The sequence below is a fragment of the Sphingomonas sp. GW821-FHT10F11 genome, assembly GCF_058809095.1.
Genome location: NZ_JBXASH010000011.1, coordinates 54,192 through 109,104 on the forward strand (window position 1 = coordinate 54,192; position 54,913 = coordinate 109,104).

Here is a 54,913-nt window from a genome sequence, read left to right on the forward strand (position 1 = left end):
GGCGTCGCGGTCAATGGCGAGGCGATGAGCCCGGCGACCCTGCTCGCCAAGCTCAACGATCTCGGCCGCAAGCACGGCATCGGCCGGCTTGACCTGGTCGAGAACCGTTTCGTCGGCATGAAGTCGCGTGGCATGTACGAGACGCCGGGCGGCACCATCTATTATCTCGCGCATCGCGGCATCGAGCAGCTCACGCTCGATCGCGGCGCGGCGCATCTCAAGGACGAGCTGGCGCCGCGTTACGCCGAGCTGATCTATAACGGCTTCTGGTTCTCGCCCGAGCGCGAGATGCTCCAGGCCGCGATCGACCATAGTCAGGAAAAGGTGGCGGGCACCGTCCGGCTGAAGCTCTACAAGGGCGGGGTCTATGTGGTCGGCCGCAAGTCGCCCAATTCGCTCTATTCGGAGAAGGTCGTAACCTTCGAGGACGATCAGGGCGCCTATGATCAGCGCGACGCAGCAGGCTTCATCAAGCTCAACGCGCTGCGCCTGCGTCTGCTCGGGCGTCGCGACCGGGATTAACCCAGATCGGGTAACGTCCATTGCGGACCTATCGCTGCCCCTAACCCCGCCTTAACCTGACTTCGCTAGCCCCTTGGCATGGGGACAGGCACCGAACGACGGCTGGTCTATGGCGACGCGCTCGTGGCGATCCTGCTCGCCTGCCTGCTCGCTGCCGCATGGGCGTTCCGCGACTGGCACCAGCTCTCGGCGCTGCGCCTGCCCGATACCGACGATGTCATGCGCCTGCAGCAGATCCGCGACTGGCTGGCGGGGCAGCGCTTCAACGATCTGGCGCAGCACCGGCTGGGCGAGGCGCCCGGCCTGGCGATGCACTGGTCGCGCCTGCCCGATCTGGTGCCGGGCGCGATCATCGCCCTGCTGACGCCGTGGCTCGGCGCACACCAGGCGGAGACCGTCGCGGTAGTCACCTGGCCGACCGCCCTGTTCGCAGCTGCCCTGTTCCTCGTCGCGCGCATCGCGCGGGCGATCGGCGGCCCGGGCGTCGCGCGCACCGCCATCGTGGTCGCTGCGATCGCCTATCCGGCGACGACGATCTTTCTGCCCGGACGGATCGACCATCACGGCCTGCAGATCGTGCTGCTGCTGCTGGTCGTCCGTACCCTGATCAGCCCGCCCACCTTGGGACATGGCCTCACCGCGGGGCTCGCCGCTGCGGCCAGCCTGGTGATCGGCATGGAGACGGCGCCCCTGCTTGCCGCGGCCGGCCTCGCCATGGCCGGCGAATGGCTGTTCGCCAGGCACGCCGCCGACGACCGGATGATGGGGTTCGGCATCGCGCTCGGCGCCGGGTTGCTCGGTGCGTCGATCGTCTTCAAGACCAGTCAATGGGGTTATCCCGGTTGCGACGGCTTCACCGCCACGGCATGGCGCGGCGCGGTCATCGCCGCCTTTGCGCCGATGCTGATGGCGCTGGCCGCGCGCGACTTCACCAGACCGGCGATGCGGGCGATGCTCGCGCTGCTGGTTGCCGGGGTGATCGGCGCCGGCGTGATCGCGGTCGCCCCGCAATGCCTGCAGCCCTATGCCATGGTCGATCCGATGCTCGCCCGGTTATGGCTGGGCAAGGTCGGCGAGGCGCAACCGCTGTTCACCGCGCCTATCGGCGTGGCGATCGGCTATGCCGGGGTGATGCTGGCCGGCATCACGGCGACCGCCTGGCGGCTCCATGTGACCCGCGATGCGCGCTGGATCGCGCTGCTGATCGTCCAGCTCGCGGCGTTCGGCCTGACCTGTTTCCAGTTGCGCGGCGCCTATGCCGGGGCAATGCTGGCCGCGCCCGCGCTGGCCGCGGTGATCGCCGCGGCGCGGAGCCGCGGCACTGCCTGGCTGGCCGGCGCATGGCTCGCCTCAGCCGGCATGCTCTATCCGCTCGCAGCCGATGCGTTGACCCCGCGCCAGACGGTGCGGAGCAGCAAGCCGCCGGCGGGAAGCTGCACCTCGCCCGAGGCGCTGGCGACGATCGCCAAATTGCCGTCAGGCAGGCTGCTCGCACCGCTCGATCTCGGCGCCTATGCGCTGGCGGCGACCCGCCTCGACGTGGTGGGGGCGCCCTATCATCGCAACAATGCGGGCAATCTCGCCGTCTATAGTTTCTTCCTGCGTACGCCCGAGGATGCGGCGACGATCGCCCGTGGGTGGCACGTCAACTATGTCGCGCTTTGCCCCGACAGCTTCACTGAATTGGGCGATGACGCGGCCGGCGGACTCCAACTGGTCAACCAGCTTCGTGCCGGCCGGCATCCGGCCTGGCTCCGCCCCATCGCGGTCGCCCCTGCGGGGCTTGCGCTATACCGCGTCGAACCCGGCTTGTTTACGCAGCCCGCAACGCGGTAAGGCCCACCCATGCTGGGGGATATCGACAGGCTGCACTGGTGGCAGACACGCTGGTTCGTTGCGCTGGCGGCGTTCGTCGCGATCATCCCGCTGCTCAAGCCCGAAATTCCGCCTTTGGTCGACCTGCCCGGCCATCTCGGGCGCTACCGGGTCCAGCTTGACATGCATCAGGTGCCCTGGCTGGGCGAATGGTATAATTTCAGCTGGCAGCTGATCGGCAATCTCGGGATCGATATATTGATCATCCCGCTGGCCAAGCTGGTCGGGCTCGAGATGGCGGTGAAGCTGATCGTCATCACCATCCCGGCGCTGACGGTGACAGGGTTCCTGTGGATCGCCCGCGAGGTGCATGGCCGCATCCCCGCGACTGCCCTGTTCGCACTGCCGATCGCCTACAGCTATCCCTTCCATTTCGGCTTCGTGAACTTCGCGCTGGCGATGGCGCTCGCGCTCAACATGTTCGCTTTGTGGCTGCGGCTTGCGCGGCTCGGTAGATTCAGGCTGCGCGCCGCCATCTTCATCCCGCTCTCCTGCGCGCTGTGGGTCTGCCACACCTTTGGCTGGGGCGTGCTCGGCGTGCTCGCCTTCTCGGCGGAGATGGTGCGCCAGCACGACAAGGGCCATCGCTGGCTCAATGCCTGGGTCCGGGCGGGTCTGGGCTGCCTGCCGCTCGCGCTGCCGATGGTGCTGATGGTGATGTGGCGCAGCGGCCATCATGTCGGCGGCGAGACCGGCGACTGGTTCAACTGGCGCGCCAAGATCATGTGGCTGACCATGGTCCTGAAGGACCGCTGGCAGCTGTTCGACATCGCCTCGGGCGCGATCCTCTATCTGATCCTGTTCAAGGGTTTCCGCGATCCGACGATCGAATATTCGCGCAATCTCGGCCTGTCGGCCCTGTTCCTGCTGGCGGTGTTCATCCTGCTGCCCCGGATCGTGTTCGGATCCGCCTATGCCGATATGCGGCTCGCGCCGTTCATGATCGGCATCGCGGTGATCGCGCTACGCCCGCGCCGGGGCGTGCCGATCCGCCATGCCGCGACCCTCGCGCTGCTCGGCCTCAGCTTCTTCCTCGTCCGGATGGGCGCGACGACGGTGAGCTTCTGGCTGTTCGACCGGACCTATGAGCGCGAATTGAAGGCGCTCGACCATATCCCCGTCGGCGCCAAGATGGTCAGCTTCGTTGGTACCGAATGCCGGCCGTCCTGGTTCATGACCCGGCTCGAGCATCTGCCCGCGATCGCGCTCGTGCGGAAGCTCGCCTATACCAACGATCAATGGTCGATGGCGGGTGCGCAGTTGCTGACCACGCGCTATGCGCCGGCGCGCAATTTCGCGCATGACGCGTCGCAGATCGTGACCGAGAAATATTGCCGGGGCGAATGGTGGCGGACGATCTCGCTGTCGCTGGCGCGCTTCCCACGCGATGCGTTCGACTATGTCTGGCTTATCCAGCCACCGCCCTACGATCCGAAATACAATGCGGGGCTGGTCGAGGTCTGGCGCGACGGGACGAGCGTGCTGTTCCGCGTCGACCACAAGGTGACGCCGCCGCCAGTGCCGTTGTTCCCGGAGGAGATACGGGCGCTGGAAATCCGCGCGCGGCGGCAAGCCCTTGAACGGCTCAGGGCCCTCGGCGGAACGGCGTCGCCTCTCCCAGCCACGCCCGGTCCGACGCCACTGCCTGCCGCTCCTGCTCCAGGAAATGCCCGACCGCCTTCCTGAAGCCGGGATCGGGGAGGTAATGGGCCGACCAGGTCGGCTCGGGCACATAGCCGCGCGCCAGCTTGTGCTCGCCCTGCGCGCCGGCCTCGACCGTCTTCAACCCGAGCGCGATCGCGGCGTCGATCGCCTGATAATAGCAGAGCTCGAAATGGAGGAAGGGCACCTCCTCGGTGCAGCCCCAATAGCGGCCATAGAGCGTGTCGGCGCCGATCAGATTGAGCGCGCCGGCGATCGGGCGGCCGTTCCGCTCGGCGAGGATTAGCAGCACCTTGTCGGCCATGCGCTCGCCGAGCAATGAGAAGAAGGCGCGCGTGAGATAGGGCCTGCCCCATTTGCGCGATCCGGTGTCCTGGTAGAAAACCCAGAAGGCGTCCCAGTCGGCTTCGGTGATGGCGCCGCCGGTCATATGGCGGATGGTCAGGCCCTCGACGGCGTGGCTGCGTTCCTTGCGGATCGCCTTGCGCTTGCGGCTGGCCAACTCGCCCAGGAAATCGTCGAACCCGGCAAAACCCTGATTGTGCCAGTGGAACTGGGTGCCGGCGCGGATCAGCCAGCCGGCCGCCTCGAAAGACGCTAGCTGCTCGGGCGCGATGAAGGTGACATGGGCGGAGGAGAGATTGTGCCGGTCCGTGATCGTCTCGATCGAGGCGATCAGAGCGGGTGCCAGGCCGTCGTCGCGCAGCAGCAGGCGCGGGCCCGGCGCCGGGGTGAAGGGCACGGCCACCTGAAGCTTCGGGTAATAGCGCCCGCCCGCCCGTTCCCAGGCATCGGCCCAGCCATGATCGAAGACATATTCGCCCTGACTATGGCTCTTGCCATAGGCCGGGGCGATCGCGGCCGGCCTGCCGTCCGCGCCGTCGATCACGATCGGGATCGGTTGCCAGCCGGTCCCGGCGACGGCGCTTTCCGATTCCTCGAGGATCGAGAGGAAATCATGAGTCACGAAGGGGTTGGTCGTGCCGGAGCACGCATTCCAGTCCTCGGCCCGGATCGAGGAGACGCCGTCGGCGATTCGGGCGGTAACGGCGGACTTGCTCACCTGACCTAACTAGGCGTGACCACTCCGCTTTCCAACCGCGGTGCGATCATTCCGCAGACGAGCAGCAGCAGGAACGGGGTGACGAATTCGCGGTGGCGCTCGCTGAATTCGAACCACACGCCGAACAGCATCAATTGGACCAGGCAGGCGGCGATCAGCAGCAACAGGGTGCCGGTGCCGGGCATGCGGCGCAGCCGGGCCGCCACCGCGCTGCTGCCGAGCAGGGCGACATGAGCGAGGTGCGAGAAGGGCACCAGCGCCGCCGCGATCGTCGCGGGCAGCGGTGGCTGCATCGCGACGAGCCGGCTGATGCCGAATGCGCCGACACCGCATGCACGGAGGAACTTGGTGATCGTCAGCCGGACGAAAGCGCCCGGATTCGCCCTGATCCACTCCACCGCGATCGCGCCGATGCGCTTGCTGTAGACGATTTCGGGCAGGCCGCGCAGATGCTCGGGTGGGGGCAGCCAGTTGCCGGTCGCGTCGGGATTGTTGCCGATCCACAGGCTGGCCCCGCCCGCGCTGGTCAGGGGCATGAACACGCCAAAGATCAGCCAGTTGCGGATCCACCAGGGCAGCATCACCAGTAGCGCGACGCATGCGGCGCGCAGGCCGGCGAGCAGGATCGGGAGGAAGCCCGCCTGGCCGATCAGGCACAGCCCGAACAAGGCAGCGAGCGGTGCCTGGCCCGGCTGGGTCAACGCGAGCAGGGCTGCCGGCACGCCGATCTTGACCGCGTCGCGCCAGTGGCGGTGGTCGCGGTTCAGCCAGGCGAGCGCCAGCGCCAGGATCAGAAAGGCGCACAGCCCCTCCTTCTGCGCGAGCGGGGCCGAAAACAGCACCGAGGGCCAGACGAGGTAGAGCCAGGCGGCGCCGCGCCCGGCGCCCGGGCTGCCGAGCCGCCGGCCGAGCTGGACGATCAGCGATGCCGCGCCGAGATCGATCGCGGTGCCGAGGAACAGCACCGACGCCGTGGAAAAACCGGCGATCGAGCCCCATCCCGCGAGCAGGAAGGAATAGAAGGGCGGGAACAGGGCGCGCCAATAACCGCCGAAATACTGGTCGTAGATGCCATATTCGTCGCGGATCAACAGACCCTTGGCGAGCAGCAGATAGGCATTGGGGTCGCCGCCCGATCCGCGATGGACGGAGAGCAGGGCGAAGGCGAGGCGCAGCGCGATCGCCGCCACGGCGAGGACCGCGAGCCATCGGCGTGTCGGCCGCTCGCGCAGCAATGGCAGGCCCAGGCCGGCGATGGCGACCCACAGCAGCAGGACGCCGATGCCGGCGAGGGAAAAGCCCCAGCGCCCGATCACGCCGGGCGCCGAGAACAGGCCGTAGAGACACAGGACCGCGAGGATCGCCTGGATCGCCAGCCGCACCGGCTTGGGCGCGGCGGCAGTCATTCGCCGAACGCGGTGGCGCGGTAGAGCAGGGTTATGGCGACCCGGCGGTTGCGCGGATCGGTTGCATTGTCCTGGATCATCGGCTCGCGGTCGGCGACGCCCTCGATCCGGTTGAAGCGCGCTTCCGGAATGCCGCCATTCGCCAGCCGCCGCCGCGTCGCCTCGGCGCGGCCGCTGGAGAGCATCCAGTTGTTCATCGCCAGCGGATCGCCGTAACCCAGGCTGTCGGTATGGCCGCGGATCATGATCGGGTTGGTCATGTCCTTGATCGATTCGGCGATCAGCCCGATCAGCTTCGACGCTTCGGGGTCGAGCATGGTCGTGCCCAGGCCGAACATCGAATAATCGGCGTCGTCGATCAGGTCGACGCGCAGGCCGTTCTGGGTGCGCACGAAGCGGACATGCGATGCCAGCTTGGACAGTTTCGCGCTTTTCGACATCGCGAAGGAGACCTGTCGGCGCATCTTCTCGAAATTCTGCCGGTCCTCGGCGGCGAGCACTGCCTTGTTCTTCAAGGTGCCCTTCTGGCCGGTACCGACCTGGTCGCCGCCAAGCGATTCGACCGGGATGGTCATCGAGCGCGTGCCGGTCTGCGACGCCTTGTGCGGATAATTGTCTTTGTCGGTGATCGACGAGCCGCCGAACATGCCGTTCGAACCGGCGCTGTTCTGCTTCATCTGCACCAGGGTCGGCGCGAAATAATCGGCCAGCGCCTTGCGCTGCTTCTCATTGGTCGCGCCGAGCAGCCACATCAGCAGGAAGAAGGCCATCATCGCCGTCACGAAATCGGCATAGGCGACCTTCCAGGCGCCGCCGTGATGCCCGCCATGCCCTTCGACATAGATCTTCCTGTAGATGATTTTCGGCGGCTGGTTGCTGCCGTGCGGCGCACGCGCTGCCATGGCTTAACGGCCCCTCAGGCCATCAAAGACTTCGGCGAAGCCGGGCTGGTTCGAATGCGCGATGCCGGAACGGGCCGCCTCGATCACCAGCGGCTGCGGATGGCCGTGGAGCGAGGCGATGATGATCTGCTTCACCACATGATAGATGGCGGCGTCGGCGTCGATCACCTGTTTCAGCCGGCTGGCGAGCGGGCTGACGATGCCATAGGCGAGCAGCACGCCCATGAAGGTGCCGACCAGTGCCGAGCCGATCATCGCACCAAGGATCGCGGGCGGCTTGTCGATCGAGCCCATGGTCTTCACCACGCCGAGCACGGCGGCGACGATACCGAGCGCGGGCAGGGCATCGGCGAGGCTCGACAGTGTGGTGTGCGGCCCTTCCACCTCGTGGTGGTGAGTCTTGATCATGTTGTCCATGACGTCCTCGACCGCATGCACATCGAGCGTGCCCGACGAGACGACGACGAGGCGCAGTGTGTCGGCGATCAGGTTGATCAGCGTGTGATCGGCGAGCAGGCGCGGATATTCGGCGAACAGTGCGGAGGATTTCGGGTCTTCGACATGCGGCTCGAGCGCGATCGGTCCCTCGGTGCGGAGCATTTTCATCAGCTTCGACACGAGGAAGATCGTGTCGAGATAATCCTGCTTCTTGTATTTCGGGCCCTTGAAGATCTTGGCGAAGCTGCCGCCCAGCGCCTTCAGCTCCTTGCCCGAATTGCCGATGATCAGCGCCCCGGCGGCGGCACCGCCGATGATGAGCATCTCGTGCGGAATCGCTTCCATCACCGGGCCGAGCGCACCGCCGGTGATCGCGAAGCCGCCAAAGATCATGACGAGCAGGACGACGAGGCCGATCACCGGAAACATTGACTTCGCATTCCCCCTTTGTTGCGTGCTGCCGTCCCTGGAAACGGCAGCGATCATTCCCGGTTAACCGGATTTCGTAGCTAACCGGTTACCAACCGGCCCCGGGTCACTGCAGATAATCGAACAGCGACAGCTGGCTGAGCTTGGTGAAGCTCGCCTGGGTCGCCGACAGGATCGTCATGGTCTTTTGCAGCTCGGTGATCGCCGCCGTGACGTCGGTATCCTCGAGCGCCGAGCGATCGATTTCGCGATTGGCTGCCGTATCGGTCAACTGGTCGGAGACAAGTTCGAGCCGGGCGGCGCGCGCGCCGACCGAGCCGCGTACGGTGCCGACCTGAGTCAGCGCCGCATTGATGCCGTCGGTCGCTTCGGCGACGGCGCTGGTGACGTCGCCACCGGCGTCGATCGCGGCGGCGAGCTTGGAGACGATGGCAAAGGCGTCGGTTGTGCCGTTCGCGGTCTGCACGCCGCCGAACACGCGCTGGGCGGTGTCGGTCGCGACGATCGACTGGTCGTCGCCGATCGGGATTGCCGCCGGCGTGCCGGTGCCGGTGAAGCCGACCGAACCGTCGGCACCGACCGTGACGGCGGTGTCGCCGGTCGCCGCACCGAACAGGGGCTGGCCGCGGGCGTCCTTGGTGTTGGCCAGCTTGACCAGATCGTCGAGCACGCCCTTGAGCTGGGTCGAGATGGTCGCGCGGGCGGAATCGGTCAATGTGCCGTTGCCGGCCTGAAGCGCCAGCTCGGCTGCCTGCTGCAAGCTGTTCTCGACCGAGGTCAGCGTCGAATCGGTTTGCTGGAGCAGCGACTGGGCGAGCGAGACGCTTGTCTTGGTCGCGGTATCGTCGGCCTTGCCCTGCTTGAGCGTGGCGAGCCGCTGATAGGCGACGACATCGTCCGACGGCGCCTGGAGGCGGACCTCGGACGAGACCTGGATCTGCAGCTTGTCGGCCTTCTGGCTGAGCTTCTGCATAAGGGTTGCCGAGCGGTCGTAAAGCTGGGCGGTGCTGATCTGCATGGGGCTGCTCAACGAATATCGAGGATTGACTGGAGCGTTTCGCGCGCGACCTGGATCACGCGGCTCGACGCCTGATAGGCTTGCTGGAAGCGCATCAGATCGACGGCTTCGCTGTCCAGGTTGACGCCCGACACCGCGTCGCGCGCGGCGACCGCGCCGTCGCGGATCGCGCTCTGCGCTTCGGCTACCTGCTGGCGCGAGGAGAGAGCGGCGGCGTTGTCGGCGATGAGGCTGGTGGTCTTCGCCTCGAACCCGCCCGAGCTGCGCAGTGCAGTGAGCGCCTGGAGATTGCTGTTGTCCCGCGGGCCGCCGCCAACCGCAGCCGCGGCAACGCCGCGCGGATCGGTGAGCGCGAGCTGGATATCGGTTGGTGAATCGCCTGCTTCAAACATCGGCGCGCCGGGATTGCCATCGAGGTCGCGGCCCTGCGCCTGCACCGCGTTGACGCCGTCGACGAAGCTGGTCGCGATGCTGTTGAGTTGCTCGCGGGCGGTGGCGATGCGCTGGGCGCCGTCGACGATGCCGGCAAGCGCGCCGCCCGATGGAGCGAGCGTGGCGATTTCGCCGGCGCGGTGGACGGCGAAGGAGACATTGCCCGCGTCGTTGCGGACATAGGTGACGGTGCCGGCGTCGCTGCCGGAGACGAGCGTCGGGCCGGTCGCGCCGCCGAGGCGGACGGCGGCGCGGCCGGCGACGTCGATCGAGACCGACACGTCGGTGATCGCGCTCATCTGTTCGAGCAGCTGGTCGCGCTGGTCGAGCAACTGCGCGGCGCTGGTGGTGCCGGGCGTGACTCGGCCGAGGCCGTCATTGACCTTGGCGAGCGCGGTCGCGAGGCCGCTGAGCGTGGTCACGGCGTTCTCGGCCGTCCCGTCGAGATCGGCGGCGACCTGGTCGAGCGCCTTGCCGGTCGCGGCGAAGGCGTTGGCCGCCGAAGTGCCGGCTTCGAGGAAGACCGAGCGCGGCGCGCTGGCGGTCGGATCGGCGGCCATGGCCTGGGCCGAGGTGAAGAAGCTGGTCAGCCGGTCGCCGAGCTTGTTGCCGATCAGCGCGGTCTGGATGCGGTCGAGCCAGGCGACGCCCGTCTCGCTGCGGGCGAGATCGGCGCTGGAGGCGCGGACATCGGCGGCGCGGAAGGCATCGGCCGAGCGGACCACGCCGTCGACGACGACGCCCATGCCCGATGCGACCCGGCTGGTCGAACTGATTCCGGCGCCGGCATTGACCTCCTTGAGGGAGGCGCTGCGGCGCGCATAGCCGGCGGTGCCGGCATTGGCGATGTTTTCGGAGACGGTGGTCAGCGCGCTCTGATAGGCGCGGACCCCGCTGGCGCCGGTCGCGAGAAGGTCGCTCACGGCTTCTTATCCGAAGACGGGACCATGGTTTCGGGCTGGAGGTTGGCCTGGGATTTGGCGAGGAAATCGGTCATGGCCTTGCCGATGCCCAAGGGGGCGTGGTCGGCCATGGACTGGGCGACCTGTTGGTCCTGCATGTCGCGAAATGTGTCCAAGCCCTTGGAAGAAAAGAGTTCTTCCGCGAGATGGGCCTGGCGCATCGATTTGAGCATCATGCCGGCGAAGACCGCCTCGAACTGCTTGCCCGCCTTTTCGAGGTTGGCGCGCGAGGCGAGACGGCTGGTGTCGACGCTTATGCCCGAGGTCGGGGCGGCGGGGAGGGCGGGAATGTCGGTCACAGGACGATCAACTCCGCCTTCAACGCGCCGGCTTCCTTCAGCGCTTCGAGGATCGCGACCAGATCGGCCGGCGAGGCGCCGATCGCGTTCACGGCCTTGACCACGTCGGCGAGCTTGGGGCCGGGCTCGAGCAGGAACATCGGGCGATGCTCCTCCTCGACCGCGACGCCGCTCTTCTGCTCGACGGCGGTCTGGCCCTGGCTGAACGGCTGGGGCTGGCTGACATGCTGCTGCTCGTCGATGCGCACGGTGAGCTTGCCGTGGCTGACCGCGGCGGGGCCGACGCGGACCGCCGAATTGATCACGACGGTACCGGTGCGGGCGTTGACGATCACCTTGGCCGAAGGCTCGGCCGAGACGACTTCGAGATTCTCGATCTCGCTCATCAGGGTCGCGCGGACATCGCCACCGACCGGCGCGCGCACCGAGACCGAGACGGCGTCGATCGCCTGGGCTGAGCCGGCGCCGAGCCGCGTGTTGATCGCGGCGGCAACGTTCTGCGCCGTGGTGAAATCGGCGCGGGTGAGGTTGTAGGTCAGCACCGGCGACGTCTCGAAGCCGGTCTGGACTGCGCGCTCGACCGTGGCGCCCTCGGGGATGCGGCCGGCCGAGGGGATGTTGACGACGATCTGCGACCCGTCCTTGCCCTCGGCGCCAAGCCCGCCGACGGCGAGGTTGCCCTGCGCCATGGCGTAGATCTGGCCGTCGGCACCCAACAGGGGCGTCAGGATCAGCGCGCCGCCGCGGAGCGACTTGGCCTTGCCCATCGAGGCGACGGTGATGTCGAGCTTCTGGCCCGGCTTGGCGAAGGCGGGCAGATCGGCGGTGATCATCACCACCGCTGCGTTCTTCATGCCCGGATTGGCGCTGGGCGGCAGCTGCAGGCCGAAGCGCGAGGCGACCGCCTTCATCGACTGGATAGTATATTCGAGATTGTCGTCGCCCGTGCCGGGCAGGCCGACCACGACGCCGTAGCCCGTCAGCTGGTTCGAGCGGATGCCCTGAAAGCCGCCAAGGTCCTTGACCCGGTCGGCGCAGGCCGGGCCTGCGATCAGCAGGCCGGCGAGCATGGCAGCGACGAAACGGAGCATGGCGGGCGCTTTCATCAGAAGGGGCTCACGACGGAGAAGAAGCGGCCGAGCCAGCCCTGGCGGCTGGCGCGGGCGACGTCGCCCTTGCCGGTATAGGCGATCTGCGCATCCGCCACGCGGGTGGAAGGCACACGGTTGTTGGCGTCGATATCGGCGGCGCGGATCAGCCCGCGGATCTGGACGAACTCGTCGCCGCGGTTGAGCGTCACGCGCTTCTGCCCCTGCACCAGCATGGTGCCGTTGGGATAGACCGCGGAGACGGTCACGCTGACTTCGCCCGACAGGGTGTTGGACTGGTCGGTCGCGCCGCTGCCGGTGAAGTTGCGCGTGTTGCTCATGCTGGCATCGGTCTGCTTGAACAGCGAGAGCGGGCCGGTCGATGGCGGCGTCAGGCTCAGGCCGCCGCCGCTGTCGAGCTTGGAGCTCGCGGATTTGGAGGCGACGGTGCGCTCGACCAGCAGGATCGTCAGCGGATCGCCGACCCGGCGCGCGCGCGACCCCTCGTGCAGCGCGGCATAGCCGTCACTGGCCTGGAAGATCGACCCGTTGGCGGGCGCCGCGACGATCGGCTGCGGCAGCACGGCCGAGAAATCGACCGGCGGCTTCTTCTTGCCCAACAGGCGCGCATCGGCCTGCATCGGCACGAGCGCGACGGTGAAGGACGCGACGATGAAGGGCAGGGCGATCAGGGTGGCTGACGGTTTCATGAAATTAACCATCAGATATTTTGGTTAACATATTTCAGCATGTCGTCGGTCGCCGAGATCATTTTTGAATTTACCTCGTACGCACGCTGCGTTTCGATCATGTCGACGAGTTCCTCGACGACGTTGACGTTCGACGCTTCGAGCATGCCCTGGCGGATATTGCCGCGTCCCTCGATGCCGGCCACGCCGAGATTCGCGGCGCCCGAGGCCGAGGTCTCGACCAGATAATTGTCGCCCTTGCCGAGCAGGCCGGCCGAATTGGCGAAGCTGGCGATCTGGATCTGGCCGAGCTCGCTCGATTCGTTCTGGCCGGGCACGGTCGCCGAGACGGTGCCGTCAGTGCCGACGGTGATCGCGGTCGCGCCTTCGGGCACGGTGATGCCGGGCATCACCTGATAGCCTTCGGAAGTGACCAGCAGCCCTTCCGGCGAGCGGGTGAAATTGCCCGCGCGCGTATAGCCCAAAGTGCCCCCCGGCATCTGGACCTGGAAATAGCCGTCGCCGTCGAGCGCGAGATCGAGCGCGTTGCCGGTGGTCTGCATCGCGCCCTGGGTGTCGATCCGGGCAGTGCCCTGGATGCGAACGCCAGTGCCGAGGTTCAGGCCGACCGCATATTTGGTCTCGGACGTGCTCGGCGCGCCGGGCGCGGTCACCGTCTGATAGGCAAGCGTCTCGAACGCCGCCCGGTCACGCTTGTACCCCGTGGTGTTCACGTTCGCGAGGTTGTTCGAGATCACCCGCATGCGCATGTCCTGGGCGTCGAGCCCGGTCCGCGCGATGTGCATTGCTGCGCTGGTCATATCCTCGGTTCCTTAAGAGGGCATCCGCATCAGCGATGCGGCGCTTTCGTCCATGTCCTTGGCCGACTTCATCAGATTGGCCTGGACCTCGTAGCTGCGCTGGTTCTCGATCATGTCGACCAGCGCCTGAGTCATGTTGACGTTCGATCCCTCGAGCGCGCCCGACTGCACCGTCGCTTCCATGTCTTCGGGCAGCACGCCGCCGCCGCGGACATGGAGGAGATTGTCGAGGCCCTTGACCGTGTCCGTGCCCTTGGTGCTGACCAGCTTGAGCTTGTCGAGGACCTGTGGGTTGCTGGCGTCGCCCCCCATGGGGACGATCGAGATGGAGCCGTCGGCCGAGATCTTGACCGATTCGGCGGGCGGCACGGTGATGGGACCCCCCGATCCCATCACCGGGAAACCGTCGCCGGTTTCCAGCACGCCCGTCGGGGCGATCTGGAGATCGCCCCTGCGGGTATAGGCTTCAGTCCCGTCGGGTGCCTGGACGGTCAGCCAGGCGTCGCCGGTGACGGCGACGTCGAGCGGCCGGCCGGTCGACATGATCGCGCCGGCGCGGCGATCGGCATCGACCACCTCTTCCGACGCCGGCGAGCGCGTGTCGAACTCCGAGCCCGACACGTTGAGCCGGCTGAACACCACCCGGTCGGCCCGGAAGCCGATCGTCGAAGCATTCGCCATGTTGTTCGCGATCGCGGCCTGCGACGCCATATGCGCCTTGAGCCCGGTTGCCGCGGTATAGACCAGCTTGTCCATTCAGGTTTTCCCGTCCGCCCCTGAGATCAGCTGCGGATGTTGAAGATGGTTTCGGAGATCTGGCCGGCGGTATCGAGCGCCTTGGCGTTCGCCTGGAAGTTCCGCTGTGCCGCGATCAGGGCGACCAGTTCCTCGGTGATGTCGACGTTCGATCCCTCGACGGTGCCCGACATCAGCGAGCCGAAGCCATTGTCGTTGGCGCTGCCGAGCGTCGCTTCGCCCGAGATGCCACTGGCCGACCAATAGCTGTTGCCCATCTGGCGAAGGCCCGACGGATTGGCGAAGTTGGCGAGTGCCACCTTGCCCAGCGGCTTGGTGTCGCCGTTCGAGAAATTGGCGCTGACCACGCCCGATTCGTCGACGGTCACGCCGGCGAGCTGGCCGACCGACTTGCCGTCCTGGCTGCGCGCCTGGACCGAGAAGGCGCTCGGTGCCTGGGTCGTGCCGGTCAGGTCGAAGGTGAGGCTCTGGGCCGAGGTGCCCGACGACGAGGTGAAGGCATCATAGCTGATCGGCGTGGTCGGCGCGGTCATCGTGCCTGCGGCGTCGAAGGTCACGGTCACCGGGTTGGTCGATCCGCCGACGCTCAATTGCTGGTTGCCGACATAGGAATAGACCGACCAGCTGTTCGCGCCGCCGGCGCTCGCGGCGTCGTTGCGGACATAATAGTTGGTCAGGGTCATCGCATTGCCGCTGGCGTCGTAGATCGTCGTCGCGGTCGAATTGTTGTACGATGCGGCATTGGTGCGATCGAACGCGGTGCCCGGCGCGGTCGCGTTGGCGGACAGGTTGACATCGAGCGCGACCTTGGACGTGGCGGTCGGCGTCCCGCTGGTCTCGGGGAGCGTCAGGTTGATCAGGCCGTCCTGGCCGGTCGCGGTGACATTGCCCTCGGCGTCGACCGGATAGACCTGCAGCGCGCTGCCCTGGGCATCGACCACATAATGGCTGGCCGGATCGACCGAGAAGCTGCCGTTGCGGGTATAGGCGGTCGAGGCATTGATGCCGTTGGTCTTGACCGTGAAGAAGCCGTCGCCCGAAATGGCGATGTCGAGCGAGGAGCCGGTCGCCTTCAGATTGCCCTCGGTGAACAGCTGGCGGTTGCCCTTCACGACCGTACCGGAGCCGACCACCTTGGTGGGATCGGAGGTGACGCTCGACGCGATCACGTCGGCGAAATCGGTGCGGCTCTTCTTGAAGCCGTTGGTCGCGACGTTGGCGAGGTTGTGCGAGATGGTCGACATCTCGGTCTGGGCCGCCTGCAGGCCGCTGAGTGACGTGTAGAAGGACATGCTGAGCTACTCCTGGGTGGTCTGGGGTCAGCCGATCTGGCGAACGGCGGAAATGGGAACCTGGCCGAGGCCGGGAAGCGTGAGGATCGGCGAGCCCGAGGCGGGCATCGAGACCGCGGCGACCGGCGACCAGACAAGCCCGCGGCTGGCGACGGTGGCGCCGCCGTTTGCGGCCGAGACGGTGACCTTGAACGGACCGGGGCCAGCGTCAGCGCCGCCATCGGTCTTGCCGTCCCAGTCGTAGTTGATCGTGCCCTTGGGCTGGGGCCCGAGATGCTGGGTGGTCAGCACCTGGCCATTGGCATCCTCGATCGTGACGTTGACGTCGGTCGCATCGCCATCGATCTCGACGGCGCCGGCGATCCCGCCCGAGGTGCGGCCATAGGCGACATTGCCTTCGGTCAGCACGGTGCGGCCGACATAAGCGAGCGCGTCGCTGGCGCTGGTCCCGGACAGCTTGTCCGAGATCGCCTTCAAGGTCGTGTTCATGTCGGTGATGCCGGCGAGCGACGAGAATTGCGCCATCTGGGCGACCATCTGGGTGTTGTCGACCGGCGAGAACGGGTCCTGGTTCTTCAGCTGCGCGGTCATCAGCTTGAGGAAGTCCGCCTGGCCGAGCGAGGTCGAGCCCGACGAGGCGACCGGCGCGCTGTTGGTCGTGCGGTTGATGCCCAGATTGTTGAGCGTGGTGTCGAAGGCGGAGCTCATGATCAGCGTCCCAGCTTGAGGGTATCGAGGATCAGCGACTTCGCGGTCTGCATCACCTCCACATTGTTCTGATAGCTGCGGGCGGTCTCCATCATGTCGACCAGCTCGCGGGTCTCGTCGACCGCGCTGACGAAGACGTTGCCGTCCTTGTCGGCCATCGGGTGCGACGGGTCGTAGAGCTTGGTCGGGTCGCCGCCGGCGGTCACGATCTTCTCGACATTGACGGTCGCGAGGCCCGTCATCTTGTCATATTCAGTGCGGAACACCGGCTTGATCGTGCGGTAGGCGGTGTCGGCGCTGCCCGTGATCGCCCCGGCATTGGCCAGGTTCGACGCGGTCGTGTTCATCCGGATGAGCTGCGCCGACATGGCGCGCCCGGCGACCTGGAAGATGTTGAGGCCGTTGTCAGCCATGTTATTCGCCCTTCAGCGCGCGGGTGATCTGGCCGATCCGCCCGTTCAGGAATGACAGGGTCGTCTGGTACTGGACGGCGTTCTCGGCAAAGGCGGTCTGCTCGGTCGACAGCTCGACCGTGTTGCCGTCGAGCGACGCCTGGCTCGGCACGCGGTATCGCACCGAGTTCTCGATGCTGCTGCTGCCGCCGGTGCTGTCCGACTGTTCCATCGCGGAGAGCGCGGTGCGGAAGTCGATGTCCTTGGCCTTGAAGCCGGGGGTCGACGCATTGGCGATGTTCGATGCGAGCAGGCCCATCCGCTGCGAACGCACCTGTAGCGCCGCACCGTGGACTCCGAAAAGCATGTCGCTGGCCATGGGCCTTCTCCTGCGCAAGATTGCGCGAGGGAACTCAGCAAAGGCCGTGCCAAATGCGCTTTGCCGGGTCAGGCGCGGTTTCCTGCGCCCCTTGCGGCAGGGGAAACGGCAAGGCCTTGCCGGTGCGGCGGCAATCTTGCCGGTCGCCCTGCCGCCTTGCCGGGTCGGGAGCGCGGCGATGCGGGGCGATGTGGGGGGGCGATCGCCGCCGGCCGGCACTTGGCCCACCCCTTGCAACGTACGGGGGCGATGACGACAGCACCCGATATCGCCCAGATGATGGGCCCGTTCCTCGACCCGCTTGCGATCTCGATCGTCGGCGGCGGCACCCTGCTTGCGGTCGTGCTGCGCACGCCGATGCGCGATCTGTCGCGGGCGCTAGCGGCGCTGGGCACGATCGGCCGGCGGCGCTTCGATGCCGGGCCGCTGCTCGACCAGGTCGCCGCGCTGGGCCGGATCGCCCGGCGGCACGGCGTGATGGCGCTCGATCGCTCGGTGATCGCCGATGCCGATGTTGCCGCCGCGATCGCCGCGATCGTCGATGGCCGGCCGGCCGCCGACGTCGAGGCGCTGGTCCAGCATCATCGCCGCGCGCGGATCGACCGCCATGTCGCCGCCGCCGATGTCTGGTCCGGCATGGCCGAGGTCGCGCCCGCGATGGGCATGGTCGGCACCCTGATCGGCCTGGTCGGCATGTTCGTGAAGATGGACGATCCCGCCGCGATCGGGGGATCGATGGCGATCGCGCTGCTCGCGACGCTCTATGGCGCGTTGCTCGCCAATCTCGTTGCCGCACCGGTGGCCGCGCGCTTGCGTCGCCACGCCCGCGAGGAAGCGGTCGAGCGGCTGCGGCTCGAAGCGCCACTGGTTGCGCTCGCTGCCCGCGAGCAGCCGCGGTCCGCCGCGCCCTCGTTGGGCATTCCGGTGCCGATGGCCGACGTGGCATGACCGACGAGTTTCCCGAAACAATGCCCGCGCGGCCGATCTGGCTGATGACGCTCGCGGATCTGGCGTTGCTGCTGGTCGGCTTTTTCGTGCTGATCCAGGCAGGCCAGCATCTCGACCGCAAAGCGCTGGCCCAGGGCATCCGCGAGGGTTTCGGCGTGTCCAGCAGCCCGGCCGCGACGCCCGATCCCATTCCCGTCGCCGCGGCGGCGATGATGAATTTCGCCCCCGGTTCGGCAGCGCTGCCGTCGACGCCCGCAGGCCTGATCGCCTGGGCGCGCGAGGCGGTGCGCGATCCGCGCGTCACCTTGAAGATCAGCGGCAGCGTCGATGGCTCGGCCGGCGACGTCGATGCCCTGACCGGCAGCGGCGCGGTCCTCGCCGCCGACCGTGCCCGCGCCGTCGCCGCCACGCTGGCCGAGGCGCATGTCGTGCCCGCCGGCCGCATGACCATCGTCAACGCGCCCGAAATTCCGGGGCGCACCCACCGCACCGTCGTGATCACCATCGGCTTTGCCGGGGAGCGGCAATGATCTGCCGCCCGGCAACCCGGATTTGCCGTTCCAGGGAGAATAGAATGTCTCGCTTGTCCGTTACCCGCCTGTTTGTGCCGCTGGTGCTGCTGGCCAGCCCGGCCGTCGCTGCCGGGCCCTTTCAGGATACCGCCTCGATCGACCGGGCGGTTGCCGCCTTCACCGGCAAGGGCATCGGCGACCTCGGCGGCGCCCGCAGCGTCGTCGACGCGCGGCTGAAGCTTGCCGCCTGCCCGATGGTCTCGATGTCGTGGCGCACCGCCGGCCAGGACGCCGTCGTGGTGACCTGTACCGGCCCGGAATGGCGGATCTTCGTGCCCGTTCGTGCCATGGCGACCCCGGCTGTCGCGCCTCGGGCCGCGGCGCCCGTCACGATCGCGCCGGTCAAGCTGGCGGCAGTGATCAAACGCGGCGATCCGGTGATGATCGCGGCCGGCTCGCCCGGCTTCTCGATCACCCGCGACGGGGTCGCGATGGCCGATGCGGCGCCCGGCGCGCGCTTCCTGGTGAAGGTCGACGGCGCCAAGGCGCCGGTCCAGGCTGTGGCGATCGAATCCGGTCGCGCGACGCTGCCGGGATGGACGGAATAATTCCTTAAGGTGTCGGCGAAACGGTCGTTACTCCTCCTGTCAGCGTAACCTCAAAGGTGCAGGCGTGGTGGATTCGATCAGCTCAAAGCCAGTTGCCGGACGCGATCTCCAGGTCGCCCCGGTCGCGCGCACCGCACAGGCCGCCCCCGCGGCCAAGGCGACGGGCCGCGAAGGCGTTGTTGCGGAGCAGCTGAAGCTCTCGGCCATGGCGTTCGGCTTTACCGAGCAGGCGCCGGTCGATCATGAGCGGGTGTCCCGCATTCGCGCCGCGATCCGCAACGGCACCTTCCCGATCTATCCTGCGAAGATCGCCGACCGGCTGATCGCGCTCAAGCTCGAATGGAATCCGCATGACGGCAAATAACGCCAAACGCGACGCGCTGATCGGGGTGATCGAATCGCTCCACGCCGAGATCGCCGCGCTGAAGGCGAACGATGTCGCGGCGCTGGAGCGGGCGACCCAGGCCAAGCTTGCCGGGATCGAAACCATCGCGGCGCTGGGCACAGGCCCGACCGGCCCCGACCTGCGCGACCTGGCCGAAGAGGCCAGCCGCCTCAACGAGGCCTGCCGCATCTATGTGAACCTGATGGCGGCAAATGTTCGCCGCCGCCTGCAAAGTCTGACCGGCGATGCCGGCATGGGCTATAGCCGCGGCATGGGGTTGAAGGCCTACGCTTGAAGCTATCCCTCCTCTCCAATGGGAGAGGATACGGAGACTTGAGAGCGCAGCGATCTAGTCGGAGTTGGTGAGGGGCTCCGGGAGCTATCGATAGCTCCCGGAGCCCCTCACCAAGCTACGCTAGACAGCAAGCTGTCAAGCTTCGCTATCCTCTCCCACTGGAGAGGAAGAAGCCGGTCCGTCCTCACCCTCCCCAACTGGCACGCTCCTTGCTGCTGTGACCCTGAATAAGGGCAACGCAGCCAGGGAATGATGACCTTCAATCCGATTGCCACTCTTACGGGTACCAAAGCGACCGGCTCGGTGCAGTCGGCGATCGCGCTGGCGAGCCAGAAGACCGGTATCGATTTCCATTACCTGATGGGTCAGGCGCAGCTCGAAAGCGGCATGCGCGCCGATGCACGCGCCGGCACCTCGAGCGCCTCGGGCCTGTACCAGTTCATCGAGCAGAGCTGGCTTCGCGTGATGAAGCAGCACGGGACCGAACATGGTCTCGGCTGGGCCGCCGACAGCATCTCGACCACCAGCTCGGGCCGCATGGCGGTGAGCGACCCCAATATGCGCCGCGCGATCCTGGCGCTGCGCAACGACCCGCAGACCGCGTCGATCATGGCGGCCGAGCATGCTTCGGACAACAAGGACGCGATCGAAAGCGCGCTCGGTCGCGATGCCACCGGCACCGACCTTTATATGGCGCATTTCCTCGGCCTGGGCGGCGCCCGGTCGTTCCTCGGCGCGATGCAGGACAATCCGAACCGCACCGGCGCGACGATGTTCCCCGCCGCCGCGCGTGCCAATCGCAACGTCTTCTACGCCTCGAACGGCCAGCCGCGCACCCTGTCGCAAATCTATGAGCGCTTTGCCGCCAAGCTCGAAAACGGCGCGGCAGGCGGTTCGGTTCGGGCCGGCGCCGTCCAGCTCGCCTCGACCACGCTCGGCGACTCCGGTGCGACCGTCATCCCCGGCAATGGCGAGAACAGCACCAGCGAGGCCGCCGTCTGGGCGCAGGCCACGCTCGACCAGATCAATGGAGGATCAGCCCGCGTGCAGACAGCCAGCCTGATGCGGCCGACGCCCGATACGGCGCGGCTGGCGTATATGATGCTCGCGACCCTGGGGGCCTGAGACCATGGCCGTTGCTCTCAAGCGTGGCGGCGTCGGGCCGCTGGTCCGCTCCTCCGCCCTGCCGGTCGCGATCCTGTTGCTGGTCGTGCTGATGGTCGTGCCGATCCCGTCGGCGCTGCTCGATCTGTTCTTCATCATGAACATCACGATCAGCCTCGCCGTGCTGATGGTCTCGCTCAACGCGCAGAAGCCGCTCGACTTCTCCGCCTTCCCGACCGTCTTGCTGTTCGCCACCCTGTTCCGCCTCAGCCTGAACGTCGCGTCCACGCGCGTCGTGCTGGTGCACGGCCATGAGGGCGAAAGCGCCGCCGGCCATGTCATCGAGGCGTTCGGCACCTTCCTGATCGGCGGCGATTATGTCGTCGGCCTGTTCGTCTTCGCCATCCTGGTCATCATCAACATGATCGTGGTGACCAAGGGCGCGGGCCGCGTGTCCGAAGTGTCGGCGCGGTTCACCCTGGACGCCCTGCCCGGCAAGCAGATGGCGATCGACGCCGATCTCAATGCCGGCCTGATCACGCCCGAAGAAGCCAAGGCGCGCCGCATCGAAGTGGCGACCGAAGCCGATTTCTACGGATCGATGGACGGTTCGTCCAAGTTCGTGAAGGGCGACGCGGTCGCCGGCCTGCTGATCCTTGCCGCCAACATCATCGGCGGCCTGATCCTGGGTCCGGTCAGCCATGGCATGACGATCGGCGATGCCGCGCACAATTATGTGCTGCTTGCGGTCGGCGACGCGCTGGTCGCGCAGATCCCGTCGCTGATGCTGTCGATCGCGGCCGCCGCCATCGTCACCCGCGTCACCTCGAGCATGGACCTTGCCGGCCAGATCGGCAGCCAGTTCGGCTCGGCCCGCACCTGGACGCCGGTCGCGATCATCCTCGCCTTGCTCGGCGTGATGCCCGGCATGCCGCATCTGGTGATCCTGCCTGCCGCCGCCGCCGCCGGATTCGCTGCCTGGAAGCTGCGCCAGATCGCCAATCGCCCGGCCCCGGTCGAGGCCGTCACGGTCGAGCCGGTCGACCAGTCGAAGATCGGCTGGGACGAAGTCACTGACGGCATGCAGGTCAATCTCGATATCGGCTACGGCCTGGTGCCTTTGGTCGACGAGCGCCGCGGCAGCCCGCTGATGGCGCGGATCACCGGGGTGCGGCGCCAGCTGTCGAAGGAACTCGGCTTCGTCGTGCCACAGGTGCGGGTGCGCGACGACATCAACCTTGCGCCCTTCACCTATCGCATCGTCGTCGGCGGCGTCACCGTCGGCGAGGACAGTGTCTCGCCCGACGAGATGCTCGCGCTCGATACCGGCCAGGCGTACGGCCATCTCCAGGGCAAGAAGGCCAAGGATCCGACCTTCGGGCTCGACGCCGTCTGGATCTCGGCCGGCGATGCCGATGCCGCGACCGGCGCCGGCTATCTGGTGGTCGATCCGGGTACCGTCGTCGCGACTCATCTCAATCATCAGCTCGGCGTCCATGCCAGCGAGCTGCTCGGTCCCGACGAAGTGCAGAGCCTGCTCGACGGGCTGAAGGATCGCGCGGCCAACCTCGTCGCCTCGCTCTCGCCCAGCCCGCTGCCGCTGACCACGCTCACCCAGGTGCTGCGCGGGCTGCTCGCGGAGAATGTGCCGCTGAAGGAATTCCGCCGCATTGCCGCCGCCATCGCGGTAGCGGCGCAGCGCACGCTCGACGCCGACGAGATCATCGAGCTGATCCGCCCCGAGCTTGGCGGGCTGATCATCCAGAAACTGTGCGGCGTGCGCGAGCCGCTGCGCGTGATGACCCTGGAGGGCCAGCTCGAAGGGCTGCTCGGCCAGGCCGTCCGTTCCGATCCGTCGCGCCGCCACACGATCGAACCCGATCTCGGCCGTCGCATCGTCGATGCGCTTCAGCGTGCCGCCCAGCCTTTGGTCGATGAGGCCAAGCCCTTCGCGCTCGTCGTCCAGCCGGCGATCCGCGTCGCCATTCGCAAACTCGTCCGAACCATCTTGCCGGATACCCCAGTCATGAGCTTCTTCGAAGTACCCGAGGACAAATCCGTCGAGGTCGTCGCCGTGATCGGCGCGCCCGGGGCGCTGCCGGCATGAGCGCGCAGCCGCACCCCGCCGCGTTCGTCGATGCGACGCCCCTGGTCTATGGCCGGACCGCCGCGCCCGACCTGGCATTGCTCGCCAAGAAGCATATGCCGCTGGTCCGCCGGCTCGCCTGGCACATCCATGGCGGCATGAGCAGCGCGATCGAGGTCGAGGACCTGATCCAGATCGGGCTGGTTGCCCTGGTCGAGGCCGCCTCGACTTTCGAGGATCGCGCGCTGGTGAGCTTCGAGCAATATCTCGTCACCCGGGTGCGCGGATCGATGATCGATGCGCTGCGCCGCCAGGCGACCTTGACGCGCGGCGCGATGCGCCGGCGCCGGGCCTATAACAATGCGATCGCGGCGCTCACCACCGAACTGGGCCATGCGCCGACCGAAGCCGCCATCGCCGGGAAGCTGTGCGTCACCGTGGAGAAGCTTCGCATGGAATATGCGACGGCGGAGCCAGTGCGCTTCGAGGCGATCGACGAGGTCTATGCCGACGACAAGCCCTGGTTCGCCAGCGACGAGCCCGACGCGTTCGAGCAGCTCGCCGAGGCTGACCTGCGCGAGGCGCTGATCGGGGCGATCTCCGCGCTGCCCGAACGCGAGGCGCAGGTGATCCAGCTCTATTATGTCGAGGAGCTCAATCTCGAGGAGATCGGGCTGGTGCTGGGCGTCGGCTCGGCGCGCGTTTGCCAGATCAAGAAATCGGCGCATGACCGGCTGAAAAAGGCGCTCATGCGGCGGGGCTGAACACTGCCCGGCTGTCGTCGGGCGCTTCGTCGCGCTCGCTCATGCTATAATCCCGCACCACCGCCGCGATACGCAGGCGATAGTCCTCGAACACCGAGTCGCGGCCAAGCTTCTGGGTTGCGCGGTGCGCCGGCCGGTTGCGCCACGCCGCGACCGCCGTCTCGTCGCGGAAGAAGGAGAGCGAGAGCAATTTGCCCGGCTCGGCCAGGCTTTCGAATCGTTCGATCGAGACGAAGCCGTCGATTGCCTCCAGTTCGGGCCGCAATGCCGCGGCGAGGTCGAGATAGCGTGCCTTCTGGCCATCGGCGGGGCGGACCTCGAAGATCACCGCGATCATTGCGCATCGACCCGGCGCAGGAACAGCCGGTCCTCGCGGCGGATGAAGCGTTCGGCGTGCGCGAACGCGTAATTCTCCTGTCCCAGCGGATCGGCCTTCAGCCTGGCGCGATACGCTTCGTACGCGGCCAGATCGGCGATCGAATAGACGCCGTACGCGGTGGTCGCCGATCCTTCATGCGGGGCGAAATAGCCGATCAGCTCGGCGCCGCAGCGCGGGATCGCCTCGCCCCAGGTCCGCGCATAGTGCTCGAACGCCGGGACGTTGAACGGATCGATCTCGTAGCGGATGAAGCAGGTGATCATGGTCGGGCTCCGTGGTTGCCTGGCCTTCCTAGCGCTTGATCTGTCGTCGATGGTTCGGTTATGACCGAACCATGAAGGACGGGCCCAGTATCGCTGCCATTGCCGCGCTGATCGGCGACCCCGCGCGCGCCAATATGCTGACCGCCTTGATGGACGGGCGTGCGCTGACCGTCAGTGAGCTTGCCGAGGCAGCGGGTGTCGGTTTGCCGACCGCGAGCGGGCATCTGGCGAAGCTCGATGCCGCCGGCCTGCTCGTCGCGCGCAAGCAGGGGCGGCATCGCTATTTCCAGCTGTCCGGGGCCGATGTCGGCGAGGCGCTCGAAAGCCTGATGAGTCTCGCAGCACGCACCGGCGCGATGCGGGTGCGGACCGGGCCGAACGACGCGGCGCTGCGCGAAGCGCGGATCTGTTACGATCATCTGGCTGGCGAGCGCGCGGTGGCGTTGATGCAGGCGTTCGCGCGGCGCGGCGTGATAACGGGTGAGGATATGCCGGCGGTGACGCCGGCCGGTATCGGCTTTCTTGCCGGGATCGGCATCGATGTGGCGCAGCTCGGCAGCTCGCGGCGGCCCTTGTGCCGCGCCTGTCTCGACTGGAGCGAGCGGCGGAGCCATCTCGGCGGTTCGCTGGGCGCGGCGATCCTCGATCATGTCATCGCCGCCGGCTGGGCCAGCCGGGGCGAGGGGCGGGCGATCCGCTTCAGCCCGGCCGGCGCGGCGGCGTTCGATTCGGCGCTCGTGCACGGCTGACTCAAAAACCCCGGCAGTCTTGCGACCGCCGGGGCTCCTGGTTGCTCCGCCCTTGCAGGTAGAGCCCGGTCGGCCCCGACACCCTCATTGGGGGGCGGTGCCAGGGCCGTTCTCGGTATTAGCGGAGCAGCGAGAGCACGCCCTGCTGCGTCTGGTTCGCCTGAGCGAGCAGCGCGGTCGATGCCTGGCTCAGGATCTGGGCCTTGGCGAGGTTGGTCGTTTCGGTCGAGAAGTCGACGTCTTCGATCCGGCTGCGGGCGTCCGTCAGGTTGGCGACGTTGCTGGTCAGGCTGTTGACCACCGACTCGAGGCGGCTCTGGCCTGCACCGATCGACGAACGGGTCGTGTTGACGGCGAGCAGGGCAGTGTCGAGCGTGTCGAGCGCGTCGGTGGCGCCGTCAGCGTCGGAGATGTCGATATCGCCGACATCGTCCAGGTCGAGCGCGGTGATGGTCAGCGTGACCTGGTCGTCCGAAGCCGAACCGGTCTGGATGTTGACCGCGACATCGCTGGCGCCGAACAGGGTCACGCCGTTGAAGTTGCTCTTCGACGTGATGTCCGACAGCTGCGAGGCCAGCTCGGTGACTTCGACCTGCAGGTTGGTACGGTCGTCGTCGGAATAGGTACCCGAAGCCGACTGGACCGACAGTTCGCGGATGCGCTGCAGGATGTTGGTGACTTCACCCAGGGCGCCGTCGGCGGTCTGGGCGAGCGAGATGCCGTCATTGGCGTTGCGAATCGCCTGGCTCTGGCCCTTGATCTGCGAGGTAAGCGAGGAAGCGATGGCGGAGCCCGCCGCGTCGTCCTTCGCGCTGTTGATGCGCTTGCCGGTCGACAGGCGCTCGATGCTGGTCTGCAGCGCCTTCGACGCCGCGTTCGACGCGTTGGTCGCGCGCAGCGCGGCAACGTTGGTTCCGATAACAGTCATTTGTCCGATCTCCACTCTGATCCGACGATCCCCGCCGCCCCCAAAGCGGAGGGCCGAGCCGTCACAGGAGGTAACGACCGCTTGCCGGGGCGATTAAGTGAATTTGCAAACCGCCACGGGAAACCACGCTTTTCCGCACGGTGTCCGGCGGCGCATTCCTGCCGCCCGGAAATAATTTGCCGCCACGGCAACATGCTTAACTCGGCGTTTACCATCAGTGCCGCATCTGCCTTCCATCGAAGGGGGAATTCAATGCGTGCCATCGTTCCATCCGCCGCGGTCTCGCGGCAGAAATACACGCTCGTGTCGTCGCTCCGCGCCCAGGGGTTCGCGGTTCGCTCGTTCGAGGATGGCCGGCCGCAGCCGGGCGACATCTATCTCGTCGCCGATGGCGAGACGCCGCCCGCGCCTGCCCGTACCGTGGTGATCGGCGCTGAGGGGCGCCATATCGTCCCGGCCCGCGACGGCAGCCCGGCGCGCATCGCCTTCGGCCCCGAGGACGCGCAGGTCGGCAACGGTTTCGTCCGTGCGCTGGTCGCCGAGCCCGAGGCTCCGACCGCCGCCGATCCCGAGAGCCTGGCGCTCTACGCCCTGGCCGAGCGCGTGGCCGCCGCCGACATCACCGTGCTGATCAACGGCCCGACGGGCACCGGCAAGGAAGTCCTCGCGCGCTCGATCCATCTGAACTCCGCGCGCCGCGACGGCCCGTTCATCGCGATCAACTGCGCCGCATTGCCCGAGACGATGCTCGAGGCTTTGCTGTTCGGCCACCAGAAGGGCGCCTTCACCGGCGCGTCGTCGGGCGGCGAAGGATTCTTCCGCGCGGCGCATGGCGGCACCCTGCTGCTCGACGAGATTGCCGAGATGCCGATCCAGCTCCAGTCGAAGCTGCTGCGCGTGCTGCAGGAGCGCGAGGTCGTGCCGATCGGCGCCTCGACCCCCGTTTCGGTCGATGTCCGCATCATCGCCTGCGCCAACCGCGACCTGCAGGCCGAAGTCGCCGCCGGCCGGTTCCGCGCCGATCTCTACTACCGCCTGTCTGTGTTCCCGCTGACCACCAAGCCGCTCGCCGAGCGCCGCCAGGATATTCCGGCGCTCGCCGCGACCCTGATCCTGCGCCATGCCGGCAACCGCACCACGGTTCCCTGGCCCGATGCCTCGGCGATCGAGGCGCTGATGGGTCATGACTGGCCGGGCAATGTCCGCGAGCTCGAAAATGTGATCCAGCGCGCGCTGCTGTTCGCGGCGGGCGACACGATCCATGCCGAGCATATCGTGTTCGACCGACCGTCGGTGCCGATGCCGGTATTCGCCACCGCCAACGACCAGCCCGCGACGTTGGGCAACATCGTCCAGATGAGCGAGTTCGCCGCGATCCGCGAGACGCTTGCTGCCTGCGGTGGCAGCCGGATCGAAACCGCGCGGCGCCTCGGTATCTCGGAGCGCACCTTGCGCTATCGCCTCGCCAAGGCGCGCGAACAGGGTGACGACATCACCCGGGCGGTGTCGGCATGAGCGGCGTGGGGGGAATCGGCGGCGCGATGAGCGTCGACCGGGTGATGCAGCTTCGCGCGCAGATCCTGGAACGCAACGAAGCGCTGTCGCGCGCCAATGCCACGGGCGGCACGTCCGCTCCGGCGTCGACTCAGCCGACCAGCTTCACCGCGACGATGGAAGAGGCGCTGAAGAGCGTCAACGAAGGCCAGAACAAGGCCGGCGCGCTTTCCGCCGCCTATGAGCGCGGCGAGAATATCGACATCGCCAAGGTGATGCTCGCCCGCCAGCAGGCCTCGGTCGGCTTCGAGGCGACGCTGCAAGTCCGCAACAAACTCCTGTCCGCCTATAAGGACATCATGAGCATGCCGGTCTAACCCATGAGCAACGCCCTCACCTCATCGCCCGCGTCCGCCTTGCCGGAACGCTTCGCCAACCCGCTACGGCAGATCCAGGATGTGCTCGCGCAGCCAGCGGTGCGCCGCAGCCTGCCGATGGTGCTGATGGTCGGCCTGATCGCCGCCGCCGCGCTCGCCTGGGTCATGCTGTCCACGCCGACTCAGAAGACCCTGTTCTCCGGGCTCAGCGATGTCGATAAGGGCTCGGTCACACAGGCGCTCGAACAGGCCAAGATCACCGCGCGCATCGATGAGGGCACCGGTGCCCTGACCGTCAACGAGGACGATTATTCCCGCGCGCGCATCCTGCTTGCCGGGCAGGGCCTGCCCAAGGGCGCCCCCGGCGGCTACCAGATCCTCGACAATCTGCCGATGGGCGTCAGCCGCGCGGTCGAGGGCGAACGCCTTCGCCAGGCGCGCGAGACCGAACTCGCCCGCTCGATCCAGGAGATCGATGCGGTGGCCGAGGCACGTGTCCATCTCGCCACGCCCGAGGCATCGGTGTTCGTCCGCGACAATGCGGCGCCCTCGGCGTCGGTGATCGTCAAGCTCCAGGCCGGCCGCTCGCTCGGCGATGCGCAGGTCAGCTCGATCATCAATCTCGTCGCTTCGTCGGTGCCGGGCATGAAGCCCGAATCGGTGACGATCGTCGACCAGATGGGGGGGCTGCTCACCAAGGGATCGGCCCAGAGCGCGCTCGGCATCGCCAGCGACGAACGGATCGCCTTCCAGCGCCGCATCGAGGAAAAGAACCGCGCCCAGGTCGTGCAGCTGCTGACCCCGCTGATCGGCGCAGGCAACTTCACCGTCGAGGTGCAGGCCGATGTCGATCTCGACGAGACCCAGGCCACGCGCGAAAGCTATGACAAGCAGGGCGCGCTGCGCGCCGAACAGGGCAATTGGGTCGGCAACCAGAAGGACGGCGCCGGCGCTCAGCCCGGCGGCATCCCCGGTGCGCTGTCCAATACGCCGCCGCCGGCCTCGACACTGACGGCGCCGCAGCCTGCCCCGACGCCGACTCCCGGTGCGACGCCTGGTGCTCCCGGCGCCCCGTCCGCGGCAGGCGCCGTGGTCGGCGCCGTGGCCGACGCGATGAAGCAGAGCGACCAATATAGCCGCGCCTATGATCTCGGTAAGGAAGTCTCGGTCACCCGGGCCGCTCCCGGCGCGATCAAGCGGCTGTCGGTCGCGGTGCTGCTGCGCGACCCGGAAACCGGCAAGCCGCGCAGCCAGCTCGAGATCCAGCAGATCACGCAGTTGGTCCAGACCGCGGTCGGCTTCAACCAGGGCCGCAACGACCAGGTCACGGTGATCAGCCGCAAGTTCGCCGGTGCTACCGCGCTCGACGACAAGCAGCCCTGGTATGAGGCCGGCTGGCTGCCGGTGGTGGCGCGCAACGTCACCGCGATCGTCATCGCCCTGCTCGTGCTGTTCCTCGGCGTCCGCCCGCTTGCCAAGGCAGTGCTGAAGAAGCGCGACGACGCGGGGCCACGCCTGGCGCTCGGTCGCGACTATGGCAGTGCCGCAGGCGATGCCGGCTTCGACAGCGGCCCGGTCAGCATCGATGCGCTCGAAAGCGCCCGCAATTACGACGACCGGATCGGCATGGTCCGGGGCTTCACCCGGGACAATCCCGCGCGTGCCGCTCTCGCGGTGCGTGACATGATCAAGGCGGACGCAAAGCAATGACCGCGCCCTTCCGGACCTATACCGGCGTCGAACGCGCCGCCGTACTGATGATGCTGGTCGGCGAGGAGGAGGCCGCCGCGATCCTGCAGAAGCTCGATCCGGAGGAAGTCCGCCAGCTCGGCAAGGCGATGTTCGCCGTCGCCGATGTCAGCGAGACCGAGGTCGAGTTCGTGCTTGACGATTTTGTCGGCAAGGCGCGCGATCGCACCGGCATCTCCTTCGATCCGCGACCGCAGATCGAAACCATGATGACCCGCGCCCTCGGCCAGGAAAAGGCGGACAGCGTGCTGTCGCGTATCATCCCGGCCGAGGACGCCTGCCAGATCGACCTGCTCGACTGGCTCGACGCGACCGAGATCGCGGGGCTGATCGAGAAGGAACATCCTCAGATTGCCGCCGTGCTGATCGCCAATCTCGATCCCGTGGTCGCGGCGCAGGTACTCGAATTGCTGCCCGATGCGGCGCAACCCGATATCCTTCATCGCCTCGCCCGGCTCGGGCCGATCACGCCCGAGGCCGTCGAGACGCTGAAGACGGTCCTCGCCGGCCGGGTCGGCTCGACTCAGCAGCCGGCGGGCGTCACGCTCGGCGGCACCAAGGATGCGGCCAAGATCCTGTCGAGTGGCCGCAAGGCGACCGAACTCAGGGTCATGCCCAAGCTGTTCAAGATCGACCGCGAAGTCGCCAAGGCGATCGAGGAGGCGATGTTCGTCTTCGACAATCTGCTCGAGCTCGACGACAAGAATCTCGGCACGCTCATCCGCAACATCGACGGCGACATCCTCACGCGCGCGCTCAAGGGCGTGGACGAAGCGATGCGCGCGCGCTTCCTGGGCTGCATGTCCAGCCGCGCGGCGGACGGCATCCGCGACGAGATGGAAGCACGCGGGCCGATGAAACTGTCCGAAGTGCTCGAGGCGCAGAAGGTGATCATCCAGATCGCGCGCAACCTCGCCAAGGACGGCACGATCCAGATGGGCGGCGGCGAGGACGATTATGTCTGATTTCACCGCCGGTTTCGTCGCGCGCCACGAAGCGGTGGCGCAGGCGCTGCATCAGGCCTTCGAGGTGCCGCCCGAGGGTTTCGCGGCGTCGGATCTCAAGACCTGGGCAGCGCATCGCGCCAGCCCGAGGTCCTTCTCGCCGCAGGCCGACGGGCCGAAGCACTTCCACCCGGCCGATCCGGGGACCAACCCGACCGAGGGCTGGGATCCGTTCGCCGCGGCGGACGCCGCACCGGAACCCGTCTTCGTCGATCCGGTCGCGACCGCGCATGCGGCGGGTTTTGCCGAGGGCATGGCCGCCGCGATCGCCGAGATCGGCGAGACCGGCGAGCGGGACCGTGCCTTGCTCGCGGAACTCGGCACCGCCTTGCGCAACGACGGCCGGCTCGACCGCGACGCGATGGCGCGCCAGTTGCGCCAGACCGTGATGTTCCTTGTGACCCGGCTGATCGGTGAAGTCGGCATCGCGCCCGATATCCTTGCCCGCCGGATCGATTCGGCGGCCGAGATGCTCGCCGACAGCGCCGAATCCGCCTTGCTGCGCGTCCATCCGGACGATGTCGCCTTGCTCGACGGCAAGCTGCCCAAAACGGTGTTCGCGGTCGGCGACGTCCATGTCGCGCGCGGCAGTTTCGTGCTCGAATCCGCCTCGACCATCGTCGAGGACGGTCCCGAATTGTGGCTCGAGCAGCTTGCCCAGGCGATCGACCGCGTCGCCGTGCCGACTGCGTGAGGGATCCGATGCTGAACCGTTTCACGACCGACTATCTCGAATCGCTTGGCATTCCCGATTTCACCCCGAGCCCGAAAATCTCCGGCCGCCTGGCGTCGTTCGACGGGCTGCTGATGGAGGCCGTCGGCCTGACCCTGCCGGTCGGCACGGTCTGTCAGGTCGGCACGCGCGGCGCGGGTGTCGAGGCCGAAGTGATCGGTTTCCGCAATGGCCGCACGCTCCTGATGAATCTCGGCGGCCCCGCGCCGCTGCTGCCGCAAATGCCGGTCCGACCGCTTGGCCCTCCAGGCGAGGCGGAAGTGGGCGCTGCACTGCTCGGCCGCGTCGTCGACGGCGCCGGCAAGCCGATCGACGGGCTCGGCCCGATCCGCGGCGCCGATCACTGGCCGCTGTCGGGCAAGCTGCAGAGCCCGCTCGACCGCGGCCGCGTGCTCCAGCCGCTCGATGTCGGCGTGCGGGCGATCAACGGATTGCTCACCGTCGGCCAGGGCCAGCGCATCGGCATCATGGCCGGCTCGGGCGTCGGCAAGTCAGTGCTGCTCGGCATGATCGTGCGCGCGGCCGAAGCCGATGTCATCGTGATCGGCCTGATCGGCGAGCGCAGCCGCGAAGTCGCCGACTTCCTGGAGACCAAGGTCGCGGGCGAGGCGCGCCAGCGCGCCGTCGTCGTCGCTGTGCCTGCCAATCATTCGCCGGTGCTGCGTATCCGCGGCGCATTGCGCACGCACGCCATTGCCGAGGCGTTCCGCGCCCAGGGCAAGAAGGTGCTGCTGATCATGGACAGCCTGACGCGCGTTGCGCATGCCGGGCGCGAGATCGGCCTGGCGCTGGGCGAACCCGCCAGCGCGCGCGGCTATCCGCCCTCGGCCATCGCCATGCTGCCGAACCTGATCGAACGCGCCGGCACCGATGTCGCTTCGGGCGGGTCGATCACCGCGATCTACACCGTGCTCGCTGATGGCGACGACGGGAACGACCCGGTCGTCGACAGTGCCCGCTCGATTCTCGACGGCCATATCGTGCTGTCGCGCGCGCTCGCCGAACACGGCGTCTATCCTGCGATCGACATCGGTCCCTCGGTCAGCCGCGTGATGACCGACATCGTCGGCAAGCCGCATCAAAAGGCCGCGCGCGTGCTGCGCCGGCATCTCGCGACCTATGAGGAGAATCGCGACCTGGTGCTGATGGGCGCCTATCGCGCCGGCGCCGATCCAGCGATCGATGCCGCCATCGCCTGCCATCCGGCGGTGATGGAATATATCAAGCAGGATCCGGACGACATCGTGTCGCTGGCCGACGCGGTGATGGAGCTGACCGGCGTGTTCGGCGATGCCTAAACCGGCCAAGCTCGACCGCCTGCTCCGCGTTCGTACGCTGCAACTCGGCCTCGTCCGCGCCGAAGAAGTGCGGGCGCAGGAGCGTTTCGCCAGCGAATCGACGCTCAAGGGGCGCATCGCACAGCTTGCCGAGGCCGTCGCGCCCCGCTCGGATGCGACCCAGGGGTTTTCGCTTATCGCCGCTGCGCATTTCCGCGACCGGCTCCAGCAATCCGCCGAAGCGGCCGAAGGGCGGCTCCGCGCCGCCGAGCGCGTGGTCGAGCGCGCCGCCGAGGCGACGCGCGAGGCCAGGCGCGACCAGAACGCGATCGAGAAGCTGATCGCCCGCGCCGATGCCGATGCCGCGCTCAAGGCGATCCGCGCGCTAGAGGCCGCGCCGCCCACCCGAAAGATTCGGCACGATCCTTGCTGATAGCTTGAACGGCGGATTGTGCCGAACGGGATGGATGGATGATCGAGCTTTCGACCCAGATACCACAGACGACCATACCGGTTTCCGGTCCAGCCGCGCCGGGGGGCGCGGCTGGCGGATTCGTGCAGCTTCTCGCGGCCTTTCTGGACGCGGGGGCTGCCGCCGCGCCCGACGCGCCGGCCGATGCCGGATTGCCGGGCGACCGGCAGAGCCTTGCCGGTGACGGCAAGACCGTGCCCGCCACGCTTGCCGATGACGGCAAGCCGATCGATCCGGCGCTGATCTGGCTGCCGATCGCGCTGCCGATCCCCGCACCCGTCGCGCCGCCGATCATGTTGCCGCCCGCGGGGGCGCCCCCGGCGGCTGCCATAGCCGATCCGGCGACGCTCGCCATCACCGGCGCCTTCGTGATGGGCGATGGCGCTGCCGATCCGAAGACCGACGGTCCGGTGAAGGAAATGTCGATTCCGGGCGGCGATCTTGCCGCGAAGAAGGATGCCACCGCAGCGGACCCGCTGTCGAAGACGGTCGGCGCTGCGCCGACGCCCGCTGTTTCCACGGCGCAGCCCGCCGGCCAGACCTTCGCCGCCGCGATCGCGGCTGTCCTTGCCAATCACGACCGCCCCGCCCGCGACGACGATCGCGGCGATTCGCGCGGTACCGCTGCCTTGACCGCAACCGCTCAGGCCGAAGCCGCCGCCCGGCCGATCGTCCAGGCCATTGCCGATGCGAAGCATCCGGCGCTCGACCTGCGCGACGATCGCGGGCTGCACGGCATGATCGACCGGATCGAGATGCTCCGCGACGAGGCCAATGCCAACGACACCCGCATCCGCCTCGTCCCCGATGCGCTGGGCGGCGTCGACGTCTCGCTGCGCAAGGACGGCGATACGCTTCATGTCCATTTCACTGCCGACACCCAGGCCACGCGGACCTTGCTGAACGACGCGCAGCCGCGTCTCGCCGAGCTGGCCGACGCGCGCGGCGTGAAGCTGGGCCAGACCAGCGTCGATGCCGGTACCGGCGGCAGCGCGAATCACACCCATCACCAGCCGCGCACGGCAGCCCGGCGCGCACCCGCGCCGGCTTCCGCCGCGGACGATTTTTCCACCGATCAACGACTCGCCTGAACTGAAGGAGCGCAACGATGAGTGACACCGACGACACCCAGGCCCCCAAGAAAAAGAAGAAGGGCAAGGGAAAACTCCTGATCATGACCCTGGGCCTGCTCGTGCTCGGCGGCGGCGCCGGCGGCGGCTATTTCGCCTGGAGCACCGGCATGCTGGGCGGCGGCGCGCATGCCGCCGAAGCCAATGGCCCCAAGCTGGTCCCGAAGAGCGAGCAGAAGCGCGTCAGTGCGTCCGGCGAGGGCGGCGGGCACGGCGAAGAGGGCGGCAGCACAGGCTCCAAGCCGCCGAGCGGCACGGGCGGCGAGAAATACGCGTCCAACTATTATGCGATGGAGAAGGAGTTCACCTCCAACCTCCAGGACAGCGTCCATTTCATTCAGGTCGGGCTGGCGATCTCCACGCCGTATGACGATTCGGTGATCGAGAACATCAAGACCAACGAGATCGCGGTCCGCTCCGCGATTCTGATGACGCTCGGCGACACGACCGAGGAGCAGGTGTTCACCAGCGACGGCAAGAAGCTGCTGGAACGCCGCCTCGCCAAATCGATCAACGACACGCTGAAGGAAAAGGAAGGATTCGGCGGGGTTGGTAACGTCTACTTTACCAATTTTGTTGTTCAGTGACCGGGCATGGTTAACGGCTCTTCACCACAATCGAGCGAACGGCGGGAACGACCCCGGCAGTCGGCGGAACACGCCACGCTGGGCGTCGCCAACCTCAACCCGTTCGGCGATCTGCACACGCTGCAGCATCTCTCGGCGCGTCTCGCGCGGGGCATGCGCAGCGTGTTCGAGCCGTTGCTGCGCAAGGAAATCCGTACCTTTGCCGAGCCGCTGGTCGTCCAGCGCTTCGCCGATTACCGCGCCGAGCGCCCGGACGGCCTGACCGCCTGGCTGCCGATGGCAATGACGCCGCCGACCGGCAATGCGATGATCGTGCTCGACGGCCGTTTCGTGATGGAGCTGCTCGACCTGTTCTTCGGAGGTACCGGAGCCGTTCCGCACGACATGCCGGCTGAATTCACGCCGGCGGCAGAGGCGATGATCGGACGGCTGGGCATGATGCTCACAGCCCCGCTCAAGGCCGCCTGGGAGCCGCTCGCCCGGATCGAGTTCAAGCCCGGCCATGTCGAATCGAACCCGGCCATGCTGTCCGGCCTCGACGGCGACGACGCCATGGTCATCACCCGGTTCGGCATCGCCGCCGGCACCGCCAAGCCGGTGTTCGTCGACATCGTCTATCCCGTCGCGGCGCTGAAGCCGCACGCCCCATCGCTGACCGGCAAGGTCCATGCGAAGACCGCCGAGCCCGATCCGGCCTGGCGCAACAGCCTGACCCGCGCCGTCATGGGCGTCCGCTTCCCGATCCGTTCGGTGCTGGCCGAACCGATGGTCCCGCTGAGCGTGCTCATGGACCTGAAACCCGGCGACGTCATTCCCATCACCCTCGGCGCCGATGTGCCCGTGATGGTCGGCGGCGACCGGCTCGGCGCCGGTACCGTCGGCACCTCGAACGGCCATGCCGCCATTCGTCTCAATTCGATCTCGCGCGAAAAACTAGAGGAACTCCAATGAACGACATGACCGGCGGATTCCCCGTCGACGGGGCGCTCGCGGCCAATTTCCGGCTGCTGCAGGATGTCGATGTCAAGCTGACCGTGGAGATCGGATCGACCTCGCTCACCTTGCGCGAGCTTCTGGCGCTGGGCGAATCGAGCGTGATCGAGCTCGATCGCCAGGCGAACGAGCTGCTCGACGTGCTCGTCAACGGCACCCTGATCGGCCGCGGTGAAGTGGTGATGGTCGGCGACCGGTTCGGCGTGCGCATGACCGAGCTGGTCACGCCAGAGAAGCGGGTCTGATCCGCGATGATGTGGTCCTATGTCCTCAAGCTGGTCGTGCTGCTGCCGCTCGTCTGCGGCCTGATGATCGGCTGCCTCTATCTCTGGCGCCGGCTTGAATCGCGCCTGCCGGGCCAGCCGGCCAACCGCATGATGGCGGTCAAGGAAACCATGATGATCTCGCCCGGCCTGCGCCTCGCGGTGGTCGAGTTCGAGGGGCGCAAGCTGCTCGTCTCGGTCAGCCGCAGCGGCGTGACCTTGATCGACAAGGGCGACAAATGACCGTGACCGTTACGCGCAAGGGCACCGGTCCGGCGCTGATCAAAACCGCGACGCCCCGCAAGGGTTTCTCCTGGGGCAAGCTCGCGCTGCTGCTGCTCGGCATCGTTGTGGCTGTAATGGTCGCGCATCCCGCCTTCGCTCAGGCTGCCGCGCCCGCGGTACCGCCGCCCGCGGCGCCGGGTGCCGGCGACGCAGTCGATCGTGCGCTGGGCGATCTCGGCGGCGGCAACGCGCCGCTGGCGCTGTCGCTTCAGGTCCTCATCATCATGGGCCTGCTGACGATCCTGCCGGGCATCCTGCTGATGATGACCAGCTTCACGCGGATCATCATTGTGCTCGCGATCCTGCGCCAGGCGCTGGGGTTGCAGCAGACTCCGCCCAACCAGGTGCTGATCGGCCTGTCGCTGTTCCTGTCCTTTTTCGTGATGGCGCCGGTGGTCAACCAGATCAACACGGTCGCGATCCAGCCCTATGCCGAGAGCAGGATCGGCGCGACCGACATGATCAAGAACGCGTCGGTCCCGCTGCACGCCTTCATGACCAAGCAGACCCGGGTGAAGGACATCACCATGTTCGCCGGGATCGCCAAGTCTGGCCCCTATGCCAAGGCATCCGACGTGCCCTTCTCGGTCCTGCTCCCGGCCTTTGTGACGAGCGAGCTCAAGACCGCCTTCCAGATCGGCTTCCTCGTCTTCCTGCCCTTCATCGTCATCGACCTGGTCGTCGCGACCGTGCTGATGTCGCTTGGCATGATGATGATGTCGCCGACGATGATCTCGATGCCGTTCAAGCTGCTGTTGTTCGTCCTGGTGGACGGCTGGGCGCTGACGATGGGCAGCCTTGCCAACAGTTTCGTGAGTTAGCGACGATGGACGCAGATTATTTTCTTACCGTCGCCAACCAGACCATGTGGGTGCTGGCGCTCGCCGCCGCGCCGATCCTGATCCCGGCGCTGTTCGCGGGGCTGATCACCGGCATGATCCAGGCCGCCACCTCCATCAACGAGCAGACCCTGTCGTTCGTGCCCAAGCTGATCGTCGTCGCTTTCTCGATCATGATCTTCGGCGGGCTGATCCTCGGCCTGCTGAGCGACTTCACGATCGGCATCTTCGAGCGGATCCCGGATCTGGTCCGGTGACATCGAACGGTGCGATGCGCCTTTCCCTCTCCCGGCGGAAGGGTGAGGGTGAGTTGTTTCTCTCATCACCCTCATCCGGCGCTGCGCGCCACCTTCTCCCGATGGGAGAAGGATAAGAAGATGCTAGGCTTCGGCCTCTCGATCGAGCCGCAGCTCTGGGCACTCATCTTCGTGATGGTGCGCGTCGGCGCGGCCTTCATCGCCGCGCCGGTGTTCAGCGCGGTATCGATTCCCGTCACGGTGCGCGTCACCTTGTCGGGGGCGATCGGGGTGCTCGTTCTCGCCACGCACAAGGTCGTTCCGCCCGTCGAGATCTTCGCCTTCGCGACCTTCCTCGCCATTGCCGCGGAAGCTTTGGTCGGCTTCGCGCTCGGCTTCATCCTGCAGATCGCCTTTGCCGCGCCGATGATCGCGAGCGAAATCATCGGCACCTCGATGGGCATCGGTTTCGCGTCCTCGATCGATCCGCAAAACGGCCGTTCGACCCCGGCGCTCGGCCAGTTCTTCTCGATGATGCTGACCTTGCTGTTCCTGTCGATGAACGGCCATCTCGTGCTCGTCGAGATGATCGTGAAAAGCTATGACGCGCTGCCGGTCGGTGCGGCCTGGCTGACCGCCGCGCAGCTCAAGGACATCGCCTTTTTCGGCGGCTACACCTTCCTCGCAGGCCTGCTGCTCGCGCTGCCGGTCGGCTTCCTGCTGCTGTGCCTCAATCTGATCGTCGGCATGCTGTCGCGCTCGGCCCCGGCGCTCAACCTCTTCGCGATCGGCCTGCCGACCAGCCTGGCGGTCGGCGTCGTCGCGCTCGCTTTGGCCTTCCCGGCGATGGGTGATTACATGATGGTCATCGTCACTCAGGGCCTCGCCGCCACCCAGAGCCTGGTGCTCGGCTGATGGCAGAGGAATTCGGCGAAAAGACAGAAGCCCCAACACCCAAGCGGAAGAAAGACGCCGCTGAACAGGGTGACGTCCTCCGCTCCAAGGAATTCGCCACCGCTTTGGTGATCCTGGCGGGCTGCGGCTGGCTGGCGCTGGCCGGGCCCTCGCTGATCGCGGCGTGCAAGGCCGTGATGGAAGCGAGCTTCCAGTTCGGCCGCGCCGATATCGAGGATTTCTCGCCCTTTCGGCCCCTGCTCGATTCAGGCTGGAAGCTGGCACCGTCGATCATCTCGCTGTTCGCGATCACGATCGCCGCCGCAGTGCTCAGCCAGGCCGGTCTCGGCTCGCTCAGCTTCAACGGCACGCTGCTCGCGCCCAAGGCGTCGCGCATCAATCCCGCGTCGGGGCTGAAGCGCATCCTGGGGCCGCAAGGCTGGATGGAGCTGGGCAAGTCGCTGCTCAAGGTCGTGCTGCTTGGCTCGATCGGCTATTATATGCTGCTCAAGGCATCGAAGACCTCGATCGGCCTCGTCTCCGCCGACATCAACGGCGCGATCGGTGCCCTTGGCGGTACGCTGCTGACGATCCTGTTCGTCATGGCCGGCGGGCTGGTGATCATCGCCGGCATCGACCTGCCGATCCAGATCATCCGGCTGCTCGGCAAGCTGCGCATGACCAAACAGGCAATCCGCGACGAGAACAAGGAAAGCGAAGGTTCGCCCGAGGCCAAGGGCGCGATCCGCCAGCGCCAGCGCGAGGTGATGAAGCGCGGCATGCGCCAGGCCGTGGCGGAGGCGCATGTCGTGCTGACCAACCCGACCCATTTCGCGGTTGCCTTGCGCTATGATCGCGGGGCGGACCAGGTACCCGTCGTGGTCGCCAAGGGCCGCGGCGTGATGGCGCTCGCCATCCGCGATCTGGCGGGCGAATCGGCGGTGCCGATCCTCGAATATCCGGCGATCGCCCGCGCGCTTTATTACACCAGCCGCGAGGGGCAGGAGATCCGCGACGACCTGTATCAGGCGATCGCGACGATCCTCGCCTTCGTGTTCGGCCTCAACGCCGAGGCGGGCGGCACCCCGCCGCCGGTGCCGGTGCCGGAAAGCGCGCGCTTCGACGAAAACGGGGTGAAGCAGGCCTAAAGAATCGCGCCTTCCGGCCGTTCCTCCTGGTGAAGCTTCAAGGGTTGAATCATGACGAGCACGTCCATCTCGAGCACGCTCGGCGCCGGGTCCGGTGTGGATTTCCAGGCGCTCGCCAGCCAGCTGGTCGATGCGCAATTCGCGTCCAAGCTCAAGAACCTCACCGACACCAATACGAAGCTTACCGCGCAGATCACCGGCGTCGGCCAGATCAAGAGCGGCATCACCGCCTTTTCGAGCAGCCTGACCACGCTGGTGAAGGGCGGCTCGCTCGCGACCCAGCCGACCAGCTCCAACACGGCATTGGTCAAGACGAGCGCGCTGCCCGGCGCGAAGCTCGCCGGCTTCTCCGCCTCGGTCGAGGTGCGCCAGCTCGCCGCCGCCCAATCGGCCGCGACCGGGGCACTTGCCAGCAAGACGGCCCCGATCGGCACCGGCATGCTCACCCTGACGCTCGGTACCGCGACCGTCGCCGACGGGGCGATGACGGCGTTCACCGCCGGCAGCGGCAACCCGATCAACATCGCGATCACCGCGACCAATAACAGCCTGACCGGCATCGCCGCCGCGATCAACGCGCGGAACGCGGGCGTGACCGCCTCGATCGTCAGCGATGCGGACGGATCGCGGCTGGTGCTCAAGGGCAGCACCGGTGCCGCCCAGGCCTTCACGCTCACCGCCGCCGAGAATCCCGGCTTCGAGGGCTTGTCCGCCCTCAATGTCGGCGTCGGCGCGACCGGCACGACCATCGGCAGCGTGGCCAAGGACGCGATCGTCGCGGTCGACGGCGTTGCGGTGAAGCGCTCGACCAATTCGATCAAGGACCTGATCGACGGCGTCCAGCTCGATCTGGTCGGTGCGTCGGTCGGCACGACGGTCACGCTCGGCAACAGCTCGCCGAGCGCCAACATCACGCAGTCGGTCACCGATTTCGTCGATACCTATAATCAGCTCCTGACGGTCATCAAACAGGAGACCGATTCGAAGACCGGCACGCTCGCCGCCGACCCGGCGGCCAAGGCGCTCACCCGGCAACTCGCCCAGCTCACCATCACCCGGCTGGTGCCCGGCAGCGCCACCGATGGGCCGACCACACTCGCCGATATCGGCATCTCGACCAATCGCGACGGCACCCTGTCGGTCAACGCCACCAAGCTGTCCGCGGCGCTGGCAAAGAACCCGGCCGGCGTGGAAGCGCTGTTCGCCGACGGCACCGGCGCGAGCGGCAACGGTCTGGCCGGTGCGCTCGCCGCGATCTCGGACAATGCGGTCAGCACCAAATATGGGCTGGGCGCGAGCGCCGACCGTTATTCCAAGGCGCAGGATACAATCGCCGAAAGTCAGGAAAAGATCACCGAGCAGGAGGACAAGCTCCGCACCCGGCTGACGGCGCAGTTCGCCGCGACCGACGCGCGCGTCGCCGCCTACAAGGCCACCCAGGATTATATGAAGCAGCAGGTCGACGCCTGGAACGCGTCGAAGGGATGAGCAAATACGCCAGCGCGCTGCGCGATCCCGACGCCACCTATCGCCAGATCGATCTCGTTGGCCGCACCGCCGAGGCGGACGGTCCGGCGCTGGTCCAGCTCCTCTATGAGGAGGCGGTCCATGCGCTTCGCGCGGCCGCCTGGGCCGCGGAGAATCACCAGCCCAGGATCAAGAGCGACAAGGTGACGCGTGCGACCGCGATCCTGTTCGCGCTCGAGGCCAATCTCGATCACGATGCCGGCGGTGACGTCGCCCAGACCCTCGCGCGCCTCTATGCCGGCGCGCGCCGGATGATCATCGACGCGAGCATCGGCCATGATCCGGCACCGTTCCGCGACGTCGCCTCGATGCTCGAGGAGATCGGCCAGGCCTGGCGCAGCGCCCGATCCGCGTGATCGTGGTTGCCGATCGATTAACCAAATCGTGACCGGCGCGGGATAGGGTCTTTCCACCAATAAAGTGGAACCTCGCCAGATGGATCTTTTCGGCAAGCTCGAATCGGTGGCGCAACGGCGCGGGCCGGTACGGACCATCCTCGCGGTCGACGACAGCCGGACCAACCTCAGCGTGCTCGGCCGCAGGCTCGGGCATCTCGGCTACCTCACCGTGCTCAGCGACAATGGCGCCGAAGCGCTCGACCTGATCGCCGCGCGGGGCTTCGACCTCGTCCTGCTCGACATGGTCATGCCGCGCATGTCCGGCGTCCATGTCCTCACCGAGATCCGCGGCAGCCGCGACACCGCCGACCTGCCCGTCATCATGCTGACCGGACGGAGCGATCCTTCCGCCGCGGTCGAGGCGCTGGCGGCGGGGGCGGACGATCATGTCGCCAAGCCCTTCGCCTTCGAAGTGCTCGCCGCGCGGATCGAACGCGTGCTCGCCCGCGCCCGGCGCATCGCCGAGCTGAAGCGCTCCAACGCCACGCTCGATGCCCGCATCGCCGCGCGCGCGATGGAGCTGGGCGAGACGAAGAACGCGCTCGCCGCCACCCGCGCCGATCGCCAGCGGCTGATCGCGTCGATCCAGGCGCTTAACGACGAGGTCGAGCGCTTGTCCGCTCGATAGTCACACAAATAACTGTATTATAACGATAAAATATGAGTCTGCGAGTCGGGGGATATGGGACGCACCGGTGTCCCATATCTCGGATCAGCCACGTCCGAACCAGTGCCTGCGCACGAAATAGATGATGATCCCGACCGAGACGATGGTGCATCCCGCCGTGATCGCATCGAAGGCCCAGGGCTCCTCGGCATAGGGCAGCCCTTTGACGTTCATCCCGTACAGGCCGGTGATGAAGGTCAGCGGCAGGAAGATCATCGCGGCGATCGAGATGATCAGCGACCGGCTGTCGATCTGCTCCGCGCGAAGATCGGTCAGCGCTTCGTGCATCAGCGCCGCCCGCTCGCGAATGCTTTCCAGCTCTTCCGCCATGCGCGCGGCGCGGTCGGCGGCGGCGTTGAGGTGCAGCCGGTCGTCGTCCTGAAGCCAGTCGCAGGGCAGCGCCGCCAGCTTCTCCAGCGCCGCGCGCTGCGGCGCGAGGAAACGGCGATAGCCGATCGCGGCGACGCGCACCTTGGTGACGTGGCGGCGCAGCTCGAACACCTTGTCGGCGTCGAGATCGGCCTCGCAATCGTCCAGCGTGTCGCCCAGATCGGCGACTTCGGGATCGAGGTTGCGGGTGATCGCGGTGGCGAACTCGGCGATCAGGTCGCCCGGGTCGCGGATATGCCCGCCCTCGATCGTCTCCACCACATCGTCCACCGCGACCAGCGCACGCCGCGTGACCGAGATCACCCGCCCCCGCGTCGCCCAGATGCGGACGGAGGCGAGCGGCTCGGACGAGGGTGTCTCCTCGCTCGATCGGCCGCGCAAATTGAGAAAGGCGCCGTCGCCCAAGGCGTCGCAGCGCGGCCGCGTCTCGGTCGCGGTCAGTGCCTCGACGATATAGTCGGGCGCCTCGGCTTCCTCGACCAGCCACGCCTGGGCATGCTCGTTGTTGGTGGTGAGATGGACCCAGACCAGGTCGGCATCGCTTTGCAGCGCCTGCTTGATCTCGATCCGTTCGGCCTTTCCGTTGCAGACCCGATAGGCGAAACCGCTCATGCCAGCTCCATATAGATTGCGAGTCCCGGACCCGGCTCAACCGGCGATGCTGTGCAAAGGGTCCGTGTCGCGTCAGCCCGCGCGCGATCCAGAATCGCGATCGGCACATCGGCGCGATGATAGATGCGGTCGGCCAGGCCGAGCAGCCGCGCCTCGGCGATGGTGAGATCGTCGGGGTCGGTCGAGCGCAGGCGGATCGTCACCAGCCGGCCGCCGGCGGCCGCGTCGGCCAGCCATTCCGGCACCATGTCTGCAGTGGCGATCAGTGGATCCAGTGCGCCGCCCGGGGCGAGCGCCATGCCGAGCGCGCGCCTGCGGTCGTCGATCGCCGGCAGCTTCTGCCGAAGCGCCGCCCGCGCGCGGTGGAGCGCGGTCGCCAGGCCGCCGAGGCTTGTCGGCAGGATCGTCTCGATCCGCTGACGCAATGCGGCGGCCAGCCCGGCCGAGGCCCCGCCGGTACCGATCGCGATCAGCACCGGGTCGCGGTCGATGATCGCCGGCAGGGTGAAATCGCACCAGTCGGGCCGGTCGACCGCGTTGACCAGCACGCCGCGCGCCTTCAGTCGCGCGACCGCTTCCGCGGCAAGCGTGTCGTCGGCGATCGCCACGATCGCCAGCGCCGCATCGGTCTCTTCGTCGCTGGCCACCGCGCCGGCGCGTTCGAGCAGGCGGCGTTTGGCATCGGCCGCCTCGCCCTCGCCCAGCAGGATCACCGGCCGGCCCGCCAGCCGCACGAACAGCGGCAGGCTGTGCAGGGTCACGCGGTCAGCCACTCCGGCAACCGCTCGGCGGCGATGATCGTCTCGGGCTCGATCCGGTCCGCCACCACCGCGAACCTGTCGCCATCGACCATCACCTCGGGCACCAGCGCACGGCTGTTATAGGTGCTGGCCATGGTCGCGCCGTACGCGCCCGCGGTGCGGAAGATCGCGAGGTCGCCGGATTTCACCGCATCGATATCACGCGCCATGGCGAAGGTGTCGCCGCTCTCGCAAACAGGGCCCGCGATATTGGCGATCATCCGCTCGCCGGTCGGGCGCACCGCCGCGAAGTCGTGCCAGGCGTCATACAGAGCGGGGCGGGCGAGGTCGTTCATTGCCGCATCGACGATTACATAGGGGTTGGTCACGCCGGGCTTCACCCAGATCACCCGGGTCAGCAGGATACCGGCATTGCCCGCGATCACGCGGCCGGGCTCGAACATCAGCATGACGTTCCAGCCCCTGGTCACCCGGGCGACCATCGCGCCATAGTCGGCCGGGCTCGGCGGGTTGTCGCCTGCCTTGTACGGCACGCCCAGGCCGCCGCCGAGATCGACCCGCTCGATCGGATGGCCGGCCGCGCGGAGCTGCGCGACCAGCTCGCCGACCCGGGTATAGGCCGCCTCGAGCGGCGCAAGATCGAACAGCTGGCTGCCGATATGGATGGCGATGCCGCGCATCGCGAGGCCGGGCAGGGCGGCGAGCCGGCCGAAGATCGCCGGCGCCTGGTCGATCGGCACGCCGAACTTGTTCTCGCTCTTGCCGGTCGAGATCTTGGCATGGGTGCCGGCATCGACATCGGGATTGACCCGGAGCGTCGCATTGGCGCGGATGCCCATCCCGGCGGCGAGCCCGGACAGCGCCTCGCCCTCCTCCTCGAGTTCGAGGTTGAACTGGCCGAGGCCGGCATCGAGTGCGCGCAGCAATTCGACCCGGGTCTTGCCGACCCCGGAGAACACGACATCCTCGGCTTTCATGCCCGAGGCGAGCGCGCGGGCGAGTTCGCCGCCCGACACGACGTCGGCGCCATAGCCCTCATCCGCCAGTACCTTGAGTACCGCGAGATTGGGGTTGGCCTTGATCGCATAGGCGAAATGGGCGCGCTCGACGCCGGCGAGTCCCTCGCGGAACACGCGCGCATGGCGAGTCAGCGTGGCGCGGGAATAGACATAGACCGGCGTACCGACCGCATCGGCGATGCGTTCCAGCGGAACGCCTTCGGCGTGCATCGCGCCGTCAACAAGACTGAAATGGTCCATCTGCTCAATTCGGTGGGAGGTCGTAATCGTCGCTGCGGCGTTCCTCGGAACTGCGGAGAAGCTCGTCGCTGCGGGCGGGGCGTGCCTGGTCGCTCGGTTTGAGCAGTTCCTGGGCGGTCGGCGGTTTCTCGGCACCATAGGGCGCGATCGGCAGGGCTTCGCCCTTCTGCGGTTTCAGATCCTGCCGCGCGCCGCAACCCGACAGGGTCATCGCGGCCAGGGCCGCCCCCAGGAACATGGCGCGTTTCATGATCCGCTTTCCTTCCTCGCTGCCGCGATCGCGGCCCGTACCCGCGCCGGCGCGGTGCCGCCGAAACTGGTCCGGCTGGCGACCGACGCGTCGACGCTGAGCACGTCATAGACGCGTTGATCGATCCGCGCATCGATTGCCTGCAGGTCGGCCAAAGGAATCGCATCGAGCGCGATGCCCATCTCTTCCGCCAGCTTCACCGCGCGGCCGGTGATGTGATGGGCCTCGCGGAACGGCACGCCCGTTTCGCGCACCAGCCAGTCGGCCAGGTCGGTCGCGGTCGAGAAACCGGCCTCGGCCAGCCCGCGCATCCGCTCGGTGCGGAAGGTCGCGCTCTCCACCATGCCGGTCATCGCGGCGATCGACAGGCCGAGCAGGTCGTGCGCCTCGAACACCGGCGGCTTGTCGTCCTGCATATCCTTCGAATAGGCGAGCGGCAGGCCCTTCATCGTGATCATCAGCGCGGTCAGGCAGCCGATGATCCGCCCCGAATGACCACGGACCAGCTCGGCCGCGTCGGGGTTGCGCTTCTGCGGCATGATCGACGATCCGGTCGACCATTGGTCCGACAGCGAGACGAAGCCGAAGGGCTGCGAGGCCCAGAGGATGAACTCCTCGGCAAGCCGCGACAGATGCAGCGCGCACTGCGCCGCTGCGGTCAGATATTCGATCGCGAAGTCGCGGTCGGAGACGCCGTCGAGCGAATTGCGCATCGGGCCGTCGAAGCCGAGCGCCGCCGCCGTCATCTCCCGGTCGATCGGAAAGCCCGTGCCGGCAAGCGCAGCCGACCCGAGTGGCGACCGGTTCATCCGCGCCCGCGCATCGGCGAAACGGCCCCGGTCGCGGGCGATCATCTCATGATAGGCCATCAGATGATGGCCGAGCGTCACCGGCTGCGCGCTCTGCAAATGGGTGAAGCCGGGCATCACGCTCGCGGCATGGTCGTCCGCGCGGGTCAGCAGGGCCTGCTGGAAATGCGCAAGGCCGGCATCCACCGCGTCGATTGCGTCGCGCACCCACAGCCGGAAATCGGTCGCAACCTGGTCGTTGCGCGATCGGGCGGTGTGCAGCCGGCCGGCGGCGGGGCCGATCGCCTCGGCCAGCCGCGCTTCGGTCTGCATATGGATGTCTTCGAGGACCAGATCCTCGGTGACTCCGTTAGTCTCATAATTGGCAGCGACCAGGTCGAGCCCGGCGACGATCGCGGCGACATCCTCGGCCGCGACGATGCCCTGCGCGCCGAGCATCGCGGCATGGGCTTTCGATCCGGCGACGTCCTGCTTCCACAGGCGCTTGTCGAACGGGATCGAGGCATTTATCTCGCGCATCACCGCTGCCGGCCCCTCGGCGAAGCGGCCGCCCCACATGGCATTGGATAGGTCCGACATGTCCTTCCGCTCGACGATCGTCTCTCTCCTGGCCACGGCGCTGCTGATCGGCGGCTGCGATAGGCAAGTCTCCGCGCCGGAGCAAGCAAAGCCCTCGCCCGCCGCGCCGGCACCTTCCGTGGCCCCGGCCGGCCCGAAGGAAGGCGAGAAGGTCGTGGTCGATACGATCGGCACGCTCGACCGCAGCCACAAGGGCGAGACTGCGCCTGTCGTCGCGTTCCAGGATCCGGCGGGCAAGCCGGTGACGATGGCCGCCTTTGCCGGCAAGCCGGTGCTGCTCAATCTCTGGGCGACCTGGTGCGCGCCTTGTGTCGCCGAGATGCCGACACTCGATACCCTGGCGAAGGACATGAAGGTGGTTGCCGTCAGCCAGGATTTGGGCGGGGCGGAAAAGGTCGCGCCCTTTTTCGCCAAGACGGGCCTCAAGCAGCTCCAGCCCTATCTCGATCCCAAAGTGGGGCTCAGCGTCGCGCTGAATGCGGAATTGCCGACCAGCATCCTCTATGATTCGACCGGCCATGAGGTGTGGCGGATGACCGGCGGCATGGACTGGACGACCGGAAGCGCGCGGGAACTGCTCGCCGAAGCGCACTGACCGGAAAGGGCGGCCGCCCGCTCATCGATCACGAAAACCACGGGTGACGTCGTTGCCCGCGCGCGCCTGCGCGTGTGGAGAGAACGCCCTGCGACAGCGTAGTTGACCCTTCCGCCAAATAGGGCCGAACCCGTGCTATTTTTGCACCAGCCCCGGAATCACTGACTCGGGCCGGGCCACGCATCCCATCGACTCGCTTGACGACCGTCCGAACCACCCGTAGGAATGCCGCAATTCCCGATCCTATATCATATCAAATCACAAATAAGATCGGATCGGGAGTTGAGAGGATAACCAGTCTGAAAGGGGGAACGGGGATGCGATTCTCGTCCAAAATCAAAGTAAGCGGTTCCGTGATTGCGTTGACGGCGGCGATGGTCTTCGCGCCGGGTATCGCCTTTGCGCAGAGCACGCCGTCGACCACTCAAACCGCGCCGGCTCCGGCCGAAGACGCCACGCTGCCGCAGGAAACCCTGTCGGATGGCTCCGCCGCCGATATGGGCAAGGACATCGTCGTCACCGGCACCAGCATCAAGGGTGTCGCGCCGATCGGGTCGAACCTCGTGTCCGTCGGTCAGGCGACGATCGAGAAGACGGCGCCGATCAACGTCTCGCAGCTCGTCAACACCGTTCCCGCGATCACGACGTCGGGCTCGGTTGCCCAGGGCGAGAACGCCTATTCCTATTATTCGCCGCAGATCCACAGCCTCGCCGGCTCGTCATCGAACACCACCCTGGTGATCATGGACGGCCTGCGCCTGCCGGGTGGTGGTACGCAGTTCGCCCAGACCGATCCCAACATCATCCCGATCGGCGCCGTCGAGCGCGTCGAGGTCCTCGCCGACGGCGCGTCCTCGGTCTATGGTTCGGACGCCGTCGCGGGCGTGGTCAACTTCATCACCCGCCGGACCTATGACGGCCTCGAGGTGAATGGCCGCTACGGCTTTGCCGACGCCTATCACAATTTCGACATCAACGGCATCTGGGGCACGAAATGGGATAGCGGCGGCGTCTATATCGCGGGCTCGTACAGCAAGGGCAGCACGCTCTTCAACAAGGACCGGCCGTTCGCGAGCCTGGGCGATTTCCGTCCGGTTGGCGGCACCAACACCAACAGCTTCGCCTGCAGCCCGGCGACGATCCAGGTGACGAGTGTCAATGGCCTGCCGGCGGCGCCGTCGGGTGTTTTCCTGTCGCCCAGCGCGACGAGCACGGTGGCCAACCAGTCGGTCAATGCGCCCTGCAACAACTCGGTCTATGGCGTGCTGCTGTCGGGCCAGTGGCGCGCGAACACCATGATGAAGGTGTATAACGAGTTCGGCGACAAGTTCCGTATCACTGCGATGCTGAACTACAATATCCAGAAGACGAATTCGCCGAACAGCCCGGGCACGCTCACCAACGCCACGGTCTTTGGTGCAAATCGCGGCTTCTGCGCAGCCCGCGACGCACTGCAAAACTGCACTTCCTACCCTCAGGTGAACCCGTTCTTCGTCGCTCCGGCCGGTGCGCCGAACGCGAACCAGGAAACGATCAGCTGGCTCGCGCTGCGCGACGACGGCAACTACGGCTATAGCGAATCCGAGTCGGACTCGATCTACGCCACCTTCGTCGCCGAATATGATCTGAGCGATAGCTGGACCGTGAAGTTCAGCGACGCGTTCGGCCGGAACCGTTCCGCGCTGAACACGATCGACGGCTTCTGCACCTCGTGCGCCCTGCTCGCGCTGAACGGGACTGCCCAGACCACCGGCAGCACCACGACGAGCGACGTCGCCGGCCAGAACGTGATCGCGCTGAACCTGCCGCTCACCACAGCCAATGCGCTCGACGTCTGGAATACGGGTTCGGCCAACCGCACTTCGCAGGCGGTTCTCCGGTCGCTCTACGGGTCGGACTCGCAGAACACGAACTTCAACACGTTCAACCAGATGAAGCTCGATTTCCAGGGCGGCGTGTTCAACCTGCCGGGCGGCGAAGTGAAGATCGCGTTTGGCGGCGAGCATTACTGGGCTGACGAAACCCAGAAGATCAATGGTTCGAACGGTACGGGCCCATCGGTGACGGGTGCGACCTTCCGCCAGTATATGTACGCCCGCACGGTCAACTCGGCCTATGCGGAAATCGTCATCCCGGTGATCTCACCCGACATGGAAATTCCTTTCTTCCGCAAGGTCGATCTGGATATCTCGGGGCGCTACGACAGCTATAGCGACGTCGGGGACACCACGAACCCGAAGTTCGCGGCGAACTGGGAAGTGTTCGAGGGCGTCAAGCTCCGCGGTAACTATGCGACCGCTTTCGTGGCGCCGCCGCTCGCGGTGATCGGCGACCCGAGCCAGGGCTATCTCTATGCCTCGGGCAGCGTCGGGCAGCAGAACGGCGCGATTGTCGTCCCCGTCGCCAATTACTTGAATGTCAGGGACGTTCCCAACGCCGTCATCACCGGGACCACGACGCCGTGCTCCACCGTGAGTGCGACGAATCCGGGATCCACCACCTGCTCGATCGGCGCCAGCAACAATTTCGGCCTGCGTCGTCAGCTTGGCGGCGGTTTCTCGAACATGGTGCCGCAGAAGGGTACGAGCTACTCGTTCGGTCTCGATCTGGCGCCGCGCTTCATCCCCGGTTTCACGGCGGCAGTGACCTGGTTCCACAACCAGTTCATCGGTGGCGTGAGTTCGCCGAGCCCGACGGCGATCGTGAATTCGGCCGGTCTGCGCAACCTGCTCCAGATCTATCCGAACGGCGCGACACAAGCGCAGATCGACGCATTCGCGAATCTCGCAAATGGGGCGACGATCTCCGGCGCGGTTCCAGGCACGGTGTATTTCACCCTCGACCAGAGCTCGCGCAATGCGCTCAACCTGACGGTGGAAGGCATCGACTTCCAGGCGTCCTATCGCACCGCGATCGGTGATTTCGGTAACTTTACCGTCGGCATGAGCGGTACCTATTTCACGAAGTTCCGCCAGAACTTCGGTGGGGGTACCGAATTCAGCATCCTGAACACTTCGGGCTACAACACGACCTTCCCGTCGGTTCAGTACAAGCATCGTGCCCAGCTGGGTTGGGAACTGGGCGGCATCTCGGCCGACCTGTTCTGGAACCATACGGGTTCGTACCGGAACTGGATCAGCACCTCGGTGATCCCGATCACGACGAACTCGGTCGGCAACCCCACTGGCGGCGGCGACAAGGTCAAGGCCGACAACACCTTCGACCTGCACCTCCAGTACACGGTCAAGAGCGACGGCATGTTCAACGGCTGGCAGGCCTATGTCGATGTGAAGAACCTCTTCGACACCGACCCGCCTTTCTACAACGGCAACACCGCCGGCATCATCGGCGGCGCCTGGGGCTACAACGGCTTCGTGTCGAACCCGCTCGGGCGCCAGATCGCGGTGGGCCTGCGGACGAAGTTCTGATCCTCCTCTCCCGCCCGTCCCTTCGGGGGCGGGCGGGCCTTTTCTCTACCAAGCGGAACAAGACGGTCATGACGATCAGCAAGCGGGAACGGATGCGCGAGGGGATACTCCCCGGCGCCGGCCTCGCGGCCGTACGACCTCCCGCTCGACAGGGTTCCATCCCTTCGAATTTCTCGCCTGCGCATGCCCTGACGGGGCCGAGGCCCGGCGGCGGTTGTTACACTACGGCCTTTTCCAAATTGCCCGATCGCGGTCTGTCGCAGGCTTCGGCCCGATGACGGCGGCGGGGACAAGAAAACGGGCGGCCAACGTCCGGAACAATGAAGGAGCGGGTCGTATGCGTGCTTGTGGCTGGATGAGTGTTGCCGCGTTGATGGCGGGGGCGCTGACCGCGGTGCCGGCCATGGCGAAGACCGTGGCGCTGTCGCACTTCACGCTGATCGATGGCACCGGCCGCGCACCGCTCAAGAATTCGGCGATGATCATCACCGACGGCAAGATCAGCTGGGTCGGCCCCGCGGCGAAGCTCAAGGTGCCGGCCGGCGTCCAGGTCAGGGACCTGACCGGCAAGTTCGTCATGCCCGGCATCATCGATAGCCATGTCCATCTCGGGCTGGTCGATGGCATCGCCCAGGACCTGAAATACTACACCCGCGAAAGCGTCGAACGGCAGCTCAGGCTCTACGCGGCATACGGCGTCACCTCGGTCCAGGTGCTCGGCACCGACAAGGACGAGATCCACGATATCGTCCGCGATATCCGCGCCGATCCGGCGGGCCGTGCGCGCGTCTGGACCGCAGGGCGCGGCGTCGTGTTCAAGGGCAGCTATGGCGGCGTGGTCGGGCTCCCGGCGCAGGTCGCGACGCCGGCCGAGGCCATCGCGATGGTCGATCGCGAAGCGGCCAAGGGCGCCGATTTCATCAAGCTGTGGGTCGATGACGAATTCGGCTCGATCGCCGAGCGCATGCCGCCCGCGATCAGCAGCGCGGTGATCGCCGAGGCGCACAAGGACGGCAAGAAGGCCGTCGCCCATGTCTTCTATTACGACAATGCCAAGGAACTGACCCGCGAGGGCGTCAACGGCTTTGCCCATTCGGTGCGCGACCGCGCGGTCGATGCGCCGCTGCTGTCGGCGATGAAAGCCAAGGGCGTGTGGCAGATCGCGGCGACACTCAGCCGCGAGGCGAGCTTCACCTACGACCTGCTGCCGTTCGTCGACGATCCCTTTTTCTCGCGCGGCGTGACGCCGCAAGTGATCGCCGACCTGAAGAAGCCCGAGCGGCGCACCCGCCTGTCCTCGTCGCCGACCTTCCCGAAATATCCGGCGGTCCTGAAATACGCGATGGAGAATTTCGGACGCGAGGCGAAGGCCGGCATCCCGTACGGCATGGGCACCGACAGCGGTCCCTCGGCGCGTTTCCCCGGCTATTTCGCGCATTGGGAACTCGAGTTGATGGTCAAGTCGGGCATCACGCCGCTCCAGGCACTGACCGCCGCGACCGGCAGCAACGCGAAGTTCATGGGCGCGACCAATGTCGGCACGATCGCACCGGCCAAGGCGGCCGACCTGCTCGTGCTCGACAAGGATCCGACCGCCGACATCCGCAACACGCGCGCGATCGACAGCGTCTATCTTGCCGGTGAGCAGGTGCCGACGATCTGGCAGACCTGCACCGGGCGCGCCGCCGATGCCTGCACGGGCGGCCCTAAGTGAGCGATAGCGCCCCAGGCGTGCGAGCCGCGCGGCCCACGCTCGTCCGGCACAAGGTGCTGTGGCTGACGGTGCTCGCTTATCTGATCACCTATATGGACCGCGTCGTCATCTCGACCGCGGCGCCGTCGATCCAGAAGGAATATGGCTTCCACGACGTGACGATGGGCTGGATCTTCGGCGCCTTCTCCATCTCCTACGCGCTGTTCCAGATTCCCGGCGGCTGGCTCGGCGACAAGTTCGGGCCGCGCCGCGCGCTGACCGGCGTGGTGCTCTGGTGGTCGACCTTCACCGCCGCGACCGCGCTGACCTGGTCGGCCGGATCGATGATCGTCACCCGTTTCCTGTTCGGCATGGGTGAGGCGGGCGCTTTCCCGATCGCCACCCGCTCGCTCTCGCGCTGGATGCTCCCGGCCGAGCGCGGCTGGGCGCAGGGCCTGACTCATGCCGGCGCGCGGCTCGGCGGGGCAGTGACACCGGTGTTCGTCGCGCTGCTGATCGTCGATTTCGGCTGGCGCATGCCGTTCATCGCCTTTGCGGCGGTCGGCGTCGCCTGGGCGATCTTCTGGTTCTGGTTCTACCGCGACAGCCCGCGCGAGCACGCCTCGGTGAACGAGGCGGAGCGCGTGATGATCGAGGAAGCGCTCGGCGAAGGCCGCGCCAAGGCCAGCGTGCCATGGGCAAAACTGCTGGCCCGGCCCCAGCTCTGGCTGCTGTCGGCGATGTATTTCTGCTACGCCTATTGCATCAACATCTTCCTGACGTGGTTCCCCAAATATCTCCACGACGCGCGGGGGTACGACATCGCGCTGATGGGCCTGTTCGCCAGCCTGCCGCTGATGGCCGGCGTGGTCGGCGATCTCGCCGGGGGTTGGTTCTCGGACCATCTGGTGAAGCGCGGGCGCGGTCTGTTGTTCGCGCGGCGCTGGGTGTCGGTGGTCGGTTTCGCGATCGCCGCGATCATGATCCCGCTCGCGACCGCATCGGACAGCCACATCGTCAGCATCGCCTGTTTCTGCCTCGCGCTGTTCGGCCTCGAACTGACGGTCGGCGTGTCCTGGGCGGTGACTCTCGATATCGGCGGCGCGTTCGCCGGATCGGTCTCGGCGGTGATGAACACCATCGGCAATCTCGGTGCCTTCGTCGCGGCGACGCTGACCGGCTATATCGTCTCGGCGAGCGGCTGGGGCGCTGCGTTCGGCGTGCTGGCCGGCCTGTGCGTGGCCGCCGCGCTGCTGATGTTCACGATCGACGCGTCGCGTCCGCTCATCCCAGAACCTGCGCATGAATGAGCGGAGCGGGGCATGCGGGGGCGCGTCGAGGGTGATGAAAACGAGTCCGGGGCAGGGATTCCTGTCCTCAGGAGGGTCGAAATGAAGTATCTTGTAGCGCTGACAACGTTTGTCATGATGGGAGGCGCGGCGGCCGCGATTTCGGCCGCGCCGCCGGGGAACGCCGTGAACGGTGCCGTGATCTTCAAGAAGTGCGCTTCGTGCCACAGCATGGATCCGTCGGGGAAGAACGGCCTCGGCCCCAATCTGCGCGGCGTGGCCGGGCGCAAGGCAGCGATGGTCGCCGGCTTTGCTTATTCGCCGGCGATGAAGGCGTCGGGTCTGGTCTGGAACGACCGGAATCTCGCCCGCTTCCTCGCCAGCCCCCGCCAGGCGGTCCCGGGCACCAGGATGATCTTCATCGGCCTGCCCAAGCCGCAGGATCAGGCGGATGTGATCGCCTACCTCAAGCAGAACAGCGCGAAGAAATAGTCCAGATGCGTATCCCCTCACTCTCTCGTTCGGCAGGCACTCAATGAATATTTTCGGCGCCATGCGTCTTCCCCGCTCGGTCCTGTTCGGCGTCGGTCAGCGCCGTGCCATCGGCAAGGTGACCGCCTCGCTCGGCAAGCGCGCGCTGATCTGCACCGATGCGCGCCTGGCCAGTGATCCGGCATTCAGGACGATGCTCGCCGATCTCGAAGAGGCAGGCGTCGAGACTCATGTCTATGACCAGACCCAGCCCGACCTGCCGGTCGAATCCATCCTCGAATGTGTCGAGCAGGTCCGCGGCTTCACCGCCGATGTCGTGCTCGGCATCGGCGGCGGCAGCTGCATGGATTTGTCGAAGGTCGTCGCGGTGCTGCTCGCGCATGGCGGCAGGATCAGCGACTATTATGGCGAGTTCAAAGTGCCGGGCCCGGTCCTGCCGCTGATCGCCGTGCCGACCACCTCGGGCACCGGCTCCGAGGTCACGCCCGTCGCCGTGGTGTCCGACAATGCGCTGGGTGCCAAGGTCGGC

At 66.9% G+C, this 54,913-nt stretch carries 60 protein-coding genes (2 of these 60 only partly in view); 37 read left to right on the top strand and 23 right to left on the bottom strand.

Annotated features, from left to right (window positions below):
- The 3 genes from AC1RT8_RS22715 to AC1RT8_RS22725 form a co-directional block, all read left to right on the top strand.
- A protein-coding gene (locus AC1RT8_RS22715; RefSeq protein WP_493078597.1) for an argininosuccinate synthase crosses the window boundary here: on the top strand, window positions 1-522 show its end. 699 nt of this gene lie to the left of the window's left edge; the window shows 522 of its 1,221 coding nt (coding positions 700-1,221); its start codon lies off the left edge, out of view; it ends in the stop codon at window positions 520-522.
- Window positions 523-600: 78 nt separating this feature from the next.
- Window positions 601-2,358, top strand: coding sequence for a hypothetical protein (locus tag AC1RT8_RS22720; RefSeq protein WP_493078599.1), 1,758 nt, complete (start codon window positions 601-603; stop codon window positions 2,356-2,358).
- A gap of 9 nt (window positions 2,359-2,367) precedes the next feature.
- A complete protein-coding gene (locus AC1RT8_RS22725) occupies window positions 2,368-4,083 on the top strand; it encodes a hypothetical protein (RefSeq protein ID WP_493078600.1) in 1,716 nt (571 codons plus the stop codon).
- Here AC1RT8_RS22725 and AC1RT8_RS22730 read toward each other — a convergent pair.
- From AC1RT8_RS22730 to flgB, 15 genes are all read right to left on the bottom strand, one after another.
- Entirely contained in the window at window positions 3,983-5,122 is a 1,140-nt protein-coding gene (locus AC1RT8_RS22730) for a GNAT family N-acetyltransferase (protein WP_493078602.1), read from the bottom strand. The two genes, AC1RT8_RS22725 and AC1RT8_RS22730, sit on opposite strands and share 101 nt — an antisense overlap.
- 5 nt (window positions 5,123-5,127) lie before the next feature.
- Window positions 5,128-6,528: a glycosyltransferase family protein gene (locus AC1RT8_RS22735; protein ID WP_493078604.1), complete on the bottom strand. Its 1,401-nt coding sequence runs from the start codon at window positions 6,526-6,528 to the stop codon at window positions 5,128-5,130.
- Window positions 6,525-7,430 carry a flagellar motor protein MotB gene (locus AC1RT8_RS22740; RefSeq protein WP_493078606.1) on the bottom strand — a complete coding sequence of 302 codons (906 nt, stop codon included), beginning with the start codon at window positions 7,428-7,430 and terminating at the stop codon, window positions 6,525-6,527. Before AC1RT8_RS22740 ends, AC1RT8_RS22735 begins: the two co-directional genes overlap by 4 nt.
- 3 nt (window positions 7,431-7,433) lie before the next feature.
- Window positions 7,434-8,297: a flagellar motor stator protein MotA gene (gene motA / locus AC1RT8_RS22745; RefSeq protein WP_301083632.1), complete on the bottom strand. Its 864-nt coding sequence runs from the start codon at window positions 8,295-8,297 to the stop codon at window positions 7,434-7,436.
- Between the two features lie 106 nt (window positions 8,298-8,403).
- Entirely contained in the window at window positions 8,404-9,315 is a 912-nt protein-coding gene (gene flgL, locus AC1RT8_RS22750; RefSeq protein WP_493078608.1) for a flagellar hook-associated protein FlgL, read from the bottom strand.
- 8 nt (window positions 9,316-9,323) lie between these two features.
- Window positions 9,324-10,670 carry a flagellar hook-associated protein FlgK gene (flgK, locus tag AC1RT8_RS22755; RefSeq protein WP_493078610.1) on the bottom strand — a complete coding sequence of 449 codons (1,347 nt, stop codon included), beginning with the start codon at window positions 10,668-10,670 and terminating at the stop codon, window positions 9,324-9,326.
- Complete coding sequence (locus tag AC1RT8_RS22760; protein WP_493078612.1) at window positions 10,667-11,008, bottom strand: rod-binding protein; 342 nt, start codon at window positions 11,006-11,008, stop codon at window positions 10,667-10,669. The genes flgK and AC1RT8_RS22760 overlap by 4 nt, the downstream gene beginning before the upstream one ends.
- Window positions 11,005-12,099 carry a flagellar basal body P-ring protein FlgI gene (locus tag AC1RT8_RS22765; protein ID WP_493078708.1) on the bottom strand — a complete coding sequence of 365 codons (1,095 nt, stop codon included), beginning with the start codon at window positions 12,097-12,099 and terminating at the stop codon, window positions 11,005-11,007. Before AC1RT8_RS22765 ends, AC1RT8_RS22760 begins: the two co-directional genes overlap by 4 nt.
- 14 nt (window positions 12,100-12,113) lie before the next feature.
- The gene (locus tag AC1RT8_RS22770) at window positions 12,114-12,806 is read right to left on the bottom strand and encodes a flagellar basal body L-ring protein FlgH (RefSeq protein WP_493078614.1); all 693 of its coding nucleotides are present in this window, start codon (window positions 12,804-12,806) and stop codon (window positions 12,114-12,116) included.
- A gap of 11 nt (window positions 12,807-12,817) precedes the next feature.
- Entirely contained in the window at window positions 12,818-13,606 is a 789-nt protein-coding gene (gene flgG / locus AC1RT8_RS22775; RefSeq protein WP_493078616.1) for a flagellar basal-body rod protein FlgG, read from the bottom strand.
- A 12-nt stretch (window positions 13,607-13,618) separates the two neighbouring features.
- Entirely contained in the window at window positions 13,619-14,362 is a 744-nt protein-coding gene (gene flgF, locus AC1RT8_RS22780; protein ID WP_493078618.1) for a flagellar basal-body rod protein FlgF, read from the bottom strand.
- 26 nt (window positions 14,363-14,388) lie between these two features.
- Window positions 14,389-15,654 (bottom strand): flagellar hook protein FlgE, encoded by a 1,266-nt coding sequence (locus tag AC1RT8_RS22785; protein WP_493078620.1) that lies wholly within the window; start codon window positions 15,652-15,654, stop codon window positions 14,389-14,391.
- Between the two features lie 27 nt (window positions 15,655-15,681).
- Window positions 15,682-16,362, bottom strand: a complete 681-nt coding sequence (locus tag AC1RT8_RS22790) for a flagellar hook assembly protein FlgD (protein ID WP_493078622.1) — start codon at window positions 16,360-16,362, stop codon at window positions 15,682-15,684.
- A 2-nt stretch (window positions 16,363-16,364) separates the two neighbouring features.
- Window positions 16,365-16,775: a flagellar basal body rod protein FlgC gene (gene flgC / locus AC1RT8_RS22795; RefSeq protein ID WP_372856516.1), complete on the bottom strand. Its 411-nt coding sequence runs from the start codon at window positions 16,773-16,775 to the stop codon at window positions 16,365-16,367.
- Between the two features lies 1 nt (window position 16,776).
- Window positions 16,777-17,133 carry a flagellar basal body rod protein FlgB gene (gene flgB / locus AC1RT8_RS22800; RefSeq protein WP_372856517.1) on the bottom strand — a complete coding sequence of 119 codons (357 nt, stop codon included), beginning with the start codon at window positions 17,131-17,133 and terminating at the stop codon, window positions 16,777-16,779.
- Between the two features lie 249 nt (window positions 17,134-17,382).
- Between flgB and AC1RT8_RS22805 the strand changes: the two genes are divergently transcribed.
- The 8 genes from AC1RT8_RS22805 (at window position 17,383) to AC1RT8_RS22840 (ending at window position 23,835) form a co-directional block, all read left to right on the top strand.
- On the top strand, window positions 17,383-18,081 hold the full coding sequence (locus AC1RT8_RS22805) for a motility protein A (protein WP_493078624.1): 699 nt from the start codon (window positions 17,383-17,385) through the stop codon (window positions 18,079-18,081).
- A complete protein-coding gene (locus AC1RT8_RS22810; protein WP_493078626.1) occupies window positions 18,078-18,611 on the top strand; it encodes a flagellar motor protein MotB in 534 nt (177 codons plus the stop codon). The genes AC1RT8_RS22805 and AC1RT8_RS22810 overlap by 4 nt, the downstream gene beginning before the upstream one ends.
- A gap of 44 nt (window positions 18,612-18,655) precedes the next feature.
- On the top strand, window positions 18,656-19,201 hold the full coding sequence (locus AC1RT8_RS22815; protein ID WP_493078627.1) for a flagella basal body P-ring formation protein FlgA: 546 nt from the start codon (window positions 18,656-18,658) through the stop codon (window positions 19,199-19,201).
- A 67-nt stretch (window positions 19,202-19,268) separates the two neighbouring features.
- Window positions 19,269-19,565, top strand: a complete 297-nt coding sequence (flgM, locus tag AC1RT8_RS22820; RefSeq protein WP_493078629.1) for a flagellar biosynthesis anti-sigma factor FlgM — start codon at window positions 19,269-19,271, stop codon at window positions 19,563-19,565.
- Window positions 19,552-19,881 (top strand): flagellar protein FlgN, encoded by a 330-nt coding sequence (locus AC1RT8_RS22825; protein ID WP_493078631.1) that lies wholly within the window; start codon window positions 19,552-19,554, stop codon window positions 19,879-19,881. Before flgM ends, AC1RT8_RS22825 begins: the two co-directional genes overlap by 14 nt.
- 252 nt (window positions 19,882-20,133) lie before the next feature.
- Window positions 20,134-21,006 carry a lytic transglycosylase domain-containing protein gene (locus AC1RT8_RS22830; protein ID WP_493078633.1) on the top strand — a complete coding sequence of 291 codons (873 nt, stop codon included), beginning with the start codon at window positions 20,134-20,136 and terminating at the stop codon, window positions 21,004-21,006.
- Window positions 21,007-21,010: 4 nt separating this feature from the next.
- Window positions 21,011-23,092, top strand: coding sequence for a flagellar biosynthesis protein FlhA (gene flhA / locus AC1RT8_RS22835; RefSeq protein ID WP_493078635.1), 2,082 nt, complete (start codon window positions 21,011-21,013; stop codon window positions 23,090-23,092).
- Window positions 23,089-23,835 (top strand): FliA/WhiG family RNA polymerase sigma factor, encoded by a 747-nt coding sequence (locus AC1RT8_RS22840; RefSeq protein ID WP_493078636.1) that lies wholly within the window; start codon window positions 23,089-23,091, stop codon window positions 23,833-23,835. The genes flhA and AC1RT8_RS22840 overlap by 4 nt, the downstream gene beginning before the upstream one ends.
- Here the strand turns inward: AC1RT8_RS22840 and AC1RT8_RS22845 are convergent.
- Together AC1RT8_RS22845 and AC1RT8_RS22850 are read right to left on the bottom strand one after the other, a co-directional pair.
- A complete protein-coding gene (locus AC1RT8_RS22845) occupies window positions 23,819-24,172 on the bottom strand; it encodes an antibiotic biosynthesis monooxygenase family protein (protein WP_493078638.1) in 354 nt (117 codons plus the stop codon). The two genes, AC1RT8_RS22840 and AC1RT8_RS22845, sit on opposite strands and share 17 nt — an antisense overlap.
- The gene (locus tag AC1RT8_RS22850) at window positions 24,169-24,477 is read right to left on the bottom strand and encodes an NIPSNAP family protein (protein ID WP_493078640.1); all 309 of its coding nucleotides are present in this window, start codon (window positions 24,475-24,477) and stop codon (window positions 24,169-24,171) included. The genes AC1RT8_RS22845 and AC1RT8_RS22850 overlap by 4 nt, the downstream gene beginning before the upstream one ends.
- A gap of 71 nt (window positions 24,478-24,548) precedes the next feature.
- Between AC1RT8_RS22850 and AC1RT8_RS22855 the strand changes: the two genes are divergently transcribed.
- Window positions 24,549-25,226 (top strand): ArsR/SmtB family transcription factor, encoded by a 678-nt coding sequence (locus AC1RT8_RS22855; RefSeq protein ID WP_493078641.1) that lies wholly within the window; start codon window positions 24,549-24,551, stop codon window positions 25,224-25,226.
- Window positions 25,227-25,344: 118 nt separating this feature from the next.
- Here the strand turns inward: AC1RT8_RS22855 and AC1RT8_RS22860 are convergent, their stop codons facing one another.
- Window positions 25,345-26,154, bottom strand: coding sequence for a flagellin N-terminal helical domain-containing protein (locus AC1RT8_RS22860; RefSeq protein ID WP_372856528.1), 810 nt, complete (start codon window positions 26,152-26,154; stop codon window positions 25,345-25,347).
- Between the two features lie 252 nt (window positions 26,155-26,406).
- On the opposite strand from AC1RT8_RS22860, the gene AC1RT8_RS22865 reads away from it, so the two are divergent.
- The 19 genes from AC1RT8_RS22865 to AC1RT8_RS22955 all read left to right on the top strand — a co-directional run bounded on the left by AC1RT8_RS22865 (window position 26,407) and on the right by AC1RT8_RS22955 (window position 42,188).
- Entirely contained in the window at window positions 26,407-27,669 is a 1,263-nt protein-coding gene (locus tag AC1RT8_RS22865; protein ID WP_493078643.1) for a sigma-54 interaction domain-containing protein, read from the top strand.
- Window positions 27,666-28,025, top strand: coding sequence for a flagellar hook-basal body complex protein FliE (gene fliE, locus AC1RT8_RS22870; RefSeq protein WP_493078644.1), 360 nt, complete (start codon window positions 27,666-27,668; stop codon window positions 28,023-28,025). The genes AC1RT8_RS22865 and fliE overlap by 4 nt, the downstream gene beginning before the upstream one ends.
- Window positions 28,026-28,028: 3 nt before the next feature.
- Window positions 28,029-29,735 carry a flagellar basal-body MS-ring/collar protein FliF gene (gene fliF / locus AC1RT8_RS22875; RefSeq protein WP_493078645.1) on the top strand — a complete coding sequence of 569 codons (1,707 nt, stop codon included), beginning with the start codon at window positions 28,029-28,031 and terminating at the stop codon, window positions 29,733-29,735.
- On the top strand, window positions 29,732-30,739 hold the full coding sequence (gene fliG / locus AC1RT8_RS22880; protein WP_493078647.1) for a flagellar motor switch protein FliG: 1,008 nt from the start codon (window positions 29,732-29,734) through the stop codon (window positions 30,737-30,739). Before fliF ends, fliG begins: the two co-directional genes overlap by 4 nt.
- Window positions 30,732-31,472, top strand: coding sequence for a FliH/SctL family protein (locus AC1RT8_RS22885; protein ID WP_493078649.1), 741 nt, complete (start codon window positions 30,732-30,734; stop codon window positions 31,470-31,472). The genes fliG and AC1RT8_RS22885 overlap by 8 nt, the downstream gene beginning before the upstream one ends.
- Before the next feature lie 8 nt (window positions 31,473-31,480).
- Window positions 31,481-32,809 carry a FliI/YscN family ATPase gene (locus tag AC1RT8_RS22890; RefSeq protein WP_493078651.1) on the top strand — a complete coding sequence of 443 codons (1,329 nt, stop codon included), beginning with the start codon at window positions 31,481-31,483 and terminating at the stop codon, window positions 32,807-32,809.
- Window positions 32,802-33,221 (top strand): hypothetical protein, encoded by a 420-nt coding sequence (locus AC1RT8_RS22895; protein ID WP_493078653.1) that lies wholly within the window; start codon window positions 32,802-32,804, stop codon window positions 33,219-33,221. Before AC1RT8_RS22890 ends, AC1RT8_RS22895 begins: the two co-directional genes overlap by 8 nt.
- A gap of 38 nt (window positions 33,222-33,259) precedes the next feature.
- Window positions 33,260-34,351, top strand: a complete 1,092-nt coding sequence (gene fliK, locus AC1RT8_RS22900; RefSeq protein WP_493078655.1) for a flagellar hook-length control protein FliK — start codon at window positions 33,260-33,262, stop codon at window positions 34,349-34,351.
- A 17-nt stretch (window positions 34,352-34,368) separates the two neighbouring features.
- Window positions 34,369-34,977 (top strand): flagellar basal body-associated FliL family protein, encoded by a 609-nt coding sequence (locus AC1RT8_RS22905; protein ID WP_372856537.1) that lies wholly within the window; start codon window positions 34,369-34,371, stop codon window positions 34,975-34,977.
- A gap of 6 nt (window positions 34,978-34,983) precedes the next feature.
- On the top strand, window positions 34,984-35,928 hold the full coding sequence (locus AC1RT8_RS22910; protein ID WP_493078657.1) for a flagellar motor switch protein FliM: 945 nt from the start codon (window positions 34,984-34,986) through the stop codon (window positions 35,926-35,928).
- Window positions 35,925-36,215 carry a flagellar motor switch protein FliN gene (gene fliN / locus AC1RT8_RS22915; RefSeq protein ID WP_493078659.1) on the top strand — a complete coding sequence of 97 codons (291 nt, stop codon included), beginning with the start codon at window positions 35,925-35,927 and terminating at the stop codon, window positions 36,213-36,215. Before AC1RT8_RS22910 ends, fliN begins: the two co-directional genes overlap by 4 nt.
- A 9-nt stretch (window positions 36,216-36,224) precedes the next feature.
- Window positions 36,225-36,476 (top strand): flagellar biosynthetic protein FliO, encoded by a 252-nt coding sequence (locus AC1RT8_RS22920; protein WP_493078661.1) that lies wholly within the window; start codon window positions 36,225-36,227, stop codon window positions 36,474-36,476.
- Window positions 36,473-37,339, top strand: coding sequence for a flagellar type III secretion system pore protein FliP (gene fliP, locus AC1RT8_RS22925; protein WP_493078662.1), 867 nt, complete (start codon window positions 36,473-36,475; stop codon window positions 37,337-37,339). Before AC1RT8_RS22920 ends, fliP begins: the two co-directional genes overlap by 4 nt.
- Window positions 37,340-37,344: 5 nt before the next feature.
- A complete protein-coding gene (fliQ, locus tag AC1RT8_RS22930) occupies window positions 37,345-37,614 on the top strand; it encodes a flagellar biosynthesis protein FliQ (RefSeq protein WP_372856542.1) in 270 nt (89 codons plus the stop codon).
- A gap of 120 nt (window positions 37,615-37,734) precedes the next feature.
- On the top strand, window positions 37,735-38,508 hold the full coding sequence (gene fliR / locus AC1RT8_RS22935; protein ID WP_493078663.1) for a flagellar biosynthetic protein FliR: 774 nt from the start codon (window positions 37,735-37,737) through the stop codon (window positions 38,506-38,508).
- On the top strand, window positions 38,508-39,635 hold the full coding sequence (gene flhB / locus AC1RT8_RS22940) for a flagellar type III secretion system protein FlhB (protein ID WP_493078664.1): 1,128 nt from the start codon (window positions 38,508-38,510) through the stop codon (window positions 39,633-39,635). Before fliR ends, flhB begins: the two co-directional genes overlap by 1 nt.
- Window positions 39,636-39,686: 51 nt before the next feature.
- Window positions 39,687-41,123: a flagellar filament capping protein FliD gene (gene fliD / locus AC1RT8_RS22945; protein ID WP_493078665.1), complete on the top strand. Its 1,437-nt coding sequence runs from the start codon at window positions 39,687-39,689 to the stop codon at window positions 41,121-41,123.
- Window positions 41,120-41,518 (top strand): flagellar export chaperone FliS, encoded by a 399-nt coding sequence (locus AC1RT8_RS22950; protein WP_493078666.1) that lies wholly within the window; start codon window positions 41,120-41,122, stop codon window positions 41,516-41,518. The genes fliD and AC1RT8_RS22950 overlap by 4 nt, the downstream gene beginning before the upstream one ends.
- A 79-nt stretch (window positions 41,519-41,597) precedes the next feature.
- Window positions 41,598-42,188 carry a response regulator gene (locus AC1RT8_RS22955; protein ID WP_493078667.1) on the top strand — a complete coding sequence of 197 codons (591 nt, stop codon included), beginning with the start codon at window positions 41,598-41,600 and terminating at the stop codon, window positions 42,186-42,188.
- An 84-nt stretch (window positions 42,189-42,272) separates the two neighbouring features.
- Here the strand turns inward: AC1RT8_RS22955 and AC1RT8_RS22960 are convergent, their stop codons facing one another.
- The 5 genes from AC1RT8_RS22960 to argH are packed head-to-tail and all read right to left on the bottom strand — an operon-like array spanning window position 42,273 to window position 46,866.
- Window positions 42,273-43,229: a zinc transporter ZntB gene (locus tag AC1RT8_RS22960; protein ID WP_493078669.1), complete on the bottom strand. Its 957-nt coding sequence runs from the start codon at window positions 43,227-43,229 to the stop codon at window positions 42,273-42,275.
- Complete coding sequence (locus tag AC1RT8_RS22965) at window positions 43,226-43,990, bottom strand: precorrin-2 dehydrogenase/sirohydrochlorin ferrochelatase family protein (RefSeq protein ID WP_493078670.1); 765 nt, start codon at window positions 43,988-43,990, stop codon at window positions 43,226-43,228. The genes AC1RT8_RS22960 and AC1RT8_RS22965 overlap by 4 nt, the downstream gene beginning before the upstream one ends.
- Window positions 43,987-45,249: a diaminopimelate decarboxylase gene (gene lysA / locus AC1RT8_RS22970; RefSeq protein ID WP_493078671.1), complete on the bottom strand. Its 1,263-nt coding sequence runs from the start codon at window positions 45,247-45,249 to the stop codon at window positions 43,987-43,989. Before lysA ends, AC1RT8_RS22965 begins: the two co-directional genes overlap by 4 nt.
- A 4-nt stretch (window positions 45,250-45,253) precedes the next feature.
- Window positions 45,254-45,499 carry a hypothetical protein gene (locus AC1RT8_RS22975; RefSeq protein ID WP_493078673.1) on the bottom strand — a complete coding sequence of 82 codons (246 nt, stop codon included), beginning with the start codon at window positions 45,497-45,499 and terminating at the stop codon, window positions 45,254-45,256.
- Window positions 45,496-46,866, bottom strand: coding sequence for an argininosuccinate lyase (argH, locus tag AC1RT8_RS22980; RefSeq protein WP_493078710.1), 1,371 nt, complete (start codon window positions 46,864-46,866; stop codon window positions 45,496-45,498). The genes AC1RT8_RS22975 and argH overlap by 4 nt, the downstream gene beginning before the upstream one ends.
- A gap of 19 nt (window positions 46,867-46,885) precedes the next feature.
- Between argH and AC1RT8_RS22985 the strand changes: the two genes are divergently transcribed.
- The 6 genes from AC1RT8_RS22985 to AC1RT8_RS23010 form a co-directional block, all read left to right on the top strand.
- A complete protein-coding gene (locus AC1RT8_RS22985) occupies window positions 46,886-47,482 on the top strand; it encodes a TlpA family protein disulfide reductase (protein ID WP_493078675.1) in 597 nt (198 codons plus the stop codon).
- A gap of 353 nt (window positions 47,483-47,835) precedes the next feature.
- A complete protein-coding gene (locus AC1RT8_RS22990) occupies window positions 47,836-50,910 on the top strand; it encodes a TonB-dependent receptor domain-containing protein (RefSeq protein WP_493078677.1) in 3,075 nt (1,024 codons plus the stop codon).
- A 355-nt stretch (window positions 50,911-51,265) separates the two neighbouring features.
- The gene (locus tag AC1RT8_RS22995; RefSeq protein WP_493078678.1) at window positions 51,266-52,624 is read left to right on the top strand and encodes an amidohydrolase family protein; all 1,359 of its coding nucleotides are present in this window, start codon (window positions 51,266-51,268) and stop codon (window positions 52,622-52,624) included.
- The gene (locus tag AC1RT8_RS23000; RefSeq protein WP_493078679.1) at window positions 52,621-53,913 is read left to right on the top strand and encodes an MFS transporter; all 1,293 of its coding nucleotides are present in this window, start codon (window positions 52,621-52,623) and stop codon (window positions 53,911-53,913) included. Before AC1RT8_RS22995 ends, AC1RT8_RS23000 begins: the two co-directional genes overlap by 4 nt.
- An 81-nt stretch (window positions 53,914-53,994) precedes the next feature.
- A complete protein-coding gene (locus AC1RT8_RS23005; protein WP_493078680.1) occupies window positions 53,995-54,384 on the top strand; it encodes a c-type cytochrome in 390 nt (129 codons plus the stop codon).
- Window positions 54,385-54,445: 61 nt separating this feature from the next.
- A protein-coding gene (locus AC1RT8_RS23010) for an iron-containing alcohol dehydrogenase (RefSeq protein ID WP_493078682.1) crosses the window boundary here: on the top strand, window positions 54,446-54,913 show its 5' portion. It continues 771 nt past the right edge of the window; only the first 468 of its 1,239 coding nucleotides appear in the window; it begins with the start codon at window positions 54,446-54,448; the stop codon falls past the right edge of the window.

Coding starts and splice junctions, on each gene's coding strand:
- AC1RT8_RS22720 (WP_493078599.1), top strand. CDS start 601: ATGGGGACAGGCACCGAACGACGGCTGGTCTATGGCGACGCGCTCGTG.
- AC1RT8_RS22725 (WP_493078600.1), top strand. CDS start 2,368: ATGCTGGGGGATATCGACAGGCTGCACTGGTGGCAGACACGCTGGTTC.
- AC1RT8_RS22735 (WP_493078604.1), bottom strand. CDS start 6,528: ATGACTGCCGCCGCGCCCAAGCCGGTGCGGCTGGCGATCCAGGCGATC.
- AC1RT8_RS22740 (WP_493078606.1), bottom strand. CDS start 7,430: ATGGCAGCGCGTGCGCCGCACGGCAGCAACCAGCCGCCGAAAATCATC.
- motA (WP_301083632.1), bottom strand. CDS start 8,297: ATGTTTCCGGTGATCGGCCTCGTCGTCCTGCTCGTCATGATCTTTGGC.
- flgL (WP_493078608.1), bottom strand. CDS start 9,315: ATGCAGATCAGCACCGCCCAGCTTTACGACCGCTCGGCAACCCTTATG.
- AC1RT8_RS22765 (WP_493078708.1), bottom strand. CDS start 12,099: ATGCTCCGTTTCGTCGCTGCCATGCTCGCCGGCCTGCTGATCGCAGGC.
- AC1RT8_RS22770 (WP_493078614.1), bottom strand. CDS start 12,806: ATGAAACCGTCAGCCACCCTGATCGCCCTGCCCTTCATCGTCGCGTCC.
- flgG (WP_493078616.1), bottom strand. CDS start 13,606: ATGACCAGCGCAGCAATGCACATCGCGCGGACCGGGCTCGACGCCCAG.
- flgF (WP_493078618.1), bottom strand. CDS start 14,362: ATGGACAAGCTGGTCTATACCGCGGCAACCGGGCTCAAGGCGCATATG.
- AC1RT8_RS22785 (WP_493078620.1), bottom strand. CDS start 15,654: ATGTCCTTCTACACGTCACTCAGCGGCCTGCAGGCGGCCCAGACCGAG.
- AC1RT8_RS22790 (WP_493078622.1), bottom strand. CDS start 16,362: ATGAGCTCCGCCTTCGACACCACGCTCAACAATCTGGGCATCAACCGC.
- flgC (WP_372856516.1), bottom strand. CDS start 16,775: ATGGCTGACAACGGCCTCAACATCTTCCAGGTCGCCGGGCGCGCCATG.
- flgB (WP_372856517.1), bottom strand. CDS start 17,133: ATGGCCAGCGACATGCTTTTCGGAGTCCACGGTGCGGCGCTACAGGTG.
- AC1RT8_RS22805 (WP_493078624.1), top strand. CDS start 17,383: ATGACGACAGCACCCGATATCGCCCAGATGATGGGCCCGTTCCTCGAC.
- AC1RT8_RS22810 (WP_493078626.1), top strand. CDS start 18,078: ATGACCGACGAGTTTCCCGAAACAATGCCCGCGCGGCCGATCTGGCTG.
- AC1RT8_RS22815 (WP_493078627.1), top strand. CDS start 18,656: ATGTCTCGCTTGTCCGTTACCCGCCTGTTTGTGCCGCTGGTGCTGCTG.
- AC1RT8_RS22825 (WP_493078631.1), top strand. CDS start 19,552: ATGACGGCAAATAACGCCAAACGCGACGCGCTGATCGGGGTGATCGAA.
- AC1RT8_RS22830 (WP_493078633.1), top strand. CDS start 20,134: ATGACCTTCAATCCGATTGCCACTCTTACGGGTACCAAAGCGACCGGC.
- flhA (WP_493078635.1), top strand. CDS start 21,011: ATGGCCGTTGCTCTCAAGCGTGGCGGCGTCGGGCCGCTGGTCCGCTCC.
- AC1RT8_RS22840 (WP_493078636.1), top strand. CDS start 23,089: ATGAGCGCGCAGCCGCACCCCGCCGCGTTCGTCGATGCGACGCCCCTG.
- AC1RT8_RS22845 (WP_493078638.1), bottom strand. CDS start 24,172: ATGATCGCGGTGATCTTCGAGGTCCGCCCCGCCGATGGCCAGAAGGCA.
- AC1RT8_RS22850 (WP_493078640.1), bottom strand. CDS start 24,477: ATGATCACCTGCTTCATCCGCTACGAGATCGATCCGTTCAACGTCCCG.
- AC1RT8_RS22855 (WP_493078641.1), top strand. CDS start 24,549: ATGAAGGACGGGCCCAGTATCGCTGCCATTGCCGCGCTGATCGGCGAC.
- AC1RT8_RS22860 (WP_372856528.1), bottom strand. CDS start 26,154: ATGACTGTTATCGGAACCAACGTTGCCGCGCTGCGCGCGACCAACGCG.
- AC1RT8_RS22865 (WP_493078643.1), top strand. CDS start 26,407: ATGCGTGCCATCGTTCCATCCGCCGCGGTCTCGCGGCAGAAATACACG.
- fliE (WP_493078644.1), top strand. CDS start 27,666: ATGAGCGGCGTGGGGGGAATCGGCGGCGCGATGAGCGTCGACCGGGTG.
- fliF (WP_493078645.1), top strand. CDS start 28,029: ATGAGCAACGCCCTCACCTCATCGCCCGCGTCCGCCTTGCCGGAACGC.
- fliG (WP_493078647.1), top strand. CDS start 29,732: ATGACCGCGCCCTTCCGGACCTATACCGGCGTCGAACGCGCCGCCGTA.
- AC1RT8_RS22885 (WP_493078649.1), top strand. CDS start 30,732: ATGTCTGATTTCACCGCCGGTTTCGTCGCGCGCCACGAAGCGGTGGCG.
- AC1RT8_RS22890 (WP_493078651.1), top strand. CDS start 31,481: ATGCTGAACCGTTTCACGACCGACTATCTCGAATCGCTTGGCATTCCC.
- AC1RT8_RS22895 (WP_493078653.1), top strand. CDS start 32,802: ATGCCTAAACCGGCCAAGCTCGACCGCCTGCTCCGCGTTCGTACGCTG.
- fliK (WP_493078655.1), top strand. CDS start 33,260: ATGATCGAGCTTTCGACCCAGATACCACAGACGACCATACCGGTTTCC.
- AC1RT8_RS22905 (WP_372856537.1), top strand. CDS start 34,369: ATGAGTGACACCGACGACACCCAGGCCCCCAAGAAAAAGAAGAAGGGC.
- AC1RT8_RS22910 (WP_493078657.1), top strand. CDS start 34,984: ATGGTTAACGGCTCTTCACCACAATCGAGCGAACGGCGGGAACGACCC.
- fliN (WP_493078659.1), top strand. CDS start 35,925: ATGAACGACATGACCGGCGGATTCCCCGTCGACGGGGCGCTCGCGGCC.
- AC1RT8_RS22920 (WP_493078661.1), top strand. CDS start 36,225: ATGTGGTCCTATGTCCTCAAGCTGGTCGTGCTGCTGCCGCTCGTCTGC.
- fliP (WP_493078662.1), top strand. CDS start 36,473: ATGACCGTGACCGTTACGCGCAAGGGCACCGGTCCGGCGCTGATCAAA.
- fliQ (WP_372856542.1), top strand. CDS start 37,345: ATGGACGCAGATTATTTTCTTACCGTCGCCAACCAGACCATGTGGGTG.
- fliR (WP_493078663.1), top strand. CDS start 37,735: ATGCTAGGCTTCGGCCTCTCGATCGAGCCGCAGCTCTGGGCACTCATC.
- flhB (WP_493078664.1), top strand. CDS start 38,508: ATGGCAGAGGAATTCGGCGAAAAGACAGAAGCCCCAACACCCAAGCGG.
- fliD (WP_493078665.1), top strand. CDS start 39,687: ATGACGAGCACGTCCATCTCGAGCACGCTCGGCGCCGGGTCCGGTGTG.
- AC1RT8_RS22950 (WP_493078666.1), top strand. CDS start 41,120: ATGAGCAAATACGCCAGCGCGCTGCGCGATCCCGACGCCACCTATCGC.
- AC1RT8_RS22955 (WP_493078667.1), top strand. CDS start 41,598: ATGGATCTTTTCGGCAAGCTCGAATCGGTGGCGCAACGGCGCGGGCCG.
- AC1RT8_RS22960 (WP_493078669.1), bottom strand. CDS start 43,229: ATGAGCGGTTTCGCCTATCGGGTCTGCAACGGAAAGGCCGAACGGATC.
- lysA (WP_493078671.1), bottom strand. CDS start 45,249: ATGGACCATTTCAGTCTTGTTGACGGCGCGATGCACGCCGAAGGCGTT.
- AC1RT8_RS22975 (WP_493078673.1), bottom strand. CDS start 45,499: ATGAAACGCGCCATGTTCCTGGGGGCGGCCCTGGCCGCGATGACCCTG.
- argH (WP_493078710.1), bottom strand. CDS start 46,866: ATGTGGGGCGGCCGCTTCGCCGAGGGGCCGGCAGCGGTGATGCGCGAG.
- AC1RT8_RS22985 (WP_493078675.1), top strand. CDS start 46,886: ATGTCCTTCCGCTCGACGATCGTCTCTCTCCTGGCCACGGCGCTGCTG.
- AC1RT8_RS22995 (WP_493078678.1), top strand. CDS start 51,266: ATGAGTGTTGCCGCGTTGATGGCGGGGGCGCTGACCGCGGTGCCGGCC.
- AC1RT8_RS23005 (WP_493078680.1), top strand. CDS start 53,995: ATGAAGTATCTTGTAGCGCTGACAACGTTTGTCATGATGGGAGGCGCG.